This is a genomic window from Mangrovimonas xylaniphaga (assembly GCF_001280435.1).
In the GTDB taxonomy this organism is placed as follows: Bacteria; Bacteroidota; Bacteroidia; order Flavobacteriales; family Flavobacteriaceae; genus Mangrovimonas_A; species Mangrovimonas_A xylaniphaga.
The window spans coordinates 1499457-1557127 of sequence record NZ_LBIP01000013.1; the positions used below are offsets into that span (position 1 = coordinate 1499457).

The 57671-nt window shown below is 39.7% G+C and carries 44 protein-coding genes (2 of these 44 cut by a window edge); 16 read left to right on the forward strand and 28 right to left on the reverse strand.

Annotated elements, in window-relative coordinates:
- A protein-coding gene (locus ZA06_RS06660) for a flippase (protein WP_168155207.1) crosses the window boundary here: on the forward strand, nucleotides 1–1224 show its 3' portion. 15 nt of this gene lie to the left of the window's left edge; the window shows 1224 of its 1239 coding nt (coding positions 16–1239); the start codon falls outside the window, past its left edge; its stop codon occupies nucleotides 1222–1224.
- A gap of 62 nt (nucleotides 1225–1286) precedes the next feature.
- Here ZA06_RS06660 and ZA06_RS06665 read toward each other — a convergent pair whose 3' ends face one another.
- The 5 genes from ZA06_RS06665 to ZA06_RS06685 form a co-directional block, all read right to left on the reverse strand.
- Nucleotides 1287–1730 carry a hypothetical protein gene (locus ZA06_RS06665; RefSeq protein WP_053976598.1) on the reverse strand — a complete coding sequence of 148 codons (444 nt, stop codon included), beginning with the start codon at nucleotides 1728–1730 and terminating at the stop codon, nucleotides 1287–1289.
- A gap of 1 nt (nucleotide 1731) precedes the next feature.
- Complete coding sequence (locus ZA06_RS06670; protein WP_053976599.1) at nucleotides 1732–2010, reverse strand: helix-turn-helix transcriptional regulator; 279 nt, start codon at nucleotides 2008–2010, stop codon at nucleotides 1732–1734.
- A gap of 74 nt (nucleotides 2011–2084) precedes the next feature.
- A complete protein-coding gene (locus tag ZA06_RS06675; RefSeq protein WP_053976600.1) occupies nucleotides 2085–2861 on the reverse strand; it encodes a hypothetical protein in 777 nt (258 codons plus the stop codon).
- A gap of 14 nt (nucleotides 2862–2875) precedes the next feature.
- Entirely contained in the window at nucleotides 2876–4165 is a 1290-nt protein-coding gene (locus tag ZA06_RS06680) for a site-specific integrase (protein ID WP_053976601.1), read from the reverse strand.
- A 370-nt stretch (nucleotides 4166–4535) separates the two neighbouring features.
- Nucleotides 4536–5057 (reverse strand): hypothetical protein, encoded by a 522-nt coding sequence (locus ZA06_RS06685; protein WP_053976602.1) that lies wholly within the window; start codon nucleotides 5055–5057, stop codon nucleotides 4536–4538.
- Between the two features lie 514 nt (nucleotides 5058–5571).
- On the opposite strand from ZA06_RS06685, the gene ZA06_RS17080 reads away from it, so the two are divergent.
- A complete protein-coding gene (locus tag ZA06_RS17080) occupies nucleotides 5572–6372 on the forward strand; it encodes a hypothetical protein (RefSeq protein WP_053976603.1) in 801 nt (266 codons plus the stop codon).
- A 34-nt stretch (nucleotides 6373–6406) separates the two neighbouring features.
- On the opposite strand, the gene ZA06_RS06695 is transcribed toward ZA06_RS17080, so the two are convergent.
- The gene (locus ZA06_RS06695) at nucleotides 6407–7123 is read right to left on the reverse strand and encodes a LytR/AlgR family response regulator transcription factor (protein ID WP_053976604.1); all 717 of its coding nucleotides are present in this window, start codon (nucleotides 7121–7123) and stop codon (nucleotides 6407–6409) included.
- Nucleotides 7124–7126: 3 nt separating this feature from the next.
- Nucleotides 7127–8191 carry a sensor histidine kinase gene (locus tag ZA06_RS06700; protein ID WP_053976605.1) on the reverse strand — a complete coding sequence of 355 codons (1065 nt, stop codon included), beginning with the start codon at nucleotides 8189–8191 and terminating at the stop codon, nucleotides 7127–7129.
- 181 nt (nucleotides 8192–8372) lie between these two features.
- Here ZA06_RS06700 and ZA06_RS06705 point away from each other — a divergent pair, with 181 nt between their 5' ends.
- The 3 genes from ZA06_RS06705 to ZA06_RS06715 all read left to right on the forward strand — a co-directional run bounded on the left by ZA06_RS06705 (nucleotide 8373) and on the right by ZA06_RS06715 (nucleotide 11018).
- Nucleotides 8373–8798, forward strand: a complete 426-nt coding sequence (locus ZA06_RS06705) for a MotA/TolQ/ExbB proton channel family protein (protein WP_053976606.1) — start codon at nucleotides 8373–8375, stop codon at nucleotides 8796–8798.
- A 45-nt stretch (nucleotides 8799–8843) separates the two neighbouring features.
- Entirely contained in the window at nucleotides 8844–10310 is a 1467-nt protein-coding gene (locus ZA06_RS06710; protein WP_053976607.1) for an alpha/beta hydrolase family protein, read from the forward strand.
- A 120-nt stretch (nucleotides 10311–10430) separates the two neighbouring features.
- Entirely contained in the window at nucleotides 10431–11018 is a 588-nt protein-coding gene (locus ZA06_RS06715; protein ID WP_082331940.1) for a FecR family protein, read from the forward strand.
- Between the two features lie 81 nt (nucleotides 11019–11099).
- Here ZA06_RS06715 and ZA06_RS06720 read toward each other — a convergent pair whose 3' ends face one another.
- Nucleotides 11100–13148, reverse strand: coding sequence for a M13 family metallopeptidase (locus ZA06_RS06720; protein ID WP_082331941.1), 2049 nt, complete (start codon nucleotides 13146–13148; stop codon nucleotides 11100–11102).
- A gap of 134 nt (nucleotides 13149–13282) precedes the next feature.
- Entirely contained in the window at nucleotides 13283–13744 is a 462-nt protein-coding gene (locus tag ZA06_RS06725) for an Lrp/AsnC family transcriptional regulator (protein WP_053976610.1), read from the reverse strand.
- A 149-nt stretch (nucleotides 13745–13893) separates the two neighbouring features.
- Here ZA06_RS06725 and ZA06_RS06730 point away from each other — a divergent pair, with 149 nt between their 5' ends.
- The 3 genes from ZA06_RS06730 to ZA06_RS06740 all read left to right on the forward strand — a co-directional run bounded on the left by ZA06_RS06730 (nucleotide 13894) and on the right by ZA06_RS06740 (nucleotide 17475).
- Nucleotides 13894–14997, forward strand: a complete 1104-nt coding sequence (locus tag ZA06_RS06730) for a histidine decarboxylase (RefSeq protein WP_240472214.1) — start codon at nucleotides 13894–13896, stop codon at nucleotides 14995–14997.
- Between the two features lie 170 nt (nucleotides 14998–15167).
- A complete protein-coding gene (locus ZA06_RS06735; protein WP_240472215.1) occupies nucleotides 15168–16133 on the forward strand; it encodes a DUF4421 family protein in 966 nt (321 codons plus the stop codon).
- Nucleotides 16134–16311: 178 nt separating this feature from the next.
- Nucleotides 16312–17475 carry an adenylyltransferase/cytidyltransferase family protein gene (locus ZA06_RS06740; protein WP_053976612.1) on the forward strand — a complete coding sequence of 388 codons (1164 nt, stop codon included), beginning with the start codon at nucleotides 16312–16314 and terminating at the stop codon, nucleotides 17473–17475.
- A 127-nt stretch (nucleotides 17476–17602) separates the two neighbouring features.
- On the opposite strand, the gene ZA06_RS06745 is transcribed toward ZA06_RS06740, so the two are convergent.
- From ZA06_RS06745 to ZA06_RS06775, 7 genes are all read right to left on the reverse strand, one after another.
- Nucleotides 17603–18490, reverse strand: coding sequence for a hypothetical protein (locus ZA06_RS06745; protein ID WP_053976613.1), 888 nt, complete (start codon nucleotides 18488–18490; stop codon nucleotides 17603–17605).
- Between the two features lie 352 nt (nucleotides 18491–18842).
- Entirely contained in the window at nucleotides 18843–19079 is a 237-nt protein-coding gene (locus ZA06_RS06750) for a hypothetical protein (RefSeq protein ID WP_157503128.1), read from the reverse strand.
- A gap of 134 nt (nucleotides 19080–19213) precedes the next feature.
- On the reverse strand, nucleotides 19214–19570 hold the full coding sequence (locus ZA06_RS06755) for a bleomycin resistance protein (RefSeq protein ID WP_053976615.1): 357 nt from the start codon (nucleotides 19568–19570) through the stop codon (nucleotides 19214–19216).
- Between the two features lie 57 nt (nucleotides 19571–19627).
- A complete protein-coding gene (locus tag ZA06_RS06760; protein WP_157503130.1) occupies nucleotides 19628–20146 on the reverse strand; it encodes a hypothetical protein in 519 nt (172 codons plus the stop codon).
- A 279-nt stretch (nucleotides 20147–20425) separates the two neighbouring features.
- The gene (locus ZA06_RS06765) at nucleotides 20426–21316 is read right to left on the reverse strand and encodes a TraB/GumN family protein (protein WP_082331943.1); all 891 of its coding nucleotides are present in this window, start codon (nucleotides 21314–21316) and stop codon (nucleotides 20426–20428) included.
- Between the two features lie 236 nt (nucleotides 21317–21552).
- Nucleotides 21553–22821, reverse strand: coding sequence for an L-fucose:H+ symporter permease (fucP, locus tag ZA06_RS06770; RefSeq protein WP_053976617.1), 1269 nt, complete (start codon nucleotides 22819–22821; stop codon nucleotides 21553–21555).
- A 5-nt stretch (nucleotides 22822–22826) separates the two neighbouring features.
- Nucleotides 22827–23162 (reverse strand): L-rhamnose mutarotase, encoded by a 336-nt coding sequence (locus ZA06_RS06775; RefSeq protein ID WP_053976618.1) that lies wholly within the window; start codon nucleotides 23160–23162, stop codon nucleotides 22827–22829.
- Between the two features lie 295 nt (nucleotides 23163–23457).
- Here ZA06_RS06775 and ZA06_RS06780 point away from each other — a divergent pair, with 295 nt between their 5' ends.
- The 6 genes from ZA06_RS06780 (at nucleotide 23458) to ZA06_RS17285 (ending at nucleotide 39601) form a co-directional block, all read left to right on the forward strand.
- Nucleotides 23458–25035, forward strand: coding sequence for a helix-turn-helix domain-containing protein (locus tag ZA06_RS06780; protein ID WP_053976619.1), 1578 nt, complete (start codon nucleotides 23458–23460; stop codon nucleotides 25033–25035).
- A gap of 3 nt (nucleotides 25036–25038) precedes the next feature.
- Nucleotides 25039–26187, forward strand: a complete 1149-nt coding sequence (locus ZA06_RS06785; protein ID WP_082331944.1) for a tetratricopeptide repeat protein — start codon at nucleotides 25039–25041, stop codon at nucleotides 26185–26187.
- Nucleotides 26188–26351: 164 nt separating this feature from the next.
- On the forward strand, nucleotides 26352–33194 hold the full coding sequence (locus ZA06_RS06795; protein ID WP_053976622.1) for a choice-of-anchor J domain-containing protein: 6843 nt from the start codon (nucleotides 26352–26354) through the stop codon (nucleotides 33192–33194).
- A gap of 70 nt (nucleotides 33195–33264) precedes the next feature.
- A complete protein-coding gene (locus ZA06_RS06800; RefSeq protein WP_053976623.1) occupies nucleotides 33265–34200 on the forward strand; it encodes a PorP/SprF family type IX secretion system membrane protein in 936 nt (311 codons plus the stop codon).
- A 20-nt stretch (nucleotides 34201–34220) separates the two neighbouring features.
- Nucleotides 34221–36089 (forward strand): OmpA family protein, encoded by a 1869-nt coding sequence (locus ZA06_RS06805; RefSeq protein ID WP_053976624.1) that lies wholly within the window; start codon nucleotides 34221–34223, stop codon nucleotides 36087–36089.
- A gap of 119 nt (nucleotides 36090–36208) precedes the next feature.
- Nucleotides 36209–39601: a T9SS type B sorting domain-containing protein gene (locus ZA06_RS17285; RefSeq protein ID WP_157503133.1), complete on the forward strand. Its 3393-nt coding sequence runs from the start codon at nucleotides 36209–36211 to the stop codon at nucleotides 39599–39601.
- Between the two features lie 59 nt (nucleotides 39602–39660).
- Here ZA06_RS17285 and ZA06_RS06815 read toward each other — a convergent pair whose 3' ends face one another.
- The gene (locus ZA06_RS06815) at nucleotides 39661–40548 is read right to left on the reverse strand and encodes a LysR substrate-binding domain-containing protein (RefSeq protein ID WP_316931755.1); all 888 of its coding nucleotides are present in this window, start codon (nucleotides 40546–40548) and stop codon (nucleotides 39661–39663) included.
- An 81-nt stretch (nucleotides 40549–40629) separates the two neighbouring features.
- Here ZA06_RS06815 and hutH point away from each other — a divergent pair, with 81 nt between their 5' ends.
- A complete protein-coding gene (gene hutH, locus ZA06_RS06820) occupies nucleotides 40630–42120 on the forward strand; it encodes a histidine ammonia-lyase (RefSeq protein WP_205625702.1) in 1491 nt (496 codons plus the stop codon).
- A gap of 13 nt (nucleotides 42121–42133) precedes the next feature.
- Nucleotides 42134–44137, forward strand: a complete 2004-nt coding sequence (locus tag ZA06_RS06825) for a urocanate hydratase (RefSeq protein ID WP_053976627.1) — start codon at nucleotides 42134–42136, stop codon at nucleotides 44135–44137.
- A gap of 512 nt (nucleotides 44138–44649) precedes the next feature.
- Here ZA06_RS06825 and ZA06_RS06830 read toward each other — a convergent pair.
- From ZA06_RS06830 to ZA06_RS06880, 11 genes are all read right to left on the reverse strand, one after another.
- Complete coding sequence (locus ZA06_RS06830) at nucleotides 44650–46962, reverse strand: LamG-like jellyroll fold domain-containing protein (RefSeq protein ID WP_082331946.1); 2313 nt, start codon at nucleotides 46960–46962, stop codon at nucleotides 44650–44652.
- Between the two features lie 210 nt (nucleotides 46963–47172).
- Nucleotides 47173–47835 (reverse strand): LytR/AlgR family response regulator transcription factor, encoded by a 663-nt coding sequence (locus tag ZA06_RS06835; RefSeq protein WP_053976629.1) that lies wholly within the window; start codon nucleotides 47833–47835, stop codon nucleotides 47173–47175.
- Between the two features lie 237 nt (nucleotides 47836–48072).
- Complete coding sequence (locus ZA06_RS06840; protein WP_240472216.1) at nucleotides 48073–48735, reverse strand: YiiX/YebB-like N1pC/P60 family cysteine hydrolase; 663 nt, start codon at nucleotides 48733–48735, stop codon at nucleotides 48073–48075.
- 185 nt (nucleotides 48736–48920) lie between these two features.
- Nucleotides 48921–50000, reverse strand: coding sequence for a tyrosine-protein phosphatase (locus ZA06_RS06845; RefSeq protein ID WP_053976630.1), 1080 nt, complete (start codon nucleotides 49998–50000; stop codon nucleotides 48921–48923).
- Between the two features lie 12 nt (nucleotides 50001–50012).
- Nucleotides 50013–52883 (reverse strand): TonB-dependent receptor, encoded by a 2871-nt coding sequence (locus ZA06_RS06850; RefSeq protein WP_053976631.1) that lies wholly within the window; start codon nucleotides 52881–52883, stop codon nucleotides 50013–50015.
- Nucleotides 52884–53076: 193 nt separating this feature from the next.
- Complete coding sequence (locus ZA06_RS06855) at nucleotides 53077–54162, reverse strand: helix-turn-helix domain-containing protein (protein ID WP_053976632.1); 1086 nt, start codon at nucleotides 54160–54162, stop codon at nucleotides 53077–53079.
- Nucleotides 54163–54314: 152 nt separating this feature from the next.
- Entirely contained in the window at nucleotides 54315–54719 is a 405-nt protein-coding gene (gene mutT / locus ZA06_RS06860) for an 8-oxo-dGTP diphosphatase MutT (RefSeq protein WP_053976633.1), read from the reverse strand.
- Between the two features lie 57 nt (nucleotides 54720–54776).
- A complete protein-coding gene (locus tag ZA06_RS06865; protein ID WP_053976634.1) occupies nucleotides 54777–55550 on the reverse strand; it encodes a serine protease family protein in 774 nt (257 codons plus the stop codon).
- Between the two features lie 86 nt (nucleotides 55551–55636).
- Nucleotides 55637–56404, reverse strand: coding sequence for an FkbM family methyltransferase (locus ZA06_RS06870; protein WP_053976635.1), 768 nt, complete (start codon nucleotides 56402–56404; stop codon nucleotides 55637–55639).
- Nucleotides 56405–56545: 141 nt separating this feature from the next.
- Entirely contained in the window at nucleotides 56546–57163 is a 618-nt protein-coding gene (locus ZA06_RS06875; RefSeq protein WP_053976636.1) for a rhodanese-like domain-containing protein, read from the reverse strand.
- A gap of 28 nt (nucleotides 57164–57191) precedes the next feature.
- Nucleotides 57192–57671, reverse strand: partial view of a rhodanese-like domain-containing protein gene (locus tag ZA06_RS06880; RefSeq protein ID WP_053976637.1) — the 3' portion only. Its footprint extends 183 nt past the window's final position; only the last 480 of its 663 coding nucleotides appear in the window; its start codon lies off the right edge, out of view; it ends in the stop codon at nucleotides 57192–57194.

Here is a 57671-nt window from a genome sequence, read left to right on the forward strand (position 1 = left end):
TGGTTTTCAGTAGAGAAACTTATTCTATTAATTGTTGGAGTTTTTGTTATGCCTAAAATATTTAATGCTTTGGGGGCTGTCGACATAGGGAAACTGAAATTGGCTGAATCTGTTTTAGGTATGTTTTCTCCTTTGTTCTTTTTGGGATTATCGGCGGTTTGTATCCGCGAAATAGTGGTTAACCCAAAGGAAAGTCAGCGAATAATTGCTACCGCATTTTTTATGCGGTTTGTGGCCTGGCTGATTTTTTTAGTAGGTTTTATCAGTTATTTGTTCTTGGCGGATAATAAGAGTTTGCTATCTATTTATTCCGTTTTGGTTTTTGGGTATCTATTTAAGCTAACAGATGTGTTTGAATATTACCTACTCGCCAAAAAAAGGGCTAAGCTCATTTTTGTGGGGAAGGTTCTAAGTCTGCTTTGTGTTGTCTCTTTGCAGTACTATGGGATAAAGCAACATTTGGATGTATTGTATTTTGCGCAAATAATTGTTTTGGATTTTTTGCTCCAGGGAATATTTTACTTCATTGTATTGCGGGCTAAAAATGAAATAAATTTTAAGTATTGGAAATTCTCTAAAAAATTGGGGGTAAGTCTTTTTGTTATGGCGTTACCTTTAATCGTTTCTGAAGCGCTTGTGATGGTGTATATTGGTATTGATGAGGTTGTTTTAAAATACTTTCATGACGATCATGCTAATGGGGTTTTCGCAAGTGTTCAATTTTTGGTCATAGGGTTGTGTTGGACTATCGGGTTTGCAGTTATAAATGCTTTGTATCCTTCACTAGCGGAATCTTTTCATTTTAATAAGGGGTATTATTATAAAAAAAATGGGCAGCTACTGTTCTTTATGGTTTTATTGGGTTTAGGCATAGCTGTTTTTTATATGGTTTTTGGAAATTATATACTCGACAATTATTTTTCAGAACAATATCAAGATGGTAAAACAGCTTTGCTTGTATTTTGTTGGGCCCCTTTATTCGTTTTTATTGGAATGCTTTACGAAAAACATTTGCTCACCACCAACCGTTTAAAGCATAATATATATCGTTTTGCTTTGGGGTGTCTAAGCAACTTGTTGTTGTGTTGCGTTCTTGTTCCGAGATATAATGTAACAGGTGCTGCTGTTGCGGTTTTAACAAGTCATTTTATAACTAATATTGGTTACGTTGCTTTTGATAAGAATACCCGAAAAGACATCAAAAATTTGCTTAGAGTTCAATAATAATACAATTGATTTTTAGTGTCACTTCAAACGTGTTTTTGGTATCTCTTTACAGGAGATTGTTAAATGAAGTTAAATGAAGATTGTTGGTTATCGTTAATTTGCTGGAGCATTTGTTTTAGCTCGAATATTGCCCAGTTAAGTTGTGCAATATCTTGTTTGGTAGCTGGCAGGGTGTGAGGAGCAAGAAGTTTCTTGGTACCATATTGTGCTGCTTCCGCGGCCAGATGTCCGACTGCAGAGTTGGCTATCGCAGCAACGTTAATTTTGTTTAATTTTTCTACGACTTCATTCAGTTTTTCTTCCATTTGATTTTGGGGGATGGCTAGCCCTGTTTTCTGTTCTTTATTTTGGTCAGGGGATTTTTGGTAGTGGCCTGATACATATTTGTAGCCATTTCGTTTGTAGCTGGCTAATGTTTTACAGCTCTGGCAGCAATATATTTGATTGCGCCTCCTGGCCCTAAATTCAACGTGACAATGTTTGCAGTGTTTTAAAATTCCCATATCACTCCTGTCTTACAAGTTTTTTGAATATATCACTCCTTTTGTAGTAAACGCGATTTCCTAATCGGTATGAAGGAAGTATTCCATTTTTTCTCCAGTTCCATAATGCTTGTTTGGAGCATTTTAAAAAGGCTAGCGTTTCGTCTACGGTAAGAAGTTCTTCTGACTCAGGTAGATGAAGGTTTTTTAGATATTTTTTGAGTTTGTCATCAACGCCATCTAGAATATCTATTTTGAACTCTTCGGGCTTTAATTGGTAGAAGTGCAATTGCTTTGCCATAGTTTTGTACTATTTGATTTCTATTCAAATATCCAAAAACTATTTTCAAGGAAAAGGGTCACAATGTCCCGGACCTAGCTCATTATTTTTGAGTGAGGGAGATTAAATGTTTTATCATCAAATTTATCGGATAGTTCTTGGTATTTGTCATTTTTAGGATTTGCGTATTTTCTTAAAGTATCAAGAGAAGGTTTTATTTTGAAATTGAAAGAGTTTAAAATTTGACGGCTTAACTCATTGTAGTTTACTTCTCCATTTTTTAAAAGAGGGGCTTCTATGTAGTTTAGGTCTGTTAACTTAGAAATGATTATAGCTAAATGAGATGGCTTCCCAACCCATTGAAGTGAGTTTGGATTGGATTTGTTGAATAATTTTTCTAGTCTACCGAGATAGTTTGAAGTTATTTTTTTTCTTTCCATTAAATCTTCTCTAAGGTTGCCTGTTTGGCATTTATGATAAAAGGATTCAAACTCATAATTCCAATTTTTAATGGTTCCTTCTGTTAGGACAAATTCATCTTCTAGAGTTTCTTCTTTGAAATATTTAGTGTGCGGTGAAAATTTAGAGTTTTGTATAACTTCTTCAAATTTAGGGAGGATTTTTCTCTGGAGGATTTTTTGTAAAAAACCCGGGTTTTCTGAGTATTCGAATTGTGTGTCTAAAAATTCCTCAATTTCGAGAATGTCTATATCGAAAAAGAGATTTTTCATGAAGTGTTTTAAATAAAAGTCTTTAATAAGTTTAGGTTGGTAGTGTTCAAAGTTTTTTAAAAAGTAATTTGGGGTTTCTTCGTTAGTTTTCTGACGAATGTTGTAGGGAGTTGGGTCTATTGCAAAAATATTGTTTTCCATGGTTGGTTAGTTGATTATTGAAAAAAGGCAGAGTCGGCAATTTTTACGGCTCTTTCCTGAGGGGTAACTTTGATATAATTATAAAATTCCTTTTCGGTTGTGTGCCCGCTCAAGGCCATGATATCTATTACTGGCATTTTTGATAAATAAGCATTGGTGCAGAATGAGCGCCTTGCAGTGTGGGTCCCTATCAGATCGTATTTGTTTATGGGGTCTTCCTTAACGTTGCCACCAATGGTTTTTTTTGTGATGACAATATCCTTGATTTTTGCTTTCCGCCCTACTTTTTTTATGTACTCGTTAATTTGTTGGTCGGCCATTTTTTTAGGTAGATCTCCATTGTATCTTTCCTTCATTATGGATTTAATTTTTGGGTGTATTGGTATGTAAACAGTCTTTTTTGTTTTCTTCTGATGAATTTCAAATACCTTTCTCCCTTCAAAGGTTTTTATGTTTTTTTGGGTTAAACCATTGTAGTCTGAAACCCGTTGCCCCGTAAAATAACCTATTAAAAAAATGTCTCTTGCACGTTCCCAATCCTTGTTGAAGGAAAGGTCTAGGCTGTATAAATCATCAATTTCTTGTGCGGTTAAATATATAGAGGTTGTTCTCTCTGAAACACGCCTAAAATCACGGTGTTTATATTTTAAGTTGGTATTAATACCGTCTTCGGTAGCTCTGTTCATTAAGGCTATGATGTTTTTGATGTGCTTTCCAATTGTGTTTAGTGAATACTCTTTTTCTTCTAAAAAACTAACAAAGGAATAGTAGAATGTCATATCAATCTTGTCAAAGTCCAAACCGAAATGGTTTTCTTTGTTAAAATCCTTTAGTTGCTTGATGGTCTGTTTGTATGCTCTTATAGTGATTAGATTCAATTTCATTGCAGATGAACTAATCAGATTTGTTTCGTGAATTTTAATAAACCTATCGGCATAAGTAAAGAAAGTGAAATGAGGTAGGGAAGATTCTTCTTTTCTCCCCATGATATCATCATATATAGATTTCAGAACTAACTTGTTTTGTTTGTCCGGTTCTTCGAGTTTAGAAAGTTCTTTGGTGAACTTAGATTTTATTTCAGATAGTCGACTATTAATTTCTTCTCTGTTGTTAATTGTAGAAACTGATCTTACTCTTTGGTTTCCATTATCCCAAAACTTAGGAAGAATTTTGAACCCTGTAGAATATTTTATTCTATTACCGCGGCCGAAACTGTAGTCAAAAAGAATAGGTGTTTCCTTTTGTTCTTTTGGCTGTTTTAGTCTAAATTTGATAGTTCCTGATGTGGGTTGGACAGAGCTCATATGTTTGTATAATTGGATTAAAAGGGGACAACATAAGGGACAACATTTTCTTTAATTGTGTTTAATTCAAAAATACTTAAAATATTAATTGAATAATTAATCTCCTGTAAATAATAGTGTTTATGGGCGTTTTTGGTAAAATGACTTAATTTGAAGTCAACTAAAATTACGTTCAGGTGGGACCACAGAAAAACTTGATAGAAGCGCTGTTGAATTGAAAGATTTGCAGCGCTTTTTTTATGCTCTGTACTTAGAGTTGTTATCTTTTGAGTTTTTCTATGTGGTTGTTTAGATTTTAGGTTCGAGTGCCTGAACTTGACCTTAGGATGCAAATAGTGTTTTGTCGTGAAACAAGACTAAGCTATAAAGACTATGAGTCATTGGTTGGTTTGTTGTCTTTTGAAACACGAGGCATTAAATCTTCAATAACCTTGATTTGGTTTTCTGGTTTTTTGGACTGTTCCAAGAATTCAACAAATTCTTTTGAGAAAGATTGTCGGCGGATTTGCCACCATTCCTGTATACCGTTAAGGTGGAAATAGGAAATGATGGTATTCCGGTTGCTTACCCAAAGCCAGGGCTCTAGGACTTTCATCTTGTTTTGGTAATAGAGGTTTTCCCAAATACGGAAGAGTTGGATGTACAGGAAATTGGAGGTTCTTTTATCGTCTTCATTTAGGGTGTTCCAGGACTTGGTGCCTTTTTCGAACAGTTTTCCAAGGTCTTTATCTACAATTAATTGGTGGAGGAACTCTCTGTTGGAATTGGCAAAAGAGTCGTAGAAGTTGGAGCGGACGGCCTGGGTGTTCTTTTTGATTTCTATGGCAAGGAAGATTACCGAAATGATGACCCCAATGGATGTTAATAGATTGATTGCTAACTCTAAGCTCATGTTGTACAATGTGTGCTGTGGGTTAGTTTAGGGTGGTTTGAAGTGGGTGTACCTTAAAGATAGTGAAAGCATTGCAATTTTTGCGGGGAGGGATGGGACTTGTTTTTACATCCCCCTTTGTCCCCCTTCGAAGGGGGAGTTGGTTTGCTATATTACTTACAAAATAATTTCCATAGATGCAATAGGTTGAAACGTTGTGACACATACTGACCCGTTATGACACATAGAGACCTGTTAAGACCAGTTGAGACCTCTCCTGACACACACTTGCCATTTTTTAGGGGTTTTGTTCGAGGATTGTTCGGGGTTTGTTCGTGTACGGCTTTGGCATATTTGGTTGAGAAGGGGCTTTGGACGAACAATGTCTTAGCCAAGTTTAGGTAATGGTAAGTGAAGTGGCTAGGAGGAGGTTTTCATCTAAAGTGATTTGTAGGTGAAGTGGAGGTGATTTTGTAGGAAAATAAGTTATGTTTGTCATGATGATCTCAAGTTTAATCACTAGAATTATACGTATATGATAGGATTGTTGTTGATTTCGGCAGTGGCACTGCTGTTTTGGATTATTGCAATTTTAAAGCCCAGCGAAATGCAGAGTAAAGAAAAGGCGACTAAGAGAGATGCTAAGTCTACAGAAGGGGCAGGGTATGCTTCCGAAAGTGCTGTTGTATTATCTGGTGAGAAAACAAAAGAGGGAGGTCTTGTTTCTGCTGAAGAAGCGGATGCACAACTAGCAGCCATTGCAATTGCAGCCCGAAACGTTACACCAACAATTATAAGTCCTAAAACGGAATCCTCGCCTAAGGAAGAAGTGCCCCCTAAAGAAACATTAGGTTCTGAAGTAGTGTTGACATCCGGTTTTGAGAATGGGAGGTATCGTGTGTTTCAGGAATATGTTATTGATGGCAAGCACTACACTTATGGGTTTCCAAAAGCCAATTGCCCAGATAAAAGGGTTTGGGTAGGTCTTGGAAAGCAGGAATTGGAGCGTATATCTATTAAGGAGACTAAAAGACGACTTAAGGGAAGGCCTATCCCTGTACTAGTTTATTACCGCAATGGATTTGATAGGGATTTTAGCGTGCTGGATGATACCTATGACGAAGATGATGATTTCGTGTTTGAGATTGACGATTACGATGATGACTTTGAATTTGATTTTGGGTATGATGACTATGATTCCGATGATGTTGGAGGCTATGATGACTTTGGAGGCGGAGATAGTTATGGCGGTGGCTACAGTGACTACGGTGGCGGTTATAGCGATTATGGTGGTGGCTATACTGATTCCGGAGGTTTTGATGGTGTGGCTGACTAGTTGTTTTCAGTCAAAAGGTATTCAAATAATTATTCTAAAACCTCTCCAACACACTTAATACGTCTTTTTTATAGCTACGGCTGATGGACAGGGCCTTGTTTTGAACGATGATTTCGTCGTTGGTAAAGGAGGCAATGTGCTTGATGGCGATGATGTAGGAACGGTGGATGCGCAAAAACTTCTCTGAGGGCAGTTTGGCTTCAATAGCGCTAATGGTTTCGCGGGTGACGATGGTTTGGTTGCCCAGATGTATTTTTAGGTAGTCGCTATAGCTTTCAATATAGGTAATGGCTTCAAAATCTATTTTTATCATGCGCCTGTCGGCCCTAACAAACATAAAGTTGGGTGCTTCTGTTGGTGCTGATGGGCTAGGATTGTTTTGGGTATGGGTTTCAAAATAGTTGTTGACGGCCTTTAATAACCTGTCAAAGGAAATGGGCTTTAGTAGGTAATCTACAGCCTGGAGCTCGAAGCCTTCTACGGCATAGTCCCTATAGGCGGTGGTAAAGATAATCTTGATGTTTTTGTTGATGGACTTGGCAAAGGCAATGCCCGAAATCTCTGGCATGTTGATGTCCAGAAACACTACATCTACTTCCTGTTCACGAATGCACTGAAAAGCCTCGATGGCGCTGCTGCAACTGGCCACTACGTTTATATTGGGGATTTTGGACAGGTGGGTCTGGATGACTTCCCTGGCAATAGCTTCGTCATCTACAATGATACAGGATATGGTGTTTTGGTTGTGCACGTGCTAGTGTAACTGTAGTTGTAACTGCACCTTAAAAATATCACTTTCATTTTGGATATGGAGGGTGTAGTTGTCTTTATACAATAAATTAAGTCGTTTTTTGATGTTTTCCAGTCCGATGCCTTTTTTGGAGGAGGCATGCCCTTTTTTATGGGTGTTGTTTATGTTGAAATACAGGGTTTGGCCCTGGCACTCCAAGTGGATGTTGATATGGAGCTTGCCTTGGTGAAGGGCCCCGTGCTTGAAGCTGTTTTCAACAAAGGGCACCAATACCATGGGGGCTATGGTGCGGGTTTCGGGGATGTTGTTGCTGGTGAACTGCAGCTTCAGGGTTTCGTTGAAGCGCATTTCCTCGAGGGCAATATAGTCTTTAATGTGCTCTATTTCTTCCGTTAGTAATACGAAAGGTTTGTCGGCTTGATACAGCAAATAATCCAAGAGGTTGGAGAGCTTTAGTATCATTTCTGGGGTTTCGTCGGCCTTCCTAAGGGCAAAACCGTATAGGGTGTTGAGGGTATTGAACAGAAAGTGGGGGTGGATTTGCATTTTAAGGTACTGAAGTTCCTGTTCCTTGAGCTTTAGTTGGGTTTCCAGAATTTGGGTTTGGAGCTTTTTGGTTTTTTCGGCATGTTCCAAATTGAGCTGCAGGAGTTTGTAGGCGCTTACCAAAATGACAATTAGATATACGCCAGAAGTTACCAAGATGATGTTTTTAGTAACGGGGTTCATCTCGTTGTAATTGAAGTGGGCCAGATAAATCAAGCTAAAGAAAATGGAGAGCATGATGAGGTAGCCCGAAATGATGAGCGTATAGCTGCTATACAGTGCAAATTTGGCGTAGCGCTTGGGGATTAAATACTCTGGAATGAGTTTGTAAATGGACACGTAGGTGGTGGCGATGGTAATGGGCATTAAAAAGGCCGAAAACAGTAGGGCGTTGTGAAAATCTTTGCTTTGCGAGCCAAAGAAATAGGTAAAGAACAGCAGGACCAAGCACCAAAATAGGAGGTGCTTAAGGCTGCGCGCCAAGGCTTTTAAAAGGATTTGTTTTGAAAGGAGGCTGCTCATTACCCTACAATGATACAACACTTTTTGGCAGGATGGTTGCTTTTGTAGACGGATGACCAATTTAGCAGGGGATTCGACCTACGGTTATATTGGGAGCTAATTTGGTTGTTCGTCGCATTTTGGATTATCTTGTGCCTGTATGGCGTAAGTTTGGGGTGTATTCATTCAAAAAACGAACGTTATGAACCCTTTAGCAATGTATGTTTTCAGTCGCTTTTTAATTTTTGGCTCTATTGTAGATCGCTTTAACGAAGGTGGTCCGCTTATGATGTCGCTTATTTTAATCTGTTTTGTGATATCGCTGTTCTTTTTGGCGAAAGGCTTTATGGGCTTGAAAGGGCATTTGGAGCAGTCGCAAAAAATGCTGCGTTTGGCTATCGATAGCAGCCTGTTGGGCTTGGTGATTGGCTTTTTGGGTTCCATTATTGGTTTGATTATGGCCTTTGATTCCATAGAAGCCATGGGCGATGCCGAACCTGCTATTTTTGCTGGTGGCCTAAAAGTGTCCTTGCTTACGGCTACTTTTGGTCTGTTTACCTTTGTGGTTTGCCGATTGGGGATTTTGGTGTTGAGAGGTTTGATTGCCAACCAAGAGCCTAAGGCATAAACTGCTTGTCTTCATTTTGTTTTAATTAGAGATCCTTTATTGTTTATGAGCATTTTTGAAATCCTCCTGTTGGCGGCAGCCACCCTATTGCCTTTTGTGAAGCGTCCTTTGCTGCGCCGAATCTATGCCGATTATCTCTTGTTGTTTTTATGTGTGTTGTTGGCCTTGCACTTGATTGTGGAAGGGTGGCGCTGGCAAATGCTCCCGGCCTATGTGTTGTTGGTTCTTGTGGCGTGGCGACTTAAGGCGGTGGATGGTTTTGCCTCTGTAAAGTTCTCGTGGTTTCGAGGGCTTGGGTATGTTTTGTTGTGTTTGTTGTTGGTAATAGGATGGGGGCTGCCTATGGTATTGCCGGTGTTTTCATTACCTGAACCGAGAGGACCCTATCAAGTTGGAACGGCTTTGATTTATGAGCAGACCGATAGGGACGAAGTGATTACCGAAGACCCCAATGATAAAAGGGAACTGTTGTATAAGATTTGGTACCCCAGTGAGGTGGATATCACGAATATGAAATCAGAGCCTTATGTGGACAAAGCAAGCAGGGCGGGGTTTGCTACCAAATACGGCTTGCCGCCAGCGGCCTTGGATTATTTGGATAAGGTGCAGACCTATGTGTATCCGGGGATTTCGGTGGCCCATGGACGCTTTCCTGTGTTGTTGTTTTCGCATGGGTATGGCTCTAAGGCCTCAGGGTATTATGCCTTGTTGACGGAGCTGGCCAGTCAAGGATATGTTGTTGTGAATATGAACCATACTTATGAAAGTTTGGGGGTGGGCTTTCCCGATGGGCACTCTGCTTCTTTTGACTATGATTATCAAAGAAGGATTTCGGCCAATGCCATGGCGACTATAGAACCGATTGCCAACGCCTTTAAACAAGGATTGCGTTATGAGGAACGGCATCCTATTGTTAGGGAGGCTATCAAGGATTATTTTGAAGGCGCTATTCAAGAGCGTTGGGCTCAGGATATGATAGGCACCATAGATTTATTGGAGGAATGGAATGCCAAAGGGCCACTAAAAGAAGCTTTGGATTTGGAACGGCTTGGGGCTTTTGGGCATTCGGTAGGTGGTGGTGCGGCAGGGAAAGTGGCTATGAACGACAAGCGCATAAAGGCAGCGGCCAATTTGGATGGGATTCAGTGGGGGACCATGATTGATAGCTGTTATCATGTGCCATATCTCTATCTTTCTGCCGATTGGCCTGCAGAGCATGAAGATATCAATGCCCATGTGTATGCGCATAAGAGTCACGATTTGTTTTATGAATGCAAACTCCTGCAGTCCGGACATCCCAATTTTATGGACATTCCATTTATGGTGCCCGTGCCTGCGCTGGCTGGCACTGGAACTATCAATCCTTATGAAGGCATGGAGATAACCAGTTCACTAGTCACGTCTTTTTTTGATGCCCATTTAAAGCAGTTACCCGATACTGAGCCTGAAAAGCTTGGTGCTATTTATGACTTGTTGGAAATGGAGGTTTATGAGGGAGGGGAAGCACGATAAGTTGTTTTTAGACTGAAAAGTTATTGGGGTTTGTTTATTTTTAGGTCGAAATGAAAGGGTAGGATTAGTTTTTACCCTTTTGAAGATAACCCCCTATCATCTCTTAAATTTACTTAGCTTATGGAAACTTATTTCTCCACCAAACGAATTCTTTTATCATTATGTGTGTTGGCTTTTTTATTGCAGTCTTGCAACAAGGCCATCAAAACCAATGCAGATGAATTGGAGCTAGTGAGTTTGCCCGATGGGTCCATTGCCTTGTTGAACAGTGATAGCTCTATTAGTTATGATGAGGGATTTGAGGAGCGAGCCATTACCCAAACAGGAGAAGTGTTTTATATTGTGGAGAAGGGCGCGGTGCCGTTTACGGTAACTACTGAATATGGTATGGTTGAGGTATTGGGAACGGAGTTTAATGTAAAAGCCACAGTAGAATCTTTGGAAGTGGAAGTGGAAAAAGGCGTTGTGCAATTAAAAACAAGTCAAGTAGTAAAAGACGTGAAGCGTGGTCAAAAGGCTTTTGTGAAGGACGTTAAGAAGGGTGTTGAAATGGGCAAGGCAGAATTTAAACACCAACACTGGACCAAGCAACTTTCTAAAGATTTGAGGGCCTTAAAAAAAGAATTGAAAAAGGGCGGTAAGCAACTGCAAAAGGAGTCTCGCAAGTTTGGTAAACAGCTCAAGAAGGAGCTTAAGAAGATTGGGTAAACACCATACATTCCTGCCCTGTTCTTTGAGAACAGAAGCATGGAAGTATATTCGTCTTTAAAATCAAAAAGGCTAAACGGTCTACCAAATTTTAACCCGCTCTTCAGGGGCTAGGTATAAAGAATCTGCTGGCTGTACGTTGAATGCCGTGTAAAACTCAGGAACGTTTCTCACGATGCCATTTACACGATAGTTGGCAGGCGAGTGTTCGTCGGTGTTTATTTGCATGCGTAAGGCTTCATCTCTCATTTTGTTTCTCCAGGACTGTGCATAGCCTAGAAAGACACGTTGATTTCCAGTAAAGCCATCCAATACAGGAGCCTCTTTACCATCTAAAGAGATATGGTAGGCTTTTAAAGCAATGGATAGACCGCCAAGATCACCAATGTTTTCGCCTAGGGTAAATTCACCATTAACAAATACATCCGGTAAGGCTTCAAAGGTGTTGTATTGGGCGACCAAGTTTGCAGTACGCTTTTTAAACTCTTCCTTGTCCTGATCGGTCCACCAATTACGCATGGCGCCGTCTCCGTCGAAAGTGCTTCCCATGTCGTCAAAACCATGTCCTATTTCGTGGCCTATAACCGCACCGATGGCACCGTAGTTGACAGCATCTTCAGCTTCCATATCAAAAAAAGGCGGCTGTAAGATGGCGGCGGGAAAGACTATTTCATTTAGGGTTGGGTTGTAATAGGCGTTGACCGTTTGCGGGGTCATGTTCCATTCGGTTTTGTCTATGGGTTGCCCGAGTTTGGCCAATTCCCTGTTGTATTCCATAAGGGCGGCACGATGTAAATTGCCGAAAATATCGTCTGCTTTGATCTCGATATCATAGGTTTTCCATTTGTTTGGATACCCAATTTTTGGTCGGAACTTACTCAATTTATCCAAGGCCTCTTTTTTTGTGTCGGGGCTCATCCAATCCAATTCGGTAATGCTTTCTTTGTAGGCTTTGAGAAGATTGGCAACCAAGGTTTCCATTTTTACTTTGGCCTCGGGCGAAAAATGTTTTTTCACATACACTTTACCTACTACTTCCCCAATGGTATTGTTTACGGTTGATACGCCTCTTCGCCATAAAGGACGTTGTTTAGGGGTGCCGTTTAATTCGGTACTGTAAAAGGCAAAGTTTTGTTTGTCCATGTCTTCATTCAAACGAGAGGCATTCCGATTGATAATGCCCCATTTTAAATAGGTTTTCCAAGTATCGAGACTGGTTGAGGTGATAATGTGGTCTAGGGCCTTTGTGTAATCCAACATGAGCACTCCCAAATTTTTTTCATTTTGGATGCCAGCTTCCTCCAAATACCCAGACCAATTAAAATTGGGCATGATGTTGGCTAAAGTGTCCATAGGGAACATGTTGTATAAATTTACCAAGTCTCTGGTTTTTTCCTTTTCCATGTGTTTGGTGGCCAGTTTGGTTTCCAGGGCCATGATAGCCTCCGAAGCTTCTTTTCCATTAGGCAAGTCTGCCAGCTCAAACATTTTGGCAATATGCGTTACATATTTGGTACGGATGTCTTTGGAGCGCGCATCATTGTTGAGGTAGTATTCGCGGTCAGGAAGCCCTAAACCCGATTGCCAGGTGTAGACCGTGTAAATGGTAGGGTTTTTTAAGTCTTGGTAGACGAAAAGCCCTAAAGGAACACTAATGTCAAATTTATTGGCGTAGGCAAAATAGGTGGCCAATTCGTCATAGTTGGTGATGGCGTCTACTTTATCAAATTCGCTTTGCAGTGGAGTAACTCCCAAATTGTTTCGGGTGTCCATATCCATGTAGGATTTGTAAAGGTCGCCTACTTTTTGTTCGTCAGATCCTAGAGTAAATCCATTGTTGGCCGCTTCTTCAATGATGGTCTTAACATTTTCTTCGGCTTCTTCATGTACAATATAACCAATGCCATAAGAGGATTTGTCGGCGGGAATTTCGGTGTTTTTGATCCACTTCCCATTCACATAGGCCATAAAGTCATCTCCGGGTTTTACGGAGGTGTCCATATATTCCTTAAGGACTCCTGATTTTAGGGGCTCCGTTTCTGAAGCAGTTTCTTTGACGTCGGTTTTACAGTTGGTCATCAACAGCAGGGTGCCAAGGATTGCTATTGAAAGGTTGATTTTTGATTTCATAAGTCGCATTTTAGGTTGGACAATTTTTTAAGAAACCAAACAGTGTAGTGTTTTGTAGTTCAGGAGGTTAAATATAAGGTTTTTAAAAGTGTATGGAACAATTTGGTGTTGTAATTATTTTAGTCTTTCTGTGACTACAATTTTATTTTCGTTTCGTTTTTAATCTGTCTGATCACAAAAGAACTTTGAATATGCGAAATGATGTCCAATCTGGACATGTTCTGTAAAATGAGTTCTTCGTAAGCCTTCATATCCTTCAATAGAATTTTTAATAAAAGATCGTAGTTTCCTGCAATATAATACACTTCCAAAACATCATCCAAAGCGTCTATGTAGGCTTCAAATTTTTCAAAATCGGAGCCTTGATGTTTTACGAGGGTAACCTGACAGTATACAATGAGGTTTTTCTCTGCCAATTCGGGGTCTACTATAGCCACGTATTTTTGAATAATCCCACTAGCTTCAATTTTTTTAAGGCGTTCGTGAACGGGGGTAATGGAGAGGTTGACCTTTTCTGCTAGCTGTTTTATGGATTGTTTGCTGTCGTTTTGAAGGTCATTTATGAGCATGCGGTCAATATCATCTAGGCGTATCATGGAATATATTTTTATATGAGGACATAATTTAGTGAAAACCAGATAAAAAATACTTTGAATATTGTCTTTTGTGGTATAATATTCTGAAAATGAATTGCTATGTATGAATAATTACTTTAATGATACCTTTGCATCAGAAAATAATGATTATGAATAGAATAGATGATGTGTTGAATAGGATTTCCAATAGTACCCAAAACTTTTTGGGTTATCCATTGGCAAAAGATTTTTCCTTTCAAGAGTTTGCTCCTTTTTTGGATGTGTGTTTAAATAATGTTGGTGATCCCGAGGCACCTTCTACTTTGGCCATCGATACCAAGGATGTTGAAAAGGAGTGTATTGCTTTTTTTGCCGACATTCTTTCCTCTAATATGGAGGAGGTGTGGGGTTATGTGACCAATGGCGGGACTGAAGGTAATTTATATGGGTTGTACCTGGCAAGGGAGCGTTTTCCCAATGCCGTGGTTTACTATAGCGAGTCTACGCACTACAGTGTTAAAAAGAATTTGCATTTGCTGAATCTTAAAAATATTGTGATTCGCAGCCAGGAGAATGGTGAGATCGATTATCAGGATTTAGAGCAATCGGTGATGTTGCGTCGTGATTTGCCTGCCATTTTCTTTTTGAATATTGGGACTACCATGACGGAGGCTGTAGACCAGTTGGATGAGGTAAAACGCATTATTCGCCAGTATGCCATCAAGGATTATTACATCCATTGTGATGCGGCCTTTTTAGGAAGCATTGCCCCTTTTGTGGAGCCCAAGCCAAAGTTTGATTTTTCTGAAGGCGTGGATAGTATCGCCATTTCAGGACATAAGTTTTTGGGAGGGCCCATACCTTGTGGTGTCGTGCTTGTAAAGCGTCAGCACCGTAACCGAATTGCCAATTCCATTTCCTATGTTGGGACTATGGATACCACGATTACTGGTTCCAGGAATGGATTGACACCCCTATTTATGTGGCATGTCATTAACAAGTTTGGAAAGGACGGTTTGGCTAAGCGGGTCAAAGAATGTCAGGAGTTGGCGGCTTATACCGAACTACAGTTGAAAGCTATCGGCGTAAAGGCATGGCGGAACAACGATGCCCTTACGGTTGTGTTGGAAAAACCTTCGGAGGTGCTGTGTAAACATTATCAATTGGCTTCAGAAGGTGCTATCGCCCACGTTATTTGTGTGCCAGGACTTCAAAAGGCACAAATTGATGCCTTTATCAAAGATTTGCAATTTGAGAGATTGAAAGCTAGTTAATATTAGTCATAATGACCTGCAAAGGAGCCCTTTATGCAAACCTCTTCTTGATTCTTTGTGCAATTAGGAAGAGGTTTTTTGTTGGAGAACATTAGTTGCTATTCAGCTATTGTGTGCGTCCTTGCGTTATGCTACCTTTGAGGGAATACCTTTTAATTGATCTTGATCCCTTGAGACGAAGCTATTTTTTGCTTGTTGTTGTATTGCTATCCTTTGCGTTTCATGCGCAGGGGCAAAGAACTAAATTCCGTAAAGCGATAGACTCTCTGTTTATAGACCACAATCCTGAAAACTATTCCCTTCGCTTGTTTTCCAACTATAAGGTGAAGCGTTTTAAGATTTCCAATGAAGATTTTAAGACTAGGTACGTTCCTAAAAACCGTTATGGGGTTGGGGTTGGCGTGGCCAATAGCAAGGTGTTGTTGGATCTGGCCATTAATATTAAAAATGGCAAGGAAGAGGTAACCAACCGATTTGATGCCCAAGGTACCATCATTTTTAAAAAGCGGAATTACATCAATGCTTACTTGCAGATTTATAATGGTTATAATGTAAAGAACAGTTTTGACGAACCCAAAGAATTTCGGTTTGATATCAAATCTAGAACGGTTGGATTCAATCATCTTTACACGTTCACAGATATTGAGTTTTCTTATTCCTTATTGAAAGCAGGGTTGCCTACCCGAAACAAAGATGTGTATATCACAGGTGGAATCGGTTCTTTTGTGATGTTCGATTATTTTGATTCGGATGGTTCCATTTTTCCGGAAAGTGTAGGGTTGTATTATGAAGATGTACAGGGAGTAAAACGCTATAGTGGACGTGCCCTTGGGTTTTTGGCAGGGGTAATGAGCGCTTTTATACTTCCTGATAATATGATTGCCACCTGTAATTTAATGCCTGGGATTGCCCTAATGAACAATAGGGTGACTTTGGAAGACGGTAGCCGTAGTGGTTCTATGCCCTTGTTGTATAAATTGGATGCGAGTGTGGCTTTAAGCTATAATGTGAAGCGCTTTTACATTAACTTGATGTATGAAACGGGTATTTATGCCAATTCCTTGGATTTTGGACATAATTATAAGTTCAACCTTTCTATGGCGAAATTGTCATTTGGTTATAAGTTGAATATGTAGCGGCTTTTCTTGAGGTGGTTTGTCTTGAAATAGTTAAGGGTTTCTCAAAGTCTGGGGTTTCCTAAATAGATCAAAAGTACCCTAAAACACTACTTGTCTGGCTTGCCAAACTGGCCTAAATAAAATAACTTGCCAGCTCTTAACACCAAAATTCAAAACCCTATAAGGGACTAGACCTATGAGTGCAACCAATAATAAAAAGGTATTTGTATCGGGATGTTTCGATATGCTGCATAGCGGGCATATTGCATTTTTTAAGGAAGCCGCTTCTTTTGGCGATTTGTATGTGGGCATTGGCTCGGACAGTACCATTCAGGAATTAAAGGGGCGTCATACCATCAATTCGGAGCAGGAGCGTCTGTATATGATTAATGCAGTAAAATATGTGAAGGAAGCCTTTGTGAACTCAGGGTCTGGGATGATGGATTTTGAAAAAGATCTTAGGCAGTTGCAGCCCGATTTTTTTGTGGTGAATGAGGACGGCTTTTCGCCAGCGAAGGAAGAACTGTGCAACGAGCTGAATATAGAGCTTCACGTGTTACGCCGTACTCCTGATGCAGGTTTGCCGGAACGCTCTACCACGGCTATCCGTACCAATGGACATTGTTCCTTGCCATACCGAATTGATTTGGCGGGCACTTGGATAGACCAGCCCTATGTGTCCAAATATCACCCAGGATGGGCCTTGACGGTATCTTTGGAACCTATTGTAGAGTATAACGAGCGCTGCGGGATGTCTACTTCTACGCGTAATGCCGCCAAAAAGATATGGCCTTATTACTTGCCTTTGGAGAAGCCTGAAAAGCTGGCGGAAATTCTCTTTAAGTTTGAAAATACGCCGGGTTCTACCCTTATTTCCGGTGCGCAGGATGCCATAGGAATCTGTATGCCCGGTTTGGTAAGACATTATTATGATAACGCTTATTGGCCCCTAAAGTTTGAATCTATTCACGATGAAGCAACGTTGTCTTGGTTGGAAGAGCACATCTATATGGTGCTGCTTTGGCCACGTGAAAAGGATCTCGATTTGCTGAATGAGACCTACATAGACGAAACCAATGTAAAGGCCCTGTCAGAGGCTGCCGATGCCGTTTGGGAGGCCATCAAACAACGCGACCTTAAGGCGTTTGCTGAAGGATTCCTAAAATCCTTTAACGCGCAGACGGCTATGTTCCCAGCCATGGTAAACGAACGGGTGAACAAGGAAATTGCCAAATACAATGACAAAGCGCTTGCTTGGAAACTTGCCGGTGCCGGTGGCGGTGGTTACCTGATCTTGGTATCTGAAACTCCTATAGAAGATACCATGCGTATTAACATTAGGAGAAAGGCGTCGTTGTAGGATAGGAAAATGTTAAGAATTCTTCCAAAATTGTATAAACATCTATTTGTTCATCATATTAAACTGATATAAAAAAGGGCTAGTATTTCACTAGCCCTTTTTTAAAAATCATATGTGTTTTGTAACCTTATTTCAAGATCAATTCAGAAGTAATGTATAAGGAGCTGTCTGAATTGAGATCAGAAAGGGAGGCTTTCAATTGGAAGGGGTTGTTAAGTTGTCCAGGGGTAAAACTTAAGGTAATAGGTAGTTGGTTCTCCCTGAATTGAGTAGCGTCTATGCCTTCAAGGGTGTATGCTTCCAAGATATTTTCATTACGTATAATAGGGGTGCCTTTTGAGTCTGTAAATTCAATGGAGAGGGCTGGATGTACTTTACCTTCCACTTCTTTAAATCCTTCAAGACCTTCCAATATTAAAACGAATTTGTTTTTAACATTTAAGCTTTCGTCTACAACCACCAATTTGTCTGTATCATCCCATAAGTAGATGTCTGAGTACTGTATGTGGTTTTCACTGATTTCTAAAATCTCATTTTTGGAAACCGAAAAAGGTAGCTCGTATTCAAACGTACCCGTACCTTTTTTATCCCAAATTTTTAGGAAAGCCTTGTATGTTTCGTTGTTTCCGTGTGGCAGCGCTGCCATAAAATTGGCCTGAAGCATTAGTGGGGAAAAGTCGGTGCCGTCTTTTAAATCGGCAAACAAGTCGGTGTGGTTTAAAATGGTGTCTGTGGCATTTTTTACCACCAGCATGGACATGCCGGGGAAGGCTTTGCCATCTTCTTTGTTTAGGCCTGTAACATCATTGAAGATTAGATTGATCTTTTCGCCATCAATAAAGCTGTTTCTGTTGTCGATGGTGCCGTTGATCTCGATACTAATGTCAGAAGTGCCTATGCCATTGCCTCTAGAATACGCTCCGGTGATTAAATCTTTGTTGACAGACTGGTTAAACTGGCAGGCACTGAGGGTCAATCCTAGTGCTATGAGGCCAAATCGTTGTTTGGTTTTCATGTTTTATAGGTTAAATTCTTAGTAGCTAGCTGTTATTGGCTTATTGGGACCACTAATTTACATTATTTTCTTACAAAAACAATGATAATTGTAGTAATGGAGGTTTGCTATTGCCATGGAAATGCTTCCTTGAATACATTGTCTGAAAAGGCTGTAGGAGCTGCTTTGCGTATCCCTGTTGGAAGAAAGGTGTTGCTGTAATATAGAGTGTTTGTTAAATAGGGTTGTAGGTGGAAATCCCCCTTAAAGGGGAATTTACTTGTGTCTTTTGTAATTGTTGTTAAGTGTTTTTTTTGACAATCTAACAATAATTAGTACACATTTTAACGAGGATAGTGTTTAGGTGTTCGATTTATGATGTGCTATTCTTTGCTTTTTCCAGTTTTAACTTCAAATTTTGAATTTCAGCATTTTTGTCTTTAACCTCTATCTGAAAATATTTTAGGCTTGTAAGCAAATAAATAATTACAAATAGGTTTCTAATATCGATAGAATTATATTCAGTTAAAAAGTTGAATTTACTAGTGATCCATAGAATTCCAAATAGTACAATTGAGATTGTGGCAATTATTTTTAGTGCTTTTTTCATTTTTTTTCTTTTTTTAAAATATTTCATCACATTCCCTTGATAGGGGAATGTGATCTTGAAATGTTCGGTTATTTAAAGCCTGTAAAGCACATTTAATTTATTGGGCATCAGGTTGCGGCTCCCTTCCAAAAGCATTATAGAGTTTCCCCAAAGGTCAACAGGTTGTTGTCGGGGTCTAACAGGGCAAACTCACGCTGTCCCCAAGGTTTGGTCATCAATGGGCTGTTGGGGTGTATTTGTACACCTTTGGCTAGCCAGGTTTGGTAAAGCGTATCTATTTGTGTGGTACGAATGTATACCTGCCCATAGTTGTGGGCGGGATCCAAATCTTTAAAGGCAAAGAAGTGCAACTGTATCTGGTCCTTTTCCAACATTAGGTAGCCTTCATAGTCTTCGGCTCCAAATTCCTTAAAGCCCAGTAGGCCAATATAAAAAGCCTTGGTTGCGGACTTGTCCCGCATTGGCAATTTTGGGTTTATGGCGGTGAGCATAGCGTAGTCATATTTAAAGTTTTTTGTTTAAACGAGGGTTGTATGTTAATAAGATCCTTATTTTATTAATAGATGAAAATTTATGGGGGTTACTTTTTTTAGTTTTTCTACATAAGATAGTTTTCCGTCATTGTTGTAAACTTGCTTTTCTATAATTAAGCCTTTAGGTACATTTTTATGAAGGTTCCAAATGTTAAAAAGGGTTGGGTGAGCTATAAAAGGTTGTATTGGTGTGCTAGTGTCGATGACGAATATATGGCAGGAAAGTTTGTTTTTGTTAGCTTGTTGGGCATTGTTCATTTTGAAAATTACTCTAGGGCAACTTTTGTTGTTGATAATGGTATCGTTTAAATTTTCAATTACATATTTTTTTGCTTTTTTTTCATAGATGTTGTCATATGGGTGTGTGAAGTTTTTAGGTATTACTAGCGAACTTAATTTTTTGTAATCGCCATCCAAGGTTACGCGACCTGTTAGTTTATCTTGGTCTTTAAAATATAATTGATTTCTTTTATTTGAATCGTTGCGGATATCTGCATAATAGCTATTGTCCCTGCTGTTTATGTAATAACTCACGTTTTCAATTGAGTTTGGAAAGTTGTTTTTTATTTCGTACTCTAAGCGGTAATCAAAATTATAGTTTATTGAGGTTTGGCAACTTAGGGCAAGTAAAAGTATAAGAGCAATTTTCATAAGTAAGTATCAGTTTTTTCTTCTTATAAATATAAAGGGATATATCTTTTAAGACTGTGAAATCCGATAATTTTTGCACTGAAACTTATGTAATTGATTGAGATACACTTTGATTTGTGATTTCCTCAGCTTTTAATAGGTGGGCAAGTGTAGGTGGAACGCTTATTTTAATGAAATAGGGGTTATGGTATACCCAAGGTTTTGCAGTTTTACAATAAGGCCGCATTGGTACATTAAGTGGCTTAGCCCAACAGCAATAAAACAATTGTTGGTTTCCAAAAGCGGGTTGATGCTTGCAAGCCATGCCTGATTTCTATCTGCGAGGATCAAACTGTTTTGGCAAGGTGTATGGAATTGGTAATCTATATCCATTTGGCGGTACCAATCGGTTTCTTGGCAGTTGTTAGGGTTTGTCTCTTTTAGCTTGGCAATTATGTTGGCCAATCGTTTTTTGTGCACTTTTTTTGGCATGCCTTTTACATCTTTGTTGATAAGGGCAATTTGGGCCTCGGTTGTTTCTAGGCCTATCAGCTTAAGCTGGAGGTTTTGGGCTTTGGTGCCAATATAGTCGTCTAGGGACAGGTGTGTGTCTGTGCTGTCTTTGCTCTGGCATACTTGCTCTTTAAAATGCCTGTTCAGAAATACATAAAGTTCCGTAGGCGTCATTTTGTGGAATTTGGTAGGGCTGTTGGCAAAAAGGGTATTTATAAAATTGAGGTCGTCTTTGCTTAAATAGGAATTCCATGGTGTGCTGCTGCTGCGGGCATTAATGATGTCCTGAGCCATTTGTCCTGGAAGGTTCAAGTTTTCCTTAATGAGTACATTGCAGGAGGCCAATGCTTTATTGGCTGTTGCGAGCGAATCAAAAAACGATTTGCCGAAGGCGTGGTGCGTACCAAAGAGATAGGATACTTGTTGGTTCTTGGGGTGGGTGACCTTAAAGAGGATGGTGGCGGTGTAAGGGGTCTTGGCATTAGGCTGTACTTGGCCTAAAAGGTACCACGGTAATAGCATCAAGCAAATAAAAAGCGAAATGGAGAAGGGGTGTTTCATGCAGTAAACCAAGTTGTTTTAACGAAATGTGTTTTGTTGATTTCTGTGACTAACTCCTAAGATAGATAAATATATGATAGGAACCGGCATTTTGAATGGTGCCTATGGAAGTAATCTTGTAGGTTCATTGGTTTTTTAAAGGACATTCCCTTTAATCCCCCTTCAAAGGGGGAATTTTAATGTCACCTATAGACGCCTACAGGGATGTCTATTCCATAGAGGTTTAAATATATGTTTTATATGTTGCTTGCCTTCTCCAATCCCTTATAATACCACGCATAGGTCCCAATCACTATAAAACAAATTAAAGGGATAAGGTAGGAATAGGCCGTTCCAAAAATATCAAGAAGCCCACCTTGTGCGGGAGTTAATACCGCCCCACCCAAGATGGCCATGATAAGGCCTGAGGAGCCTACCTTGGTTTCGTCCTCGTCAAGCCCTTCGCAGCCCATCCCGAAAATGGTAGGGAACATCAAACTCATAAAGGCCGAGATTCCAATTAGCGAGGTCACACCTATAAGGCCACCAATAAAGATCACATTCAAGGTAAGGATTGACGCGATAATTGCCGATACCAATAACAGACTTTCTGGACGGAAACGTTGCATAAGAGCGGTAAAGATCCAACGGAACACTCCAAAGAGAATGAGGGCCAAAGTATGGTACTGCAGCGCCATTTCCTGTGTGGTGGCCAGCTCTTCAGGAATGTAAAAGTTGGTATAAGTCCACACTGAAATTTGTGCACCCACATAGAAAAATTGGGCAATCACGGCAAAGCGATAGTTCTTTTGTTTAAATAGTTTCAAAAATGTTTGCCTCATGCGTACTTTTTTATCGGGGCTAGCCTCTTTTGGCATCTTGGTAGCGGCAATTAAAATCCACACCAATACCAATACGCCGGCCACCGAGAGGTAGGGGAAAATAACAATGTTAAGTGTTTCCTGAATTTGTGAGGCCTTTATCAAAATGTTGCCTTCGGCATCCAAAGGCATTTTAGCCATAATCATGATTTGGCACATCAGTACTCCAATTACTGAACCCACAGGGTTGAAGGATTGGGCAAGGTTCAAGCGCTTTGTGGCGGTGTCTTTAGGGCCTAAACTAAGCATGTAGGGGTTAGCATTGGTCTCTAAGATGCCAAGCCCACAGGCTAAAATGTAATAGGACAGGCAAAAGAATACAAACTCCTGCAACAAAGTAGAAGGGTATAGTAAAAAGCAGCCCACCACATATAGTCCTAGGCCTACCAATACTCCAGTTTTATAGGAATATTTTCGTGAGATAAGGGCGCCTGGTATGGCCATACAGAAATACCCAAAGTAGAAGGTAAACTGGATGAGGGAGGCTTGAAAAGTGGTAAGGTTTCCAAACACCGCCTTAAAAACTCTTACTAGAGGATCCGTTAAATTGTTGGCAATACCCCAGCCCATAAAGCAAAGGGACAATAAAATAAATGGTAATAAATATTTGGGCGCTACAACAGGCCCGTTGGTGGTGTTATTCATGTGAGTTAGCAATCGGTAAGTTTAAAAATTGGGGTCATTTCAAGCCATTTTTCGTCGCCATTGGTGAGGCGCTGTTGGTAGGCGTCCATAAGGAGTTCCCATTCCCGTTGTCCAGGCATTTCTGCTAGTTTAGCCATTTGGGCTTCCCAGTTGAAGCTATCGGGTACGGTTACGACCATGCACATACGGGTGTTCCATCGGAAAATTTGCATGTCCTCTATGCCAATGTTGCGTAGACCCGCAACTATTTCAGGTTTTATTTTTTGTGGGGAATGCCAATGTTCATATTCGGCAATAAGTTCTGGGTCAGGTTGTAAATCCAAGGTAAAACAATAGGTCATGGATGGCGTTATAATAATTGTCCGTAGTGCTTGTGCCGATAAAGATAGTATAAAATGAAAGTCATCTACAAAAAAGTGCTTTTTGAAAGGAATGGGTGAGGAGGGTGTATATTTTTATTTTTTGAAAAGTAGAAAAGGAAAACCTCAGTAACAATGGGCTGTGAAAAGCCTAGTGGCTTATGTAAGAATAATCATATTAGATAGTCGGTGTAAACAGATGGTAGAAATTATGTTTTTAAAGCTATATTTGTAGCGCACCTCAATTAATTAGTAACAGATCAGACTACGCAAGCCAATGAATTTGTGTTTTAAACGCCTTTATGCCATCACCTTTGCCCTTGGGCTTTCGTGGGGTGTTACGGAGGCTGCTGCTCTGTATGCCCAAGCCGATGATTTGCAGCTTAAGGCCAATGAATTGGTGTATTCCAACCCTGAGGAAGCCATTAAAATTGCCGAGGTCATCATAAAAAGTCATGAGAATGATGATGAGATTCAGGCACAAATGGGACTTCTTTTGGCCAAGTGCTATTGGGTAAAAGGCGAGTATAAACAAGCTGCCGACTGGCTGTTTAAGGCGAGTGCTCAAGTGCCAAAAAACAACTACAAGGATAGGGCGGCCATAGGCGTGTTTAAGGTGAAGTTACTACATGAATTGCAATTGCAAGGTGCCATTCCTACCTATAGCGAACATACCTCCAATTGGATTGATGAGGTAACTTCCGAAACAACTAAGGATTCCTTGCAATTTAGGTTGCAATTGGAACAGTTGGACTTTAAAGCTGCTGATGATAGGGCAAAAGTTTTAGGGCTTTTGGACCAGATGGAACAGGAGTTTGGTGACTTCCTAAAGAGTTCACCTGCAGATTACATTGATTTTTATTTGGCCAAGGAGACTGCTTTGCAGCAATCGGCAAATTATCAAACTGCTATGGCTGAAGCGAACAAGGCCATGCATTTGATAGACCAATCCAATAGTAATAATTTATATAGTAAGGCGGTAGCCTTTAAAGCTCTCGGGACGCTATACCATAAATTGGGGGCGTTTAGAAAAAGTGAGGAAACCTTGTTTGTAGCTTTAAAGTTTGCCGAAATTTTGGATAACCGTTCTTTGTTGAAAGAAATTAATCAAGAGTTGGGGCTCAATTACCTTTCGGCGGGTCAGAACAATCAGCACAAAGTTTATAATTATGAGTTTTTGCTGTTGAACAAGGAGGTTGAAATCAAGGAACGTGAAGCGGTAAATGCTTTGTATAATTTAATAGGAAAGGAAAACGAGGCAGTTATTGAAGCTACAAAAAATAGGTATGCAGAATATATCTATATGGCGGTAGGTGTTTTTTTGCTGGTTATTGGTATTGGCTTATTGGTATTGCTGAAAAGTTATTTTAAAAAGAGACGTTTGGGAGAAATCATTCGGTATTTGGAAATCAACCATACCAATTTGGCCAAAATTAAACCTGCCAAACGCAAAGCGGCCAAAAAGTTGGTGATTCCAGAGGACACGGAAAAGGCAATTTTGTCCAAATTGAAGAAGTTCCAGAATTCCCGAAAGTTCTTGAGTAAGGATATGTCTATAGCAGTATTGGCCGGGCAGTTTGAAACCAATACCAAGTATTTGTCGGAAATTATCAATAAGCATTATAATGACAACTTTAATACTTTTATCAATAAGCTGCGCATTAACTATATTATTGAGAAGTTGAAGGCAGACCCTAACTATATCAATTATAAAATAAGTGTGTTGGCTGATGAGTGTGGCTTTTCGTCGCACAGTAGTTTTGCTACGGTATTTAAGTCTATTGTAGGTATGCCACCGGCAACCTATATCAATTTGTTAAGGGAAGAGCGTAACGAAGAATTAAGCAACAACTAGATTATGGACATCAGGAAATGGCTTTTGGGTTTTTATATGTTGGTCCTATTTGGGATGCTGCAAGGTTATGCGCAGAATGCTTTAAGTGATAAGGATCTGGAAGATTTGATTGCCTTAAAGACCAATCAGATTTATGAGGACCCCGAGAGTTGTATTGAATTTGGCTTAGAAGTTTATCAGGATGAAGCAAATAAAATAAATATTAGGATCAAAGCTTTGGCTTTGGTGTCTTCAGCTTATTCTTCCAAACGCGATTATCAAAAGGCCTTGGAGTATATCTCGATGGCAAACGAATTGATGGAACAGGTAAATGATCCACTATTGGCAATTGAGATTTTATCTAGGACGGGTATTCTGTACCAACAGATGAGTATCTATGATAAGTCTATAGAGTTTTTGGACAAAACCGAAAAGGCCTGTTTGGCCTATCCTGTGAGAGATTCGGTACGAACCTTTTTGGCTAAGACTTATATTGTAAAAGGATTTATCTATAGAGAAAACTTGAGTTGTGATATTGCCTTAAATTTTTTTGACAAGGGCATCAAGGAATATGAGGCAAAGGGGCTTTTTTACGAAACGAATTTGAGCATTGCCTACTACAATAAAGGGAATTGCTATACTACTTTGTCTCAATACGAAGAAGCAAAGGAGAGTTACAGACGATCTATCACTTTAGCTAGCGCTAAAGGAGCTAATAGTTTGGTGTCTTTTGCACAAAAGGGATTGGCGGAAGTCTATTTGCGAGAAGGAAGGTATCAAGAGGCTATCGATTTATTGCAAAATGCCCTCAACCAATCCAAAGATGTTGGCGACTTAGTATTGAACCAAGGTATTTACCAGGGACTTTTTGAAAACTATTTGGCTCTGGACGATTGGGAACAATACCAAGTTTACTACAACCATTTTTTAGCGACAAAAGATGAAATTGAGCTGTCCGAAAGGAATTCCATTAGTGATGCCATCCAAGAAAATGATCGTCTTAAAGATGCTCAAATTGACGCAATCCAATCCCATTTTTCATTTAATGTAAAGGCTATTTTGGTGACTGGATTTCTACTTCTGGTAGTCATTGTTTTTATGGAAATAAAGCAAAAATCCCGAATTAAAGCCCTCAAAAAGCAGGTTGAGAAACTTCAACAAAGGAAATCTTAACAATTCCTTAAGATTGGGTTGTTTTAAGGGTATTTTGTTGTTTGTCAATTGTTTGTTTGAGGTTTTGTCCTTTCGAATTTCAGTAAATATTAAAACCTATACTTATATATATGTTATATTTATGTATAGTTTTAGAGCAGAAATACTAACTGAAATTGCAAACGATGAAAAACAAGTTACAATCTAATGTAGCAAAGACCGCTTTCTTTTTGAAAAGAGATTTTCGTGTGGATGCTAATGCATTCACCGGAATACCCCTTTTGAAAGGAAAGCTAAAATTCCTATTTACGATAGGAGTGTTTGTCCTTTTTTCTATGAAAGGATTTTCACAATTAGCAAATGAATCATTTGAAAGCGGTGTGCCTGCAACATGGACGCTTTTAGATAATGAAGTAGGTACTACCCAATGGGGGGCAACCTCAGATGGATATTTAGACAGTAATGCGGTGTCTGTAAATCCAAGTGCCGATAATATTGGGGATGGTAGTACTGCCGAATATTATTTGGTAACACCTAGGTTTACGGTCCCTACAAATGGTGAATTACATTTCTACACTAAGCAAGGAAGTGATGTTGATTATGGTACTACTTACCAAATTAGGGTGTCCACAGCTGAAGATCTAGATATTTATGGATTTAGTACTTCTGTGAAGACTTATTCGGAAACCAATTTAAATGAAGGTTCTCAGACAGAATATGAACATAAGGTAATAGACTTGTCTACTTTGGCTAATGCAGAGGTATACTTTGCTTTTGTAGCTGTCAATAATCAAAATGGGGCTGTTCCTACGGGAGACGAGTGGTTTATTGATGATGTTGCGGTCTTGCAAGGTTGTGATGAGATCCCGGCAGCTAATATTACCATGACTAATATTACTACCAACGAAGCCGAAGTAACCTGGACGCATCCTTCTGCTTCCAATTTTAATGTTGAAATTGTTCCTGAAGGGGCATTTCCAAATGGTGTTGGTGTTCCTGTAAATGGAAACTCTTATACGTTTACAGACTTGGTGTCTGAAGTTGTTTACAATGTATATGTACAGGCGGTTTGTGATAATGGTACGGGGAGTGAATGGAGCGATCCTGTAAGTTTTGAAACTGTAAAATCTGGATTGTCTTGTGACAGTGCCATTGTGATACCATCAGATTTGACGGAACCATATATTGTAGAGGACAACTTGAGCAATTATGGGAATCCATTTGTTGTTAATGATACGCAGGGAAGTAACTGTGTGACTGGAGCACCAGATACGTGGAATTTCTTGAAAGGAGACAAGTTGTTTATGTCCTATACGCCAGAAGAAGATGGCTTGGTCTCTATTTTCCAAAGTGTTCCTAAAGAACAAATAGCTAGTGAAAACTGCTATAATAAAGGGTCTTCCGTATTGATATATGAAAGCTGTGATGATGTTGGGGTAAGCTGTATGGCGGGTGCTTATACTGCTACAGGTCAGGAGGAAACTTCTATAGAAGGTTTCTTGGCAGAAGCAGGGAAAACTTATATAATAGTGGTGTCTTCCAATTTAAGTCCTGGTGCAGGAATCTGTTTTACTTTTGAAATGAGAGCCTCTTCGTGTCCTACTCCTACAGGAATTACCTATGAGGACTTAACGGCGACCAGTGTAGCCATGTCTTGGGAAAATATTGGTGGCTTTGCCAATTCTTGGGAATATGCCGTGGTGCCGACGGGAGATCCAGTGCCTACTACAGGGATTGTATCTACATCTACAAACACAGGGAACCTAATCGATACAGGACTTGTGGCTGGTACTACTTACGATTTTTATGTAAGATCTATTTGTGACGGAACTACTACAGGAGAATGGTCCAATCCATATACCTTTACCACGCAATGTGTAACCAATACATTACCGTTTTTCGAAGACTTTACAGGAGCGACATCCACTAACCCAGAACCTTGTTGGTATAGTCTCAATTTGAATAAGGATAGGTTCCAGTGGGGTTATCTTACGGGATACCCAACGCTTCCAACCTTGGATACTCCAGGGAATAATAATGATATCTATTCCTCTCCGCGTTTGAGTTTTGATGCGCTGCCTAAGCGTTTGACTTATAAGCATAGAGCTACTAATGGAACCTCTACTTATTCCATCAAGCTATCTACAACAGGAATAGGGCCTAATAACTTTACCACAGAGATTTACCCAGAAACTGCGATTTCTACAAATAATCAATGGGAGACTGTAGTAATTGAGTTGCCTGTTATAGAAGGGGAGGTAAATATTGCTTGGGTAGTAACGCCTAACCCTGCTGAGGAGGCTACTAGATTATCCATTGATGATATTTTGGTGGAGACTATTCCTCAATGTCCAAATCCTTCTGCATTGGCTGTAGGCGCTATTCAAGATACGTCTGTAGAGTTGTCTTGGACGGCTGGTGAAAGTGAAACGGAATGGGAAGTGGTAGTGCAAGCACCTGGTGCTGGTGTGCCTACATTGCCTGGAGATGTTACTCAGCCAGGGGTGATTACAGATCAAAACCCATATACGGTGGAAGATTTATTGCCAGCAACGCGTTACGAATACTATGTAAGAGCCAATTGTGGCGATAAAGGTAACAGTGAATGGATAGGGCCATTAGCGTTTACGACGACTTGTGACACCTTTGTAATACCAGTACCGTATTTTGAAACTTTTAACGATGGTGATGCTGATAGTTATAAATTCTGTTGGTCTGTTGTTAATGCCAATGGCGATAATGCTCAATGGGCAACCTTGGCAGATAAAGCGGCTATTCAAACGTCTATCTTTGCGCCTCCATCTGCTTTTGATGATTGGTTTATATCGCCTGCTATCAACGTGAATACTGGTTTTAATAAACTGGAGTTTGATTATATGGCCTTGAAGAGTGCGGCATTTTCCGGAAACAGATTTGGAATGGAAGTCTTGATTTCTACAACAGACAATAATCCTGCTAGCTTTACAGTACTGGAGCCCTATTTTGAAATCACCAATACCGCTTTTGAAACAAAAACTATTAATTTTGAATCTAGTGGAACGGTATATATTGCCTTTAGAGTACCGCCAGCATTTGATGCAGAAAATGGTTTCTCTCATTTACATTTAGATAATGTAAGTATTGAAGCGGCAGAAAGATGTCCAAGACCTTCCAATTTAGCTGTAAGTAATATTACTGGTACGTCGGCACAGGTTACTTGGAACGCTGGAGCAGGAGAATCTGTTTGGAATGTTGCTGTGCAACCTTCAGGAACTGGTTTGCCAACTAATACTGCGGAAACGGTACGTGACGAACCAACGTATACCGCTACAGATCTAGAGCCAGGAACAACCTATGAAGCCTATGTACAGGCCTCTTGTGGGGATTCTAGTAGTGGATGGTTGGGGCCAATTACCTTTACAACGTCTTGTAATGCTATAGATACCCCATTTGTAGAAACCTTTAACTCAGATTCTACAACAAGACCTTGTTGGTCTACTATTGGTAGTGGTTGGGTAACCAATAGTACAAGAGCGCCTTATGAAGGAGATCAAACCGCTGCTGTAAATTCAGCATCACGTGCTAACTCTTGGTTAGTATCACCTACCCTTAATGTAAAACCAGGGCAGCGTTTGCGTTTTTTCCATAGTGTATTATTTGCAGGGTATAATGAGGTTTTAGAAATCTATATGTCCACAACTGGAGCAGATGCCAATTCATTACTTAATGGAACGCTTATGTATGATTCCGATGTGGATGGTTTTGATGAGACCTTGCATTATCAAGAAATGGTTTTGGAGGTACCTGTTTCTGCGCCAGCAGCGGTTAATTTTGGATTTTATGTTCCAAATAATAATGTTACAAACCAATCAATTTTTGTGGATTATGTAATTGTTGAGGACATTCCTAGTTGTCCACAGCCTTATAACGTAACTATCAATCCTATTATTGATGAAGGTTTTACTATAGGATGGGATACTAGTGGCACTGAGACTTCATGGGAAATTGCGGTATTGCCTTATGGTGAACCTGCTCCAACCGGTGATGTAGACCCAGCCTATTCTTATATTGCAGATTCCAATCCATTTGATGTTACAGGCTTGATTCCAGCAAGCAAGTATGAAGTGTATGTGCGTGCTATTTGTAGCGATACCGATAAGAGTGAATGGTCAATTCCTGTTGAAGTGGTTACCATGTGCGATTTAAGCAATGTTTGTGAATACAAAATTACTGTAGATAAGCATCACGAATATTTTACCTCTGCCAGTATCGATTTGTACCAAAATGGGGTGATGATACAAAGGATGATGTTTTACAATGGTGACAATGCTGCCCCAGAGTATACTGTCTTTTTATGTAACGGGGTAGAATACTCATTGTTTTTTGAAACTGTTGGTTATGAAACTACCCAATATGCAGAATACGAGATAACAATAAAGGATTATCAAGGGCAAGAAGTCGCTAATATCTTAGGACCTACACCTCGTGCGTTTTTCTATACAGGAGTGGCAGCATGTGGCGATGTGAGCTGTCCGCAGCCTACAGATTTAACGGCGAATGGTGCTGCGGAATTGTCATGGACGCCTGGTGGGGATGAAACCCAATGGGAAGTGGCGCTACAGCCCTTAGACAATAATACTCTTCCACAATCTGGAACTATTGTAAATACGCCTTCTTATGTGCCAACCGCAGATGATTTTGAGTTGGATAATGTAGGGACTTATGAATATTTTGTAAGAGCTATTTGTGGTGAAGGAGATACTAGCAATTGGTCTGGTCCTTATGACTTTGCTATAGGAGACGATGTGTCTACAGCCGTAAGCATTCCTGTTAATTCCGGAGAAGATTGTGAAGAAGCGGTAGTAGATGTTAGTTTTAGAAATGCGACTTTATCTCCAGAAGTACTGTCTTGTGGCGAGGCTCCAGTATCTGATATTTGGTTTGAATTTACCGCCGAATCTAGAGTACAGGTGTTTATGATTGATGGCTTTGAAGGGAATGCAGATTTGCATCATGGTTTTACAGATACAATTGAAGCTATCCCGCATATTACCATGACCATGTACAAGGAATTGGCCGATGGCAGTTTGGAAGAAATGGGCTGTACCTATGACAACCTTTTTGTGGCGAGCTATAGTACCGAGTTGGTGGTAGGCGACAATTATAAGTTACGATTGAGCTTAACTGCACCTGAAATAAGCACTAGAACCTTTAAATTATGTGCTACCACACCAGAGGACCTGTGTGCTATGAATGCGCCTAATTTTGGATTTGAGTCACCGGCCATACCTCGTGCCTTCTCTGCTTGGACCAACTATGATCAGGCTTTGATACCAGGTTGGAGTATGAGTAGACCAAATGGAGAAGAGGGAACTCTTTTTTATCAAGGAGCTATTTTTAACTGGGCCGAGATAGACCCAGCTGAAGGAGGACAGTTTATCATATTGGATCCAGAGTATGGGGATTATGATCCAAGAGACCCTAATATTGCAGGACTTTATAGAGATTTTGACACTTCAGAGATTACACAGATGTATTATAGTTTTGCGGCTGGGAAGGCAGGAGTAATGGCTACCGCTAGCGACGTGCAGTTGTTTGCCGGACCTCCGGAAGGGCCGTTTGTGAATATTCGAGAAGAGACAGCTTATCCTGGACGTTGGTCAACTTATACAGGGACTTATTTTGTTCCAGAAGGACAATCTACAACTCGCTTTATTTTCAGACCTAAAAATTCCGCAATATCTACTACTTTGGATGCTCTTAATTTTGTGGCGAATAATAGTATCAATTCCTTGCAAACCGATTTACTGGATTGTACAGACCCAAGTATTCAAATGAGTGCAGAAGGAACTGGAACCTGGATATCTGAAGAGAACCCTGGGCCAGTATTGTTCTCTGATGCTAGTTCTAGACAGGTAACCGTTAGTGGATTTACAGTGCCGGGAACTTATACCTTCATTTGGAGAACCCGTTATTGTGATGATATGATAACTGTGGAGTACGATGGTATTCCTGATTATCCAGGGGTAGAGTCTCCAATCATGTACTGCGTAGGTGCAGTGGCAGAACAATTAAGTGCAACTATTGAAGGAGACTATACTTTGTTATGGTACACAGAAGAAGTGGGCGGTATAGGTTCTGCTGAAGCGCCGACACCGGATACATCTGTAGCAGGAACTACGTCTTACTATGTTGGCTATTTGGATGCCAATGGTTGTGAAGGACCTCGTTCTGAAATTGTGGTGGAAGTAAATGAGATTGTAGATCCAACTACAGATTTCACCTATGAGGATGTTTACTGTCCAGATAGCGGATCGGTAATGCCGGTATTGTCTGAAGCATTCACTTTGGGTGGAAGTTTCAGCTCTCAAGCAGGATTGGATATCAATGCCGAGACAGGAGAAATCAATGTTGCAGCTAGTACGCCTGGTGAGTACACCATCACTTATGAAATTGTGGAAGATGCCGATATGTGTTTGTTGGGAGGTATGAGCACTTACACTATTACCATTCTAGAGAACTTGACTTCTGAAATTTCTGAAGACTGTATCGATGCTCACATTACGTTAACGGCAGCTCCAGTGAGTGATGCTTATAACCCAGATGAGGTTAATTATGTTTGGACGGATGCTAATGGAGAAGTAGTTGGGGATAATTCAAACATATTGGACGTCACTGAATATGCAATGAGCCATATGGATGCGACGGTACCAACCCAATTCACGGTAACAGTGACTCTTGGTGGATGTAGTACCGCAGCAGGCTATACGGTTGAAAAATTCTCTTGTGGAGAGATTCCTAAAGGAATTTCACCTGATGGTAATGGTAAAAATGATTGGTTTGACCTAACAGGTTTCCAAGTTGTGAAATTGAACATATTTAACCGTTATGGTACAGAGGTATATAATTTCAGCGGAAACTATACTAAGGAATGGGGAGGTCAATCCAAGAATGGAGAGGAGTTGCCAACAGGTACTTACTTCTATAGCATTGAATACCGTGATGGAGCTAATGAAACTGGTTGGGTATATATCAACAGAGCAAAGTAACCCTAAATGAATTCAAGCTGTCTGCCTGTAAAACGGCAGATAGCTTCCAATTATAGCATAAACTACACAGATGAAAAAATTATATGTGACTTTGGCCTTTGCACTGCTTTTTATGGTAAGTGGTAAGGCCCAACAAGATCCGCAGTACACACAGTACATGTACAATATGAACGTGATTAACCCTGCCTATGCAGGTTCTAAAGATAATTTATCTATAGGGTTGTTGTACAGATCGCAATGGGTAGATATTGATGGTGCGCCTAAAACGGCTACATTTTCTATCCACAGCCCAGTAGGTGAAAAAGTAGGGATGGGATTATCTGTTATCTCGGATAAAATCGGACCAGTTGAAGAAAACAACGTGTACGCCGATTTCTCTTATACCTTAAATTTAGGTGGAGAACACCGTTTGGCTTTTGGTATGAAAGCTGGCGCAACCTTCCAAAATATTGGATTATGGAGTGATATTGGTAATGGATACGTTGTGGATGCTACTGATGAGGCCTTTAGCCAAAATACAAGTAATACCTATTTGAACATTGGTTCAGGATTTTTCTATTACACAGATAAATATTATGTGGCCCTTTCTGTGCCCAATATGTTAAAAAGCACCCACTTGGATGTGACCAACAATGGTCAGGAATACACATTTGGTTCAGAAGAATTACATTACTTCTTAACAGGGGGGTATGTGTTTGACCTTTCAGAAAATACCAAGTTCAAGCCTTCTTTTATGTTGAAATCGGCATTCAATGCGCCAACATCTTTGGATGTCTCTGCGAATGTTTTATTCTTTGAGCGCTTTGAATTGGGAGCCTCTTACCGTTTGGATGATTCAGTTTCAGGATTGGTAAACTTTGCCATTACTCCAAATTTAAGAGTAGGGTATGCTTACGATGCCATCACTTCCGATTTAAGTGGAGGTACTTCAGGATCGCATGAAATTATGGTATTGTTCGACTTGAACTTTGCTAAGAAGGTGTCTGTTTCACCAAGATTTTTCTAACCACAAAAAGCCATTAAAAAATGAAAAAAATATACAGTCTTTTATGTTTGCTGATGTGTGTTGCAGCAAGCTACGGACAAAACGCCCAAACCGAAAAGGCCGACCAATTGTTTGAGAGCTACCAGTATATGGATGCTATCGATGCCTATTTAAAGTTGGTTGATAATAGAAGTGCCGATACCTATGTGTACAAGCAGTTGGGGGATTGTTACTACAATGTCTTCAATACCGAGGAAGCTGCTAAATGGTATGCTATGGCAACGCAAACAACACAGGACGCCGAAACCTATTACCGTTATGCTCAGACTCTAAAATCTCAAGGGAAATATGAAGAGGCTAATAAACAAATGGATGTATTTGCCAAACTGATGCCAGAAGATCAACGCGCTATTACCCACATGAAAAATCCAAACTATGTACCACGTTTGGCTGACCAATCAAAGTTGTTTGATGTGGAAAATGTGGATATTAACAACCAAGAGCAGAGTGATTTTGGTAGTGTGCTATCTAATGACAATACCTTGTATTTTGTGAGTTCTAGAGGGAGTAACAAAAAGGATAATTGGACAGATAGACCATATTTGGACATTTACCAGTCGGTTAGAAATGAGGACGGGACCTTATCTGAACCAGAAGAATTGAAAAGCTTAAATACACCGTTCCACGATGGGCCAATTACCTTAAGTGCCGATGGGAATACCATGATTTTTGCTCGTGATGGTTTGAGTACTGGAAACTATAAAAAAGTAAAGAAGAACAACGTAAAAGTTGGGCAACAAGGTTTGTACAGTGCTACTAAGCAAGATGGTAAGTGGGGAAACATTCAAGCCTTGCCATTCAACAGTACAGAGTATTCTGTAAGTCACCCAAGTTTAAGCGCTGATGGACAAACGTTATACTTCGCTTCTAACATGCCAGGTGGTTTTGGAGATACCGATATTTGGAAAGTAAGTGTTAATGGAGGTGCTTATGGTACTCCTGAAAATCTTGGTGCTAATGTGAACACTGCTGGTAAAGAAGGATTCCCTTTTATTAGTGAAGACCATATTTTATACTTTGCGTCTACAGGAAAGCAAGGTTTGGGTGGTTTTGATATTTTTAAAGTGGACTTGGGCAAAAATGAAGACGCCATTAACTTGGGAAAGCCTGTAAATACTAAAAGTGACGACTTCTCTTTTAGTGTGAATACTAAGTATAATGTTGGCTATTTTTCTTCAAATAGAACAGGTGTAGACAATATTTATAAGGCTATTCCTGTTTGTATTGCTGAGGCTGTGGCCTTGGTGAAGGACGCTATTTCTGGCTCAGTATTGACAAATGCTTCAGTATCAATTTTGGACAGCCAAAATAACGTTATTGCGACAAAAGATAACGATGCTAGTGGTACAGCTGCTTTTAAAGTAGAATGTGAAACGGCTTACTATTTTAATGTGTCAAGACAAGGCTACAAAACAGCGAGTGCTCAAGTCTCACCAAGCAAAGGAGGGACTACCAACGTAACCGTAGTTTTGGAGCCAGAGCATGAATTGATTACAGAAACTGAGGTGAAGTTGAACAATATTTATTTTGAATTCGACAAGAGCAACATTACTCAACAAGGCGCCTTTGAATTGGATCGATTAGTGGGCGTTATGAAGGAATATCCAGAAATGGAAATCTTGGTGCGTTCACATACCGATACCAAAGGGAATCACGAGTACAACCAAAAACTATCTGAAAGACGTGCGCAAGCAACGGTGCAATATCTAATTTCTAAAGGCATTGCTAAGGATCGACTTTCGGCTAAGGGAATGGGAAGTTCAGAACCAAAAATAGACTGTAAGTCTAAGTGTACAAAAGAAGAGGATGCACAAAATAGACGCTCAGAATTCCTGATCGTTAAAAAGTAATTTCATTTTTTTATATACATTTGCCGACCAGCCAAAAACTTAAAAATAACTGTAAACAGCTAATAGTCAATTTGCAATTTTGAGATTGCAGGTTGACTATTGGAGTTTTAAATTATGTAATGAAGAAAGTTAATATGAGGAAATTTTTAATGTTTGGCCTTTTTATAATGTTCCTGTTCAGGCTTAGTGCACAAACAAATGTTGATGGATTGCCTAGTGATTGTGTAAACGCCATAACAATTTGCGGGAATGGAACTTTCAATTCCAATGCTGATGGCTATGGAGCTGAATGGGATTTGTATGGTTGTGGAAACCTTGAGCACAATTCTGTATGGTTAAAGTTTGATATTGTACAAGACGGAAACTTGGGGTTTATATTGACTCCAGATAATCCCTCTATTGATGAGGATTTTGATTTTTGGCTTTTTGGGCCAAATGTAAGCTGTGAGGAGATAAAAAGTAAAGACGCACAAGGTCAGGCAAATATTGATCCCCTACGTTGTTCTATGACCAATCCCGGTGAGTTGAACTTGACGTCTAACCTAACAGGAATGAATTCTACTTCTTTAGCAACACATTCCCCACCGAGCTCTGGAAATGGTTGGGTACGTGAGATAGGGGTTCAACCTGGTGAAAGTTATTATTTGATCATAGACCGTCCTTATGATGGGGGTGGGTTTTCAATAGAGTGGACAGGTACTGCTACAAGGGGTACTGGAGCATTTCCAGAATCGCCAGTAGCTAATGATATTGAAGATCAAGTTAACTGTTCTAATAATGGAACCGCTTTTTTTGATTTAGGACAAGTAGTAAGTGATATCAATTCTGATCCAAATAATACTGTTACATTTTATCACAGTTTGTCTGATGCTACTGATAGCATTAATGAAGTTCCTTCAGACCAATTATACTTTTCTACAGCGGCTACCACACAAATATATGCTAAGGTGACCAATGCATCAGGCTGTTATGATGTAACAGAATTCAATTTGTTGATATTACCACGCCCTGAGGCTAGTGTAGAAGTGAATAGTTTAGAAATCTGTTATGGTGAGGAGTCCATATTTAATTTTACGGGATCTCCAAATGCCATTGTAGCCTATAGTATAAATGGGGCGAAACCTCCTTATGAGGAAATTTTGTTGGACGAAACCGGTTCTGCAACTTTGAATATGACATTTACTGAGGATACAACTATAGATATGAAGTACGTTACATTTGCAGAAAGTAATGGCTGTACTAGATCTATTGCCGAAACAATCGAAATCAAGGTAAATCCAAATACAATCCCTACAGTTAATACTAATTCTCCAATATGTGAGGGAGAAATGGGGGAAATGACTTTTACTGGGGAAGCCAATGCAACCATAGTATATCATATAGGAAGTGGAGCTTCTGAAACCATAACCCTTGATGCTACTGGGAATTTCAATTTGCAATTTCCAGATTTAATGACCACTACAGAAGTTACTCTAGAATCTGTAACCAGCGCAACCTCTCCATTTTGTTCGTTGGACCTCGATAATGTGGTCGCTATTGAGGTAATGACTATATTGGAATTGGAGGATGAGTATCTAGTCTCCGAATGTGATACCGATGGAGATGGGGAATACACGTTTAACTTGTTGGATTATGAATCTGAAATTTTGGCCAATGCCGATAATCCATCTGATTATGTCGTGACTTATCATTTTACAGAGCAAGACGCTTTGGACAATACGGGAGTAATTCCTAACCCAAATGCCTTTACAGCAACGCCTAACCCCCAAACAGTAGTGGGAATAAGAGTGTCTACGGCAGGTTCGGCATGTGTAAATACGGCCGCCTTAGTTTTGGAAATAACCGTATTACCAGATCCTAGTACAACGGTTTTGTCGCCTATAGTACTATGTGATGAACAAACTCCTAATGACAGTCAAGAGCCTTTCGATTTAACACAATATGAAACTACCATTGCAAATGGGATTGCCAACTTAACCTTCTCCTATCATACTAGTCTAGCTGATGCCGAGTCTGGAGATAATGCTATTCCTAACGTTAGTAACTATGTGTCTGGTTCGTCTACTGTATATGTGAGGGTTACTAGTGCTAATGCAGGAACAACAGAGTGTTATGCTGTATTCAGTTTTGATTTGGAAGTACAACCAATACCAACCATTGCAGAAGGTAGCATGACGGTTTGTAGTCCTGATGTAAGCGGATACTATGATTTTGATTTAGTGGCTGAAATTGATACTATATTGGGAACTGGTCAAAATTCATCGGATTTTACAGTAACTTTCTATGAAGATGCAACTGGGAACAATCAAATTACGGTAAACCCATATACGAACGCCACAGAGTTCAATCAAACTATTTATGTGGAAATTGTTGCTAATGAAACTGGATGTTCTGAAATTTTTCCATATCAATTGAATGTCGAGGCCGCAGCTGTTGCCAACATGCCAGAGCCGATGATTGTTTGTGATTACGATGGAGAAAATGATGGGTATTCGGCCTTTGATTTAACAAGTTTAAATGCAGAAGTTCTTAATGGTCAAAATCCTACTGATTTTTCTGTGAGTTATTACCTTTCTGCCGAGGATGCTGAAAATGGAGATAACCCTATTGAAGATCCTGCCGCTTATATAAATACCGTAGCTTATGGAGAAACCATTTATATAAGAGTTGAGAACAATAACATTCCTGACGAGTGTTATGATACTACTTCTTTTGAATATACCGTAGCACCTTTATTGAATCCTGAAATTTATTCTCAAGACGGAAATAATACGATTTGTGTGGATTATGAAACAGGAGAGGTATTGAATTCTGTGACCTTGGTAAGTGATTTACAAGACCCTAATTATGCTTATACATGGTATTTGAATGGAACTGTAATTGTAGGGGCTACTCAGGGAACTTATACTGTAGACACGGCGTCGCCTGGGCAATATACTTTATCTATAGAGGAAATTGAATCTGAAACCAATTGTACGTCTGAAATCAGTCAGGCTTTTGAAGTGTTTCAGTCGAGTCAAGCGGTATTGGTGAGTGTGAGCCAATCAGGAGCATTCTCGTCCAGTCCAAGTATTATTGTTGAAGTTGAAGGATATGGCGACTATTGGTTCCAGTTGGATGATGGGCCTATTGTGGATAATGGAGGGGTGTTTACCAATGTAAGCGGTGGTTTGCATACCGTGTATGTGTATGATATGAAAACAGAAACTCCTTGTGACCCATTGGTAATTGAGAATATTAGAATTATTGATTATCCTAAGATGTTTACGCCTAACAATGATGGTAACAATGATGTTTGGAATATTTTCGCATTAGATGACCATCCTGAAGCAGAAATTCTAATTTATGACCGTTATGGAAAGGTGTTGGCTCAAATTAAACCTTCTGGAGCGGCATGGGATGGAACATTGAATGGAAAACCATTGCCGTCCACAGATTATTGGTTTGTGTTGACCTATGAGGAATTGGGAGTGCCAAAGCAATTCCAGGCACACTTCTCAATTAAACGATAAATTATTATTTATTAAGGGAATAATAAGGAAGGCACTTATACTCGGTATAGGTGCTTTTTTTATTTGATAAGTTGGATAAAATGCTCCAGGCTGGGATTCATGTTGCTTGGGTCCCAAATCATGGACAAAACAGTGCGTTGTGGAATCTTGGAAAGTTCAATAAACTTCACGCCAGGGTCATGGCCCACTTGAAGGGATTTAGGAACGATGGAAACCCCAAACTTATTTTTTATTAGCGAATAAATGGAATCGGCGTGAATGGTATTATGGGACACAATTGGACTAAAGCCACTATCATCAAAAATTTGCATTACTTTTTCGTAATAGGACGTGCTATACTTGGGGTCGAAAAGAATAAAGGATTCGTTCTTTAATTGGGTCAAGCTTTTAAAATTGCTGTTGTCCAGTGGGTGATCCTTCGGAAGTACCAAACAAAAGGGTTCCTTTAAAATCTGTTTGATAGAAAGTCCTCTGGGGACGCGTTCCAATCTCACAAAACCAATGTCAATATCATGGGCAATAAGACTGTCTATTTGACTTTGGTTGTCCATTTCCTTAAGACTAAAGATCACATTGGGGTGTTCTTCTTCAAAAGCCAAAAGCAATCTGGGAATAAGCTCCTGCATCGCCGAGCCTACATAACCAAAATTAAGGCGGCCCTGCTTGCCGTCCTGTAAAAGTTTGGCATGTTCAAAAATGCCATCTAGTCGGGATATGTTTCTGCTGATTTCAGCATGAAGATAGGCGCCAGCCTTGGTAAGTTTTACATCTCGGTTATGACGCTCAAAAAGTGTGATGCCCAACAATTCTTCCAACTGTTTAATTTGTCTGCTTAACCCTGGTTGGGAGATAAACAGTTTATCGGCCGCTTTTCTAAAGTGCAATTCTTCGGCGACAGCCAAAAAATAATGCAGGTGACGCAATTCTATTTGATTACTTATAGGCATCAATGAGTGATGTAATTGATATTATTTGCTATCAAAAATAGCGATAACTTTGTAAAAACTAATAGAAAACGAGAGAGAATGATGTTTAAATATGGTATAGATAAGCTTTCGGTAGACACCGTAATGGCCCTTGCAGAAGGAACTTTGAAAGGGATTGTGACCGAAGAGGCCAAGGCTAAAGTAAATGAATGTAGACAAAAGGTAGAAATCATGGCCAATTCCGATAAGGCCGTGTACGGAATCAATACAGGATTTGGTCCCTTGTGCGATGTACAGATTACCCCTGAGGAAACCAGTAAATTACAGGAGAACTTGGTAATTACCCATGCCGTTGGTGTAGGAAACCCGATTGATAAGGAGTTGTCCAAAATCATGATGATCTGTAAGGTGCAGGCCTTATGTCAAGGATTTTCAGGGGTGAGAATGGAAGTGATCGACCGATTGTTGTACTGTATTGAAAATAATTTGTTGCCAGTAGTTCCTGAACAAGGTTCGGTAGGAGCATCGGGTGATTTGGCGCCTTTATCGCATTTATTTTTGCCGTTGTTGGGCGAAGGTGAGTTTTGGGTAGGCGATGTCATTAAACCTGCCGCAGAGGTCTTAAAAGCACATAATTTGGAGCCTATCCAATTACAGGCTAAAGAAGGTTTGGGATTGATCAACGGCACCCAGTTTATTTTGGCCCACGCCATCAAAGGGCTCAAAAAAATGGCATATCTTTTGGACTTGGCAGATGTGGCCGGAGCCATGAGTATTGAGGGCTACCAAGGAAGTGCCTCGCCATTTAAGGAAGCGCTGCATACCATTAGACCATTTCAAGGAAATCTAAAAGTAGCCGAGCGCATGCGCCGACTGTTTAAGGATTCGCAAAATATCAAATCGCATTTGGATTGTGCCCGCGTGCAGGATCCTTATTCCATGCGTTGTATTCCGCAGGTGCACGGGGCTTCAAGAAATGCTTTCTATCATTTAAATGAATTGGCAGAAATTGAGATGAACTCGGTAACCGATAACCCAATTGTGTTGAGTGAAACCGAAGCGATTTCTGGTGGAAATTTCCACGGACAACCCTTGGCAATGGCCTTGGATTATGCCTCGATAGCAGCTTCGGAATTAGGAAATATCGCCGACAGAAGATGTTATTTGTTGTTGGAAGGTAAGTTTGGATTGCCACGTCTACTAACCGAATCTGGAGGGTTGAATTCAGGTTTTATGATTCCGCAATACACTACAGCGGCTTTGGTAACCGAGAACAAATCTTTGTGTTTCCCTCCTTCCGCAGACAGTGTGCCAACGTCTTTAGGACAGGAAGACCACGTGTCTATGGGAAGTATCTCTGGGCGTAAGTTCAACCAAATTTTGGGGAATATTGAAAAGATTTTGGCCATCGAGTTAATGTATGCAGCCCAAGCATTGGAATTTAGACGACCAAATACCTTTTCCGATATTGTGGAAGAAAACTTTAAGTTGATCAGAAGTAAAGTGGCGAAGTTGGAAGATGACCGTGTGTTGAAGGACGATATTTATGCCATCATTCAATTTGTAAAAGAACAAGCCTTTAGGGTGCAGTAAAACAAAAAGCGATATGACATTTCAAGAACAGATATTACAAGGAATTCCAACAGAGTTACCGGCAAAAAAGGCCTATCCGGAAGGCATTAATAGAGCCCCAAAACGAAAGGATATCCTATCAAAAGAAGACAAGCAATTAGCCGTTAGAAATGCTTTAAGATATTTCCCAGAAGCTTGGCATGCGATTTTGGCGCCTGAATTTGCCGAGGAATTGAAAGAATACGGACGCATTTATATGTACCGTTTCAAACCCGATTACGATTTGTATGCGCGACCTATTTCGGAGTATCCGGCACAATGTTCACAGGCGGCAGCTATCCAGTTGATGATTCAAAATAATTTGGATCCTGCCGTAGCTCAGCACCCTGAGGAATTGATTACCTATGGAGGAAATGGTGCTGTGTTTCAAAACTGGGCGCAATACTTGTTGACCATGAAATATTTGGCCACTATGACAGAGGAGCAGACTTTGCATATGTACTCTGGCCACCCCATGGGATTGTTCCCATCGTCTAAAGCAGCGCCCAGAGTGGTGGTAACTAATGGGATGATGATTCCTAACTATTCCCAACCGGACGATTGGGAAAAGTTCAACGCTTTGGGAGTTACCCAATATGGACAAATGACTGCGGGATCTTTTATGTATATCGGTCCGCAGGGAATTGTACACGGAACCACGATTACCGTGATGAACGCCTTTAGAAAAATACTGAAGAAAGAGGAGTCTTCCTCTGGAAAAATATTTTTAACCGCTGGTTTGGGAGGTATGAGTGGTGCGCAGCCTAAGGCAGGGAATATTGCGGGTTGTATCACGGTGTGTGCCGAAGTGAATCCAAAAGCGGCCACCAAACGTCACCAACAGGGTTGGGTAGATGAGTTGATAGACTCTATGGAGGCTTTGATTACTCGTGTGAAAAAAGCGCAAGAGGCCAACGAAGTGGTTTCCATTGCTTACATTGGAAATATTGTGGAGGTCTGGGAGCGTTTTGATGAAGAAAATATCTTTATCCATGTAGGGTCAGATCAAACCTCTTTACACATTCCGTGGACGGGTGGTTACTATCCTGTGGATGTGAGTTATGAGGAATCCAATCGCTTGATTCGTGAGGAGCCGGAAGTGTTTAAGGAAAAAGTTCAGGAAAGTTTACGTCGTCATGCCACGGCAATCAACAAACATACAGCCAAAGGCACGTATTTCTTCGATTATGGAAATGCCTTTTTGTTGGAAGCCTCTCGTGCAGGTGCCGATGTGATGGCCGAAAATCAAATCGATTTTAGATATCCTTCCTATGTTCAGGATATTTTGGGACCTATGTGTTTCGACTATGGTTTTGGACCCTTCCGTTGGGTGTGTACGTCTGGAAAGCCCGAGGATTTAGATGCAACGGACCAAATTGCCATGGAAGTGCTGCAGCAAATTATGGAAGTGTCTCCAGAGGAAATCCAATTGCAAATGCAGGACAACATTACTTGGATTAAAAATGCAAAGCAGAACAAAATGGTGGTGGGTTCACAAGCCAGAATTCTATATGCCGATGCAGAAGGGCGCGCCAAAATAGCCGAAGCTTTTAATAATGCCATTGCAGAAGGAAAAATTGGCCCTGTGGTATTGGGGCGCGATCACCACGATGTGAGTGGTACCGATTCTCCATATCGCGAAACTTCCAACATTTATGATGGCAGTAAGTTTACGGCTGATATGGCCATTCAAAACGTGATAGGCGACAGTTTTAGAGGCGCTACCTGGGTGTCTATCCACAACGGTGGTGGTGTTGGCTGGGGAGAAGTGATCAACGGTGGTTTTGGAATGCTGTTGGACGGTACCAAGGAGGCCGAAGCACGCCTAAAAAGCATGTTGTTTTACGATGTCAATAACGGTATCGCGAGACGTAGTTGGGCCAGAAACAAAGAAGCAAGATTTGCTATTGAACGCGAGATGCAGCGTACGCCAAGTCTAAAGGTGACCTTGCCTCACTTGGTGGCTGAGGATGTCTTGACGGATTTGTTTGAAGTATGAGGTTAGCAGTTTGAAGTTAAAAGGAATGGAGTAGAGATGAGTTTTGTCATTCCGACGAAGGAGGAATCTCTTTTTGTACTCTTCCGTTAATCTAACTTGATGTTAAGTTTTGAAGAGAAATAATAAATAAAAGTGCTGTTTTACGACAGGGCTTTTTTGTTTTTTAAGTAGTGTTTTTTTACAAATTGACATTTACCGCTAGCACTCTTTTGTGACGAGTGTTAAAGCTTTTATAAATGTTGAAGCAGAGTGTTTTGCGGATTTATGGCTGAGAAAAAAACTCCTGTTTACAACGGGTGCTAGCTTGAGTACATAATTTTAAAAGTTCAGTTTAGTAATATAAGGGACTGCTTAGGAGTTTTTTTTACCTGCTTGCAGTAAGCGAGCTTTACACTTTTAGCTCAAAAAAGTACAACACAAAAAAATAAACAGACTTGAAAAAGAAAATCGTCTAAAAATTACTTTTAGACGACCTCTTTATGTATTGGAATATTTAAAAAGCAATCAAAATATTACTGTTTAACTAATTTATAAGTCGTTATTTTACGAGAACTATTAGCTGCTTTTAAAATATAAATTCCGTTAGGAAACTTAGAGATATCGATAGTGTGTATCCCTGTTTTTAAATCTTGATTCAATACCATTTTTCCTAATATGTTGTAAACTTCAATATTTAAAGCCGTTTTACTATCGAAGGAAAAGAAACCTGTTGATGGATTTGGATAGATTCTAAACTCTTGATCAAGAGTATTGATGTCTTGCGAGCTTAATGTTGCACATGTACTGTTTGTAGTAACTGTCGATCCCGCTAACCAATTTGAAGTAGCACCATTTATTGCAAAATTGGTTAGTGTACCATTAATTGCGTTTGATGTTGTATCGAATAAACTAGAAATACCTGAATTATTTACTGTATCAACTCCTTGATTAAACTTGTAATAAGCTACCAAATCACTTTCATTTCCTTGTAATTCACAAGAAATATAATTGTTAATTTGTGCTTCTGTTCTAGCTACACTCCAAATACGTAACTCATCAATATTTCCAGTAAAATATTCTGTGCCTCCAACTCTTGAACCAATATGGAATATATTTGTACCTACAGGTAAACTTGTTGGAGCTGCTTGCGAAGCTATTAAATTTCCGTTTGCATACACATGCATATTGGTACCATCATAAACGGCTGCAATATGAGTCCAAGTATTTAAAGGCACATCAAACGAAGCATTTAAAGCAGTGCTATTTAACCAAAATTGGATGTTATTATTATTTCTTACACGTAACAATAGCTTATTGTAAGATCCATTATAATCGGTCAAAATATTATTCCAACCGTTTAAAGTAGTGGGATTAATCCATGCTTCAATGGTCAAAGCTGTTTTATTATTTAAATGGGTAGAGATAGATGGTCCTAAATTCACATGATCGTTAACACCATCAAAATTCAAGTGGGTAGCAGGCTCATAAACATTTACAACAATTTCCACTCGTTCACTTTCACAGCCATTATCATTAGTAGAGCTAACCCAATATGAAGTGGTTCCTGTACTGGTGGTTTCTGGTGTTGGTGCATTAGAAGTGCTTGCTCCGCCTGTAGAAGCCGTATACCATAAAAGGTTGGATCCTGTAGCCAAAAGCTCACTTGCTGTGTCACCTAAGGCATAATCAACTGGTGAAGAAACTGTAGGCGCTGTAATGGCAACATAAGACTGTGTATTTAAATCGTTAATATAAACACACGATTGAAAATCTCTTGCTGAACAAAAAATATCTAGTTTATCGTCGTTATTAAAATCTGCGATTGCCGTACCATTATATGCGTTAGGCAACTCTTGACTATTAAGTGTAAGTCCACAACCTGAATTAATATAATATCTAGCTCCAGAACCAGTTTTACCAGCATACACAGCATCAAGCCAAGTATCACCATTTAAATCAACCAAAGCTGTAACCGTATAATTTGCTATAACCGATACTAAGGAATTTGCAGAAGGTGCTCCAAATGTTCCTGTTCCATCATTTTCCCATAAACGTAAGCCCCAATTATTATAATAATCACTAGCTAAAAAATCGAGATCGCCATCTTTATCCCAATCTGCCATAAAACCAGTTCCTGTATAGGTTGTTAAATTTTGACTATTCGTAAATATACCGTTACCATTATTAGTAAAGACTTTACCGTTCCAGCCTCCTGTGCCACAAAGCACCAAATCTATGTCTCCATCATTGTCAATATCACCTTCTATGGCACCATTGTTAGCAAAAACACCTTGGTTATCAAATTCTTCTGCCAAAGTAAAGCTTGCATTACCCGTGGTACCGCTGTTTACCCATAATTGATTATTGTTTATAGAATTCAAAGATCCATTTAACCAAAGTATGTCTTGTTTTTCATCTTTATTAAAATCGGCAACAATAACCTTGCTAATAGAACCAGATGCAGTAAAAAATGTTCCTGTTAATTCAGTAAATACAGCAGAACCATCATTAATAAAGATTTTACCAGCGGTACTAACAATATCCATATCGCCATCATTATCTAAATCTTTAGCAATTAAGTCACTCCAGCCTAAACCAGATAAAATTTGGGTTCCTGTAAAATTATTAGAGCCATCGTTTGCGTATAATCTATAAACACCCGATTCGTCTTTAACTATAATGTCTTTGTACAAATCTCCATTAAAATCTCCGGCTAAAGGAGTGTAAAATCTTGATTGAGGACCTGTTGTTGTTCCGATACAAGTTGAAGCAATAAATGCATCTGTTTGTGAAAACATTTTTAACCCTGATAGGAATAAGAACACTAAAAAGTACTTTTGTTTCATATTAAAATAAGTTTAAAAAATTAGGGCGCAAAAGTAATTGCAACTAAAGTACAGTTGGAGGGATTTGGTACTAAATACAGAAGTTTGTGTACTAAAATGCATTTCATTGGATAATTGAAAATGTAGATTAATACTTACATTTATTAAAAGTTAAAAGAAAAGTATTACGAATTAAATGGATTGGTTTCTGGTTAAATATTAGAACCTTATTTATAAGCTAAACTGATAATTTCTAGAAATAGGCAATTCTTGATTGTTTACCTCTATCCATGAAGCTCCTTTTTTGTTAATTTTGGTTTTATTTACCACAATGGAACGATGAATTTGTACAAACCGATCCTTAGGAAGTTCATGTTTTAAAAATTGACTCAACGAAGATCTTAGGGTAAATTTATTGTTTGTAGTAATAATATCGATATAATTTCTATCAGAGACTAAGTATAAAATATCATTTAGAGGTATTATCTCTTCAATATACCCATTTTTTATTTTTATAGTTTCTTTTTTGCTTTTTATAAAACATAGGTTTATAGCCGCCAACAAATCAGGTTTCTTTATTGGTTTTGAAAAATAAGCTTCAGGTTTGGTTTTCAACGCCAAAGTTATTGTTTGTAAATCGTTTTGGGCTGATATGAAAATTACTTGAGCATCTTTATTTTTTTCTTTGGAAAGTGCTATGCCATCATTTTTACCTTGCAGATTTATGTCTAAAAGCACAATTTCAGGATTGAAAGTTTTAAAGGCCATTAAAGTATCCTGAACATTATGTGTAATTTGGATATTAAAATACCCTTCACTTTTTAAAATTTCTAAAATAAGATTCGCTTGAAGCTCCTCATCTTCAACAATTAAAACTTTTAATTTTTTATGCATCTTATATAACTCAAATACAAAAAACGTTAGGTCTTAAAACTACATATATAACTTGATCTTTTAATAAATTACAGCTACCAATTTTAGCTCTATTTCTTCTTTTAAAATTCATTATGGTACCTGTCAAATTATTTTTAAAGACACATTCACCTTGGGCTAGCGCTCGTCTGTGACGAGTTCGAGAACTACTAAAATAGTCTCAAATCTTACAGTAAAGTACTCTTGCACTATAATTCTTTACAGCCGAACTTTTCCAAGTAGCATTAATTTTTCAGAAGCGGCCATACCGTTGGGATTGCAGCCAGGTAGGCTTTCGGGGACGTCCATGCCTAATTCTTTGTATAACGCAATCCAGGAGGGATTGAATTTGCCGGTATCCGGATCCTTGAACGTCATGGGGTTCAATTTAAAAATACTGTCTTTTACAAAAGCTCTGTATACAAATCCAGAGCAATAATAGCTGCTGTCATTCATGACATAGCTAAAGTTATAGGGCTTCCCCAACATGGTTTTGGCTTTGCTGATAGCGTCAGGAATGGCTTTTTGATAGTCGGGTTTTAAGCGATAAGCGATCACCGTTCTTTCTTGCGGTATACTGTCTGAGGGAGGATAGATAAACTCTCGCAAACTAATCTTGCAGGAACCGCCTTCCGTGTCGGCGTGCAATACAAAAATGGTATCACCTACTTTTTCAACCAATCCCATATGGGAGAAATGTGTGGCTTTATCGGTTTGGGTAACCGCATCGATGGCTTTGGATAAACTGCTTTCAGCAGGTTCCCTAAACAATACATCACCAGTCTGCAAAATGACATCCTGTGCTTGTAATGTTGCGGTCAATAGAGCAATTAAAAGAAATGTGATATGTCTTTCTTGCATTTTAAAATGATGTCTTTTCATCTCTAAATGACAGTTAAGTTGTTTTGAGATTGTGTATAACAACACATGTTGTTCGCTACATGGTAGCCAAAATAGATAAAATTTTTGGAAGGAGGATATATTCCGGGGATGCTAACACTACCTATGTGATAATTAAAAAGGCGGATGTACAAAACATCCGCCTTAAAAAAACTAATTGCAAAAAATTACCTTAAGTATCGATGCCTTAATTTGGCTTGAACTAAGGAGTCAACCCCTATTTCTGTTTGCAAAAAGTTGTCTACAGAGCCGTATTTGGCTTCTATTTCTTTAAATCCGCGCTCCAAATAAGAACGTTTTACCCCCATCAAGGGACGTAAAATACGCTCGTCGATGCCATAGAAGGTTGCCGCTTTTTTGATGGTGCTTTCGTTGTGAGGGTATCTGTAATAGTTGGAAAGAACGTATTCGTCCATAATGGTTTCCTTGTCAACACCCAAGGTGTAAAGTAGAAAGGCAGAAGTGAATCCGGTGCGGTCTTTTCCTGCACTACAGTGGAACAATATCGGATCATCCCCATCTTCCACAATCTTTTGGAATAGTTTCTTGAAAGGCTCAGGGTGTTCAACGAACTCTACCGAAAACTGTTCCATCATGGCATCGCCATCAAAGGTTTCTGGGTCGGCATCGGTAATTTGCTTAAGCATGGCCTTTGGATCTTTGTTGTCCATATTGCCAATAGGCATGTGCAGCCAATTCACGCCATCTGGATACATGTCTGGCTGTTCTTCAATTTCATAATTGGAACGCAAATCCAAAATGGTTGCAAGGCCAATTTCTTTCATATAGGCCAAATCTTCTTTGCTCATTTCTGCAATTTCACCTGAGCGGTACAGCATTCCAAATTTGGTGTGTTTGCCATCTTTGGTAGGAATCCCTCCTATGTCCCTAAAATTGAAACTGTGTTCCAGTACAATTTCACGTTCCGATAGGTATAGGGTGTCACTCTCGCTTACGGCCGCAAAAAACAGACGTTTTGCAGGCTGTGGGTTGGCGATGTTCAAAATGTTTTGGGTCTCTGAAAGTACTTGAACATTGCTCCAATTGATGGTTTCTGGAGAGTTACCTGTATAGATGTTCCAGTTCCCTGTTTTGTTCAATTGTAACTCGTAATTATGGTCTTCCAAACGCTTAACATGGATGGTTTCATCCAAAGAGTATGCGGGTTGTTCGGCTTTTTCGTAGTTGCCACAGGAGCATAGCAAAGTTGCTATGGCTCCCGTGTATAAAAATTTATGAATGGACATGATGTTCTGTGATTAGAATAATTTGTAGTTGATACCAAATAGACCTCTGATAGAGTAGTACTCTGTTTGTTCTGGTCTGTTAGTGTTGCCTTGGTAGTATCTCAAAGGTTCGTTGGTCAAGTTGTTCAACTCAACATACATACGCAACTTAGGACTGATGTTTACAGATCCCGAAAAGTCTACGGTGAAGTTTTTGTCATACCAACGGTAGTTTTCTGGGTTGCCTTGTACCAATGCCAAAGACTCTCCTTTGTAGTTTCCAGACACACGTACTGTAAAAATCCCTTTTTCGTAGAATAGGGCACTGTTGAAGATGTGCTTAGACTGGTTAGGTATTTTTTCGGTAGTGGTCGTTTCTGTAATCTCTCCAGTGGTGGCATCGGTATGATATTCTGGTACGTTCATTTCCGAATCGGCAAAGGTATAGTTGGCCTCAACTCCAAAACCACTCAAAAAGCCTGGTAAGAAATCCAAACGCTTGGACAATCCAAATTCTAATCCTGCCAACCATCCGCTTTCGGAGTTTTGAGGTTGGGTGACTTGGTAAAGGGTTCCGTCTATGTTTTGGTAACTTCTACCTGTATAGATTACATTTTCCAAAGATTTATAGAAGGCACCGGCACTTAATAAACCTACGTTTTTAAAGTAGTATTCTCCCATAAGGTCTACGTTGTTGGAATACGTAGGCTTTAAGTTGATGTTTCCTCTGGAAATAGTTGCAGGAGTGCTCAACAAACTAATGGTTTCTGTTGGATTCAATTCAGAGAAATTGGCCCTTGCCATGGTTCTTGTATAGGCCAATCTAAGGTTGATATTGTCCTTTGGTGAATATTTTAAGTGTACCATTGGCAGGAAGGAGCCAAAATCATTGTCGTTGGAAATTTTGTTGATGGTAGTCTCATCTTCAGATACTGCGGTTACCATATAACCGTCATATTCCAAATTGGTATGCTCATAGCGGAACCCTCCAATAAGACTTAACTTATCAGTCAATTTGTAATCTCCCATTAAGTATCCTGCCGCTACTTGCTCATGTCCTGAGTAGAAGGATCCAGCCGATGACGGGTTGTTTTCATCAAATTCGATGTTGTAGTACAACGGGTTTTCCAATTGCTCGGCAGAGAACAAATCGTCCAATTGGTTCAAACTTAAGGATGGCAACAATACGTTGTCATATGGACTTCCTATTTCAGTTAAATACCCACCTCTTTCAGGGAAAGGCCTTGTGTCAAAATTGGTCATGGCAATTGGTGCGCCATAGGCATCTCCCAAATACAGGTAATAGTTATAAGGAGCGCCTCTTTCAAAGTTCATGCGTTTAAACTTACCTCCGGCCTTTAAAGTCAGTTTGTCGGTAGGCTTAAAAGTTACATCTGCTTGCGCTGTATAATCCATTTCCTTACTGTGTGATTTGAAAGCAATCTGGTTGGCCAAGGTCATTTGGTCGGCGGTTACAGGGCTGCTCAAGTAAGGTTGGATATTGTCATAAGGATCTCCATCATATCCTGAAGGTGAATCGATATCTAAAAACTTGTAACCATCACCGGTAAGGTTGCTATAGCTTACAGGCGTAGAGAAAGTAGCCATATAGTAGGCTGGCGATCCCGCTGCCGATGAGCCAGGAAGCTTTTCGTTGCCCATTTCTGCGCCATAGGTAGAAAGTCTCCAATCTATTTTCCACTTTTCATTTCTTAGGTGATGGTTACCTCCAATTTCGGTTCCATAAAGATCAATACCAATAATTCCTTCACGAACTCTTAGGTCCATGGTACTTTCATCGAAATTGAAAATATGTTCTACAGCACTTTCACGGTCCTTAAATTTAGTTTTAAGGCCTCGTAAGTAGATTTTGGTATTCACATTAGGGGTGTACTCAAATCCGGCGTTGAAACCATAAGTGGTACGTTCTCCCAAATAGTCTCTTAACTGTAGGTTGCTCAAAGCGAAATTATCACTGTTGTATACCACTTCGTAGTTATCGGTACCCCAGTTTCTGTTCCAGTAGGTTCCAGAAAGCATGAAGCCTATTTTTCCATCAGCTACACGGTCTCCATAAAGGATCGATCCGTTTTGGATAGGTTTTTGGGCTTGGTCGTTGTACCCATATCCCAAGTTGACGTTCAAGGTTCTTTTAGAAGGTGCTGTTTTGGTGATAAAGTTCACAGATCCTCCAATGGCATCCCCTTCCATGTCTGGTGTAATGGCCTTAGACAATTGCACAAATTCAATCATTTCCGAAGGGAAGATGTCCAAAGGTGCCGCTCGGGTTCCACTGGTATTGTCTGATGTTCCTTCGGTAGAAGGCATTCTGTCTCCGTTCAACAAGGTAGAGTTCCAAGCAATAGGAGTTCCTCTTACAATGACGTAACGTCCTTCACCGTGGTCTCTTTCAATAGAAACTCCTGTCATACGTTGTACAGCCTCGGCAGCATTACGGTCCGGAAGTTTTCCAATCACGTCATTGGCCAATACCTCCATAATGGCGGCAGAGTTTTTCTTGATGTTCAAAGCTTTTTGCTGCGAAGGCATATAACCTCCTTTAAGTACCACCTCTCCCAATTCTTCGGTACTGGGCATTAACATGATAGTCCCCATGTCTGAACGCTCATTGGCTGTAGTAGTGATGGCCACTTCCTTGGTTTCATATCCTAGATAGGAAAAAACAATAGTGTGTTCTCCTCCTTCAACATTTACCAAGCTAAAGGTTCCTTCAAAATCTGTGGTGGTTCCGTTGCTGGTTCCTTTTACTAAAATGTTTACTCCGGGAAGCGGACCAAACTCATCAGCTACTTTCCCGCTTATTCTTGATGTTTGGGAAAGTACCTTGGAACTCGCCATTAAAATTAGTAGCAAAGCGCCAAGGAATTTTAAGTGTTTACTCATTGTGTGAAATTTTTTTGTTGATTTTAATCTGCCGCAAAATTTGAAATAAAGTCAAGGGCATTCGTTGTAATCAACTGAGGAGGTCATTTTGTGCGTTCAAATTATGTGAGGTGAACGTTTGAATGATGTAACGATATGTTTTTAAGTGGTTTGGGTTGTTTTAATTAAAAAGAAAGAATTTGTTAAGCATGTGTTAAGAGAGCCCCAAAGCCTCTTTTTTGTATTCCAAAGGGGTCTTTTGGGTGAGTTTTTTAAAGTGTGTATTGAAGGTAGATTTGGAATTGAAGCCAGCGCTATAGGCAATATCTGTGATGGATTCTTTGTGGTTGGATGTAAGCAGTGATTTTGCTTCTTCAATGCGATAATCGTTGATGAATTGATAGAAGTTTTTCTGAACATAGGCATTCAACACTTGAGTAATGTGATGTTTTGGAATGTGGACTTTTTCCGATAATTTTTGAAGTGTCAGTTCTGGGTCCAAATAAATTTTTTCCTTTTCAAGAAACAGTTGTAAGGTTTTGTAATAGGCCTTTAAATCTTCGGTTTCCAAATTGGAACTCTCGTATTTCTGCGATTTCTTCTCGGAGTTCCCCAGACTAGTAGGGGCGGCGGCCAAAACATTGGCCACGATGGGTTCTTCCGAAGTATTGATTTTATAAAGCAAAATGGATACCACAGTAATGAGCATGAGCACATAGGTTAGCCTAATGTTAATGGGGTCGTAGCCTAAAATGTGAAGGGTCACCAAAAACAGCACAACCCCCATAAAGGCAATGTTTACATAGGTTAAGCTTAATAATAAGGTGTTGCGGTCCTTGGGCATGCTATTGGGTTTTTTGCGCAACAGCCTAAGGCTTAATATAGGATATACTATAAATGGGATAAGATAACCATAGGATAGGTTTTGGTACCATTGTCCAAAGGCATCGCTTTTAGGACCACTGCCATGTGTGGCAATCACGGTAAGAAACACTATGCTCACGATGAGGAACGGTGTTAAATGCCTCCATAATTCTTTCCGTGTAATACCTTTTACGGCACATTTGCTAGTAAGGTATAGAATGGGACCATAAAACAAACTGAAGCTTGTGGGCAATTTGTAGTAAAATGGATTTTGTTCCAAAAACACCAAGAAAAATAACTTGGTAGAAAAGTGGCTGAAAATAAAAAATAGGAACAAAGCCAAGAGTTTATCAAACTGACTTTTGCTGCGATATCTCATGACCAAAGCCAACGAAAATACCGCTTGAAATACGATAATACTGATTAAATACCCCATGTTGTTTTAAAAGGGGTAAAATTAAGGACGGTATAAGGCCTGTTTATTTAAGTTTCTGTTACCATTAGTTTAAGCAATGGTAAATAGTTTGGTGTTGTACTAAATAACCCTCAAGTTATAGTTGTGTAGGGTAGTTAAGGCGACTGACCTATCTACTTAATTGCGCCTTTTTCTTTAAAAGTATGGAGTAATTTTTCTACAATTGGCACATCTGCAGGCGCCATTTGGTAGTTGCTTAATTCGGGTAGGGCGACCCAAGCTAATTGATCGTGGTCCCTCAGTTGAAATTTACCCGAGACATGCTCTGCTAAATAGGAGTCTAGTAGAATGGTCTTGGAGGCATAGGAATGTTCGTTTTGGCGAAAAGGGCTAAGCACTTTGATCTCTACCTGAAATTCTTCCCTAAACTCACGAATCAACGCTGCTTCTGGAGTTTCGTTGGCTTCTATCTTGCCGCCCGGAAATTCCCAATAGCCTGCTAGGTCTTTACCAGGTGCTCGTCTTGCGATAAAGATGTTTTGTTGGTCTATGAGAATGCCTGCGGCTACTTTTAGCATACTATGGAAGTTTAAGGAATCAAATGTAGGGTTTGTCTGTTTCTTTTCGAGGTCTATTCATTTATAATTGGCTTTACGGTAATCTATATTATAATCCTCAAATAATTTCTTTAAATAATGCACGCTGCCAATAACGGCCAGCTTTCCTTCGGCTCCAGAAATAATACCTACTAAATAGCCGTTTTTGTCAATGACCGGTGAGCCGCTTCTTCCTTGTGGCTGCTGGTTTGTATCGAAGGATTTCATATAATAATAGTCTGCTAGATTATCTACACATTGCAGTTTTGTCAAGGCAGGCGCACTATTATCTTGTTGTTTCGCTCCCCATCCCGCTGCATAAACAATTTCATTTATCTGTATTGGTGTATACCGTATTTTAAGAGGGTATAGGTCTGGGGGGAGGTTTTCAATTTCAAAGAGAATCCAATCCCTTACTTTAAGCGTATTGAATTCTCCAATGTTTTCTTTGGGGTTGGTGTTGATCAAGTGTTTGACGGTTACAGTATTGTTGCTGCTGTTTTTGGGGTAGAGTTTCCAATCCTGAAATGTTGGACCCAAATCTATGGTCTCTAATCCTAGTTGGTTTTTAAATACCATGAACAAATGTTTGCAGGACACTCCTAGAGTATCTTGTCCGGTATCAATGAGGAATGCGTTGGCGAAATCTTTGTAAACGTTGTCTTTAAACTCAATCTGGTTGGTGAGGGCAAAGCTTGGCCATTGTGCAATTGGCTTATCAATCCAAGGTTCTTTAGGAGGCTCAGGCTCTTCTTGGCATCCTAAAGTTGCTAAAAGCACTCCGATTGCAATTGATTTAATTCCATTCACCATGTTAGCAATTTTTTTAGATTGATTTGTAACTGCTAATGATTATTTACCATTGGCTTTAGTTGTGTGGTTTTTATTTTGTTGATATATCATTTTTTAAAAATGAGATTGACTACATAACCTGGAATATCTTCTACATTTTTAATAGATTGGTCTTCATGGTCTATCCAAATACAATCATATCCTTTTTTGGTGAAGTAGTCAAAAATAAAGTGTTTGGTGTCTTCCCTAACCTCCACAGCAAAAACACAATCGTTCAAATCGATGGTTAGACCTGAAATGATATCGTCTTCACAGCCTTCGGCATCTATTTTTATCAGGTTGGGTTGGCCAAATTCAGTAACTAGGGCATCCAAACTTTTAAGGGTGACGTTTTCTGTAAATCCCTTGAAGCTGTCTTCTACAAATTTCCTTTTAAAAGAGCCTTTTCGTCCGCCCGTTTCGGTATCCCTAAAAAACTCCTGTTGTGTGTTCTCTTTTCCAAGCCCGTAGTTGAAACACTTAACGTTGGTACATTTGTTGATGTTGGTATTGAATTGCAAAAACGCATAGTTTTTAAAGTCGGGTTCAAAGGAATAGACGGTTCCTGAGATGCCAGCTGCTTCGCTAAAAGGCAAAGCGTATTGGCCAATATTTGCCCCTATATCAAAAACAATATCTCCAGGCTTTATATAAGCTTTAATTTTATTCTGAATATGTTCTTCATATTGAATCTGCTTCTGGAATAGAAATGTGAGGTGCTGCGATCTTTCGTAGTAGAGAACTTTGTTGTGATTGTTGATTTTCTTTGCAACAATATCACTTTTTGAAAAAGTTTTAACGGCTTTGGATACAAGATCGTAAACGGTTTTTTTCATACGGTTTCTATTGGCTAAGTGGCTGTAAACTATAGGTTAAAAATACCAAATATTTGGCCGTTTTTAGAACCTTATTTTTGTTTTTCTCTAGAAATAAAAGAGGTACGAGCTTTAAAGCAAAGGAAGTATAGTATGTGTTTTTTAACAGCCGCCCTCTGCTTTGCGTTTCTTTTTCTTTTCAACCGTAATCACTTTTTTAGGGACATCCGCTGTTGGAGGGACTATGGTATTGGAGCTATCCAAATGCTTTTGGGAGTCCATGATAAACCCATTGATATCGTGAGGAAGGGTTTCTGTTTTTGACTCTTTCGTGATGAGTTTGTTTTGCGAGTAACTGAGTTCTACAGGTAGGATTTTAAGATTATCGAATCCCAACTGGTAGAGGATTAGAAAAGGAATGTTGGCTTCTTCGGGAGTGCTTCCGTAAAGGGAGGTGGGTGTATTTGATTTTTTTAGGTCCTGTAGCAGTTTTTGGGAGGCTTCACTCATAATATCCACGGAAGGTATGTTTATGGCGTTTTCCAAGTGACCTTTGTTGTACTCGTAAGGGTTTCTAATGTCTATAAATGCAACATCTTCATTTTCAATAAGGGAATAGGGAAGGAAATAATCTGTTGATGTGATTTTTTCCAAAGTGCTTTTAGTGTTGAAAGCATAAGTGTTTTTGGGGCGTTTATAGGTTAAAAAACCTATCAATACGGCTAGGATAAATAGCGTGGCAGCAATGGATATTCGTTTGGTTTTCTCTAATTCTTTCATGGTATTAGGTATAAGGTCAATTATAGACTTAACAGCCTCCTTCTGCTTTGCGCTTCTTTTTCTTTTCTACGGTAATTACTTTTTTAGGCGTTGAAGGAGCAGAGGGCAACTCGGCACCTAAATTTTGATCTGGGTATGCTACGCCAAAATACATACTGGCCGCTTTTCTGGTGGCATACAGTTTAAAGTCAGACTCAGGCATGGCCTCACTTGGTTTGCTGGGATTGATAATGGTGCTATACCAAGTGTTGAGTCCTCCTTGTAAAACATGTAGGTTTTTAAACCCAAGGCGGTCGCACAACATCCAAGCTTGGTCGGCATGGAAGGTATCGTTGGAATAGAACACCACGTCAAATTGGTCTTGATTCAGGTAGGTAAGGGAGTCTTCATCCAATAATTTTGATAGCGGGATATTAATGGCATTAGGTAGGCTATAATTATTATAGCTTTCTTCATCCCTCACGTCTACCAAAATAAAAGAAGGATCTTGGCTAATGAGTTTATGTGA

Coding starts and splice junctions, on each gene's coding strand:
- ZA06_RS06835 (WP_053976629.1), bottom strand. CDS start 47,835: ATGCATAAAAAATTAAAAGTTTTAATTGTTGAAGATGAGGAGCTTCAA.
- ZA06_RS06685 (WP_053976602.1), bottom strand. CDS start 5,057: ATGAGCTTAGAGTTAGCAATCAATCTATTAACATCCATTGGGGTCATC.
- ZA06_RS06720 (WP_082331941.1), bottom strand. CDS start 13,148: ATGAAATCAAAAATCAACCTTTCAATAGCAATCCTTGGCACCCTGCTG.
- ZA06_RS06850 (WP_053976631.1), bottom strand. CDS start 52,883: ATGAGTAAACACTTAAAATTCCTTGGCGCTTTGCTACTAATTTTAATG.
- ZA06_RS06830 (WP_082331946.1), bottom strand. CDS start 46,962: ATGAAACAAAAGTACTTTTTAGTGTTCTTATTCCTATCAGGGTTAAAA.
- ZA06_RS06785 (WP_082331944.1), top strand. CDS start 25,039: ATGGACATCAGGAAATGGCTTTTGGGTTTTTATATGTTGGTCCTATTT.
- ZA06_RS06745 (WP_053976613.1), bottom strand. CDS start 18,490: ATGAAAACCAAACAACGATTTGGCCTCATAGCACTAGGATTGACCCTC.
- ZA06_RS06680 (WP_053976601.1), bottom strand. CDS start 4,165: ATGAGCTCTGTCCAACCCACATCAGGAACTATCAAATTTAGACTAAAA.
- ZA06_RS06855 (WP_053976632.1), bottom strand. CDS start 54,162: ATGGGGTATTTAATCAGTATTATCGTATTTCAAGCGGTATTTTCGTTG.
- ZA06_RS06780 (WP_053976619.1), top strand. CDS start 23,458: ATGAATTTGTGTTTTAAACGCCTTTATGCCATCACCTTTGCCCTTGGG.
- ZA06_RS06755 (WP_053976615.1), bottom strand. CDS start 19,570: ATGCTCACCGCCATAAACCCAAAATTGCCAATGCGGGACAAGTCCGCA.
- ZA06_RS06740 (WP_053976612.1), top strand. CDS start 16,312: ATGAGTGCAACCAATAATAAAAAGGTATTTGTATCGGGATGTTTCGAT.
- ZA06_RS06750 (WP_157503128.1), bottom strand. CDS start 19,079: ATGAAAAAAGCACTAAAAATAATTGCCACAATCTCAATTGTACTATTT.
- ZA06_RS06710 (WP_053976607.1), top strand. CDS start 8,844: ATGAGCATTTTTGAAATCCTCCTGTTGGCGGCAGCCACCCTATTGCCT.
- fucP (WP_053976617.1), bottom strand. CDS start 22,821: ATGAATAACACCACCAACGGGCCTGTTGTAGCGCCCAAATATTTATTA.
- ZA06_RS06670 (WP_053976599.1), bottom strand. CDS start 2,010: ATGGCAAAGCAATTGCACTTCTACCAATTAAAGCCCGAAGAGTTCAAA.
- ZA06_RS06845 (WP_053976630.1), bottom strand. CDS start 50,000: ATGTCCATTCATAAATTTTTATACACGGGAGCCATAGCAACTTTGCTA.
- ZA06_RS06795 (WP_053976622.1), top strand. CDS start 26,352: ATGAAAAACAAGTTACAATCTAATGTAGCAAAGACCGCTTTCTTTTTG.
- ZA06_RS06840 (WP_240472216.1), bottom strand. CDS start 48,735: ATGAAAAGACATCATTTTAAAATGCAAGAAAGACATATCACATTTCTT.
- ZA06_RS06725 (WP_053976610.1), bottom strand. CDS start 13,744: ATGATACGCCTAGATGATATTGACCGCATGCTCATAAATGACCTTCAA.
- ZA06_RS06870 (WP_053976635.1), bottom strand. CDS start 56,404: ATGAAAAAAACCGTTTACGATCTTGTATCCAAAGCCGTTAAAACTTTT.
- ZA06_RS06815 (WP_316931755.1), bottom strand. CDS start 40,548: ATGCCTATAAGTAATCAAATAGAATTGCGTCACCTGCATTATTTTTTG.
- ZA06_RS06775 (WP_053976618.1), bottom strand. CDS start 23,162: ATGACCTATTGTTTTACCTTGGATTTACAACCTGACCCAGAACTTATT.
- ZA06_RS06705 (WP_053976606.1), top strand. CDS start 8,373: ATGAACCCTTTAGCAATGTATGTTTTCAGTCGCTTTTTAATTTTTGGC.
- ZA06_RS17285 (WP_157503133.1), top strand. CDS start 36,209: ATGAAGAAAGTTAATATGAGGAAATTTTTAATGTTTGGCCTTTTTATA.
- ZA06_RS06765 (WP_082331943.1), bottom strand. CDS start 21,316: ATGAAACACCCCTTCTCCATTTCGCTTTTTATTTGCTTGATGCTATTA.
- ZA06_RS06805 (WP_053976624.1), top strand. CDS start 34,221: ATGAAAAAAATATACAGTCTTTTATGTTTGCTGATGTGTGTTGCAGCA.
- ZA06_RS17080 (WP_053976603.1), top strand. CDS start 5,572: ATGATAGGATTGTTGTTGATTTCGGCAGTGGCACTGCTGTTTTGGATT.
- ZA06_RS06875 (WP_053976636.1), bottom strand. CDS start 57,163: ATGAAAGAATTAGAGAAAACCAAACGAATATCCATTGCTGCCACGCTA.
- ZA06_RS06730 (WP_240472214.1), top strand. CDS start 13,894: ATGAATAGAATAGATGATGTGTTGAATAGGATTTCCAATAGTACCCAA.
- ZA06_RS06700 (WP_053976605.1), bottom strand. CDS start 8,191: ATGAGCAGCCTCCTTTCAAAACAAATCCTTTTAAAAGCCTTGGCGCGC.
- ZA06_RS06675 (WP_053976600.1), bottom strand. CDS start 2,861: ATGGAAAACAATATTTTTGCAATAGACCCAACTCCCTACAACATTCGT.
- ZA06_RS06825 (WP_053976627.1), top strand. CDS start 42,134: ATGACATTTCAAGAACAGATATTACAAGGAATTCCAACAGAGTTACCG.
- ZA06_RS06800 (WP_053976623.1), top strand. CDS start 33,265: ATGAAAAAATTATATGTGACTTTGGCCTTTGCACTGCTTTTTATGGTA.
- ZA06_RS06715 (WP_082331940.1), top strand. CDS start 10,431: ATGGAAACTTATTTCTCCACCAAACGAATTCTTTTATCATTATGTGTG.
- mutT (WP_053976633.1), bottom strand. CDS start 54,719: ATGCTAAAAGTAGCCGCAGGCATTCTCATAGACCAACAAAACATCTTT.
- ZA06_RS06865 (WP_053976634.1), bottom strand. CDS start 55,550: ATGGTGAATGGAATTAAATCAATTGCAATCGGAGTGCTTTTAGCAACT.
- ZA06_RS06665 (WP_053976598.1), bottom strand. CDS start 1,730: ATGGGAATTTTAAAACACTGCAAACATTGTCACGTTGAATTTAGGGCC.
- hutH (WP_205625702.1), top strand. CDS start 40,630: ATGTTTAAATATGGTATAGATAAGCTTTCGGTAGACACCGTAATGGCC.